Source organism: Roseibium sp. R5 (genome assembly GCF_055755305.1).
The window spans coordinates 1544448-1599936 of record NZ_CM146910.1 but is presented as its reverse complement, the minus strand read 5'-3'; the positions used below and the strand labels follow the sequence as shown (position 1 = coordinate 1599936).

The 55489-nt window shown below is 57.0% G+C and carries 59 protein-coding genes and 1 tRNA gene (2 of these 60 only partly in view); 25 read left to right on the top strand and 35 right to left on the bottom strand.

Annotated elements, in window-relative coordinates; translation table 11 throughout:
• The 4 genes in view from AC0J4F_RS07490 to AC0J4F_RS07475 are tightly spaced (at most 13 nt apart) and all read left to right on the top strand, a layout consistent with a single transcriptional unit that may run on beyond the window.
• On the top strand, positions 1-1594 hold the 3' portion of the coding sequence (locus AC0J4F_RS07490) for an acetyl/propionyl/methylcrotonyl-CoA carboxylase subunit alpha (protein WP_473025861.1). Its footprint begins 401 nt before the window's first position; only the last 1594 of its 1995 coding nucleotides appear in the window; its start codon lies off the left edge, out of view; it ends in the stop codon at positions 1592-1594.
• Positions 1581-3212 carry an acyl-CoA synthetase gene (locus tag AC0J4F_RS07485; RefSeq protein WP_208326782.1) on the top strand — a complete coding sequence of 544 codons (1632 nt, stop codon included), beginning with the start codon at positions 1581-1583 and terminating at the stop codon, positions 3210-3212. Before AC0J4F_RS07490 ends, AC0J4F_RS07485 begins: the two co-directional genes overlap by 14 nt.
• A gap of 13 nt (positions 3213-3225) precedes the next feature.
• On the top strand, positions 3226-4086 hold the full coding sequence (locus AC0J4F_RS07480; protein WP_473025860.1) for a hydroxymethylglutaryl-CoA lyase: 861 nt from the start codon (positions 3226-3228) through the stop codon (positions 4084-4086).
• Complete coding sequence (locus AC0J4F_RS07475; RefSeq protein WP_473025859.1) at positions 4083-4868, top strand: crotonase/enoyl-CoA hydratase family protein; 786 nt, start codon at positions 4083-4085, stop codon at positions 4866-4868. The genes AC0J4F_RS07480 and AC0J4F_RS07475 overlap by 4 nt, the downstream gene beginning before the upstream one ends.
• 12 nt (positions 4869-4880) lie before the next feature.
• Here the strand turns inward: AC0J4F_RS07475 and AC0J4F_RS07470 are convergent, their stop codons facing one another.
• From AC0J4F_RS07470 to pcaQ, 4 genes are all read right to left on the bottom strand, one after another.
• The gene (locus AC0J4F_RS07470) at positions 4881-5696 is read right to left on the bottom strand and encodes a hypothetical protein (protein ID WP_209002563.1); all 816 of its coding nucleotides are present in this window, start codon (positions 5694-5696) and stop codon (positions 4881-4883) included.
• Positions 5697-5901: 205 nt separating this feature from the next.
• A complete protein-coding gene (locus AC0J4F_RS07465) occupies positions 5902-6723 on the bottom strand; it encodes a response regulator (protein ID WP_133952199.1) in 822 nt (273 codons plus the stop codon).
• Between the two features lie 187 nt (positions 6724-6910).
• Entirely contained in the window at positions 6911-8563 is a 1653-nt protein-coding gene (locus AC0J4F_RS07460) for a thiamine pyrophosphate-requiring protein (RefSeq protein WP_473026411.1), read from the bottom strand.
• 101 nt (positions 8564-8664) lie between these two features.
• Positions 8665-9585: a pca operon transcription factor PcaQ gene (pcaQ, locus tag AC0J4F_RS07455; protein ID WP_133952203.1), complete on the bottom strand. Its 921-nt coding sequence runs from the start codon at positions 9583-9585 to the stop codon at positions 8665-8667.
• Between the two features lie 94 nt (positions 9586-9679).
• Here pcaQ and pobA point away from each other — a divergent pair, with 94 nt between their 5' ends.
• The 7 genes from pobA to AC0J4F_RS07420 all read left to right on the top strand — a co-directional run bounded on the left by pobA (position 9680) and on the right by AC0J4F_RS07420 (position 15703).
• Complete coding sequence (gene pobA, locus AC0J4F_RS07450) at positions 9680-10849, top strand: 4-hydroxybenzoate 3-monooxygenase (protein WP_473025858.1); 1170 nt, start codon at positions 9680-9682, stop codon at positions 10847-10849.
• The gene (gene pcaD, locus AC0J4F_RS07445) at positions 10849-11640 is read left to right on the top strand and encodes a 3-oxoadipate enol-lactonase (protein WP_473025857.1); all 792 of its coding nucleotides are present in this window, start codon (positions 10849-10851) and stop codon (positions 11638-11640) included. The genes pobA and pcaD overlap by 1 nt, the downstream gene beginning before the upstream one ends.
• Positions 11633-12022, top strand: a complete 390-nt coding sequence (pcaC, locus tag AC0J4F_RS07440; RefSeq protein WP_473025856.1) for a 4-carboxymuconolactone decarboxylase — start codon at positions 11633-11635, stop codon at positions 12020-12022. Before pcaD ends, pcaC begins: the two co-directional genes overlap by 8 nt.
• Before the next feature lie 23 nt (positions 12023-12045).
• Entirely contained in the window at positions 12046-12771 is a 726-nt protein-coding gene (pcaH, locus tag AC0J4F_RS07435; RefSeq protein ID WP_133952211.1) for a protocatechuate 3,4-dioxygenase subunit beta, read from the top strand.
• A 2-nt stretch (positions 12772-12773) separates the two neighbouring features.
• Positions 12774-13394: a protocatechuate 3,4-dioxygenase subunit alpha gene (gene pcaG, locus AC0J4F_RS07430; RefSeq protein ID WP_473025855.1), complete on the top strand. Its 621-nt coding sequence runs from the start codon at positions 12774-12776 to the stop codon at positions 13392-13394.
• A gap of 7 nt (positions 13395-13401) precedes the next feature.
• Positions 13402-14238 carry a 3-oxoadipate:acetyl-CoA acetyltransferase gene (locus tag AC0J4F_RS07425; protein ID WP_133952215.1) on the top strand — a complete coding sequence of 279 codons (837 nt, stop codon included), beginning with the start codon at positions 13402-13404 and terminating at the stop codon, positions 14236-14238.
• Between the two features lie 157 nt (positions 14239-14395).
• Entirely contained in the window at positions 14396-15703 is a 1308-nt protein-coding gene (locus AC0J4F_RS07420; RefSeq protein WP_133952217.1) for a lyase family protein, read from the top strand.
• A gap of 61 nt (positions 15704-15764) precedes the next feature.
• On the opposite strand, the gene AC0J4F_RS07415 is transcribed toward AC0J4F_RS07420, so the two are convergent.
• From AC0J4F_RS07415 to AC0J4F_RS07405, 3 genes are read right to left on the bottom strand one after another with little or no spacing between them, the layout of a single operon-like run.
• Positions 15765-17120: a TRAP transporter large permease subunit gene (locus tag AC0J4F_RS07415; protein WP_133952219.1), complete on the bottom strand. Its 1356-nt coding sequence runs from the start codon at positions 17118-17120 to the stop codon at positions 15765-15767.
• Positions 17121-17126: 6 nt separating this feature from the next.
• Complete coding sequence (locus AC0J4F_RS07410) at positions 17127-17636, bottom strand: TRAP transporter small permease (protein ID WP_133952221.1); 510 nt, start codon at positions 17634-17636, stop codon at positions 17127-17129.
• On the bottom strand, positions 17636-18664 hold the full coding sequence (locus AC0J4F_RS07405; protein ID WP_133952223.1) for a TRAP transporter substrate-binding protein: 1029 nt from the start codon (positions 18662-18664) through the stop codon (positions 17636-17638). Before AC0J4F_RS07405 ends, AC0J4F_RS07410 begins: the two co-directional genes overlap by 1 nt.
• A 375-nt stretch (positions 18665-19039) precedes the next feature.
• Here AC0J4F_RS07405 and AC0J4F_RS07400 point away from each other — a divergent pair, with 375 nt between their 5' ends.
• Positions 19040-19363: a hypothetical protein gene (locus AC0J4F_RS07400; protein ID WP_209176138.1), complete on the top strand. Its 324-nt coding sequence runs from the start codon at positions 19040-19042 to the stop codon at positions 19361-19363.
• Between the two features lie 159 nt (positions 19364-19522).
• Here the strand turns inward: AC0J4F_RS07400 and AC0J4F_RS07395 are convergent.
• The 3 genes from AC0J4F_RS07395 to AC0J4F_RS07385 form a co-directional block, all read right to left on the bottom strand.
• Positions 19523-19598, bottom strand: a tRNA-Thr gene (locus tag AC0J4F_RS07395).
• Positions 19599-19779: 181 nt separating this feature from the next.
• Complete coding sequence (locus AC0J4F_RS07390; RefSeq protein WP_473025854.1) at positions 19780-21732, bottom strand: heme biosynthesis HemY N-terminal domain-containing protein; 1953 nt, start codon at positions 21730-21732, stop codon at positions 19780-19782.
• 78 nt (positions 21733-21810) lie between these two features.
• A complete protein-coding gene (locus AC0J4F_RS07385) occupies positions 21811-23148 on the bottom strand; it encodes a mitofilin family membrane protein (protein ID WP_133952229.1) in 1338 nt (445 codons plus the stop codon).
• A gap of 241 nt (positions 23149-23389) precedes the next feature.
• Between AC0J4F_RS07385 and AC0J4F_RS07380 the strand changes: the two genes are divergently transcribed.
• On the top strand, positions 23390-23761 hold the full coding sequence (locus AC0J4F_RS07380; protein WP_133952231.1) for a hypothetical protein: 372 nt from the start codon (positions 23390-23392) through the stop codon (positions 23759-23761).
• A 53-nt stretch (positions 23762-23814) separates the two neighbouring features.
• Here AC0J4F_RS07380 and AC0J4F_RS07375 read toward each other — a convergent pair whose 3' ends face one another.
• Both AC0J4F_RS07375 and hemC read right to left on the bottom strand, forming a co-directional pair.
• Positions 23815-24528: a uroporphyrinogen-III synthase gene (locus AC0J4F_RS07375; protein ID WP_133952233.1), complete on the bottom strand. Its 714-nt coding sequence runs from the start codon at positions 24526-24528 to the stop codon at positions 23815-23817.
• Positions 24529-24532: 4 nt separating this feature from the next.
• Entirely contained in the window at positions 24533-25459 is a 927-nt protein-coding gene (gene hemC, locus AC0J4F_RS07370) for a hydroxymethylbilane synthase (protein WP_133952235.1), read from the bottom strand.
• 96 nt (positions 25460-25555) lie between these two features.
• Between hemC and tsaD the strand changes: the two genes are divergently transcribed.
• Positions 25556-26662 carry a tRNA (adenosine(37)-N6)-threonylcarbamoyltransferase complex transferase subunit TsaD gene (gene tsaD / locus AC0J4F_RS07365; protein WP_473025853.1) on the top strand — a complete coding sequence of 369 codons (1107 nt, stop codon included), beginning with the start codon at positions 25556-25558 and terminating at the stop codon, positions 26660-26662.
• A 6-nt stretch (positions 26663-26668) separates the two neighbouring features.
• On the opposite strand, the gene AC0J4F_RS07360 is transcribed toward tsaD, so the two are convergent.
• Positions 26669-28444, bottom strand: coding sequence for a creatininase family protein (locus AC0J4F_RS07360; RefSeq protein WP_473025852.1), 1776 nt, complete (start codon positions 28442-28444; stop codon positions 26669-26671).
• Positions 28445-28592: 148 nt separating this feature from the next.
• Positions 28593-28991 carry a hypothetical protein gene (locus tag AC0J4F_RS07355; RefSeq protein WP_040451062.1) on the bottom strand — a complete coding sequence of 133 codons (399 nt, stop codon included), beginning with the start codon at positions 28989-28991 and terminating at the stop codon, positions 28593-28595.
• Between the two features lie 238 nt (positions 28992-29229).
• Here AC0J4F_RS07355 and AC0J4F_RS07350 point away from each other — a divergent pair, with 238 nt between their 5' ends.
• A complete protein-coding gene (locus tag AC0J4F_RS07350; protein ID WP_209179998.1) occupies positions 29230-29706 on the top strand; it encodes an NUDIX hydrolase in 477 nt (158 codons plus the stop codon).
• On the top strand, positions 29693-30700 hold the full coding sequence (locus AC0J4F_RS07345) for an NAD(P)H-dependent glycerol-3-phosphate dehydrogenase (protein WP_473025851.1): 1008 nt from the start codon (positions 29693-29695) through the stop codon (positions 30698-30700). The genes AC0J4F_RS07350 and AC0J4F_RS07345 overlap by 14 nt, the downstream gene beginning before the upstream one ends.
• A gap of 61 nt (positions 30701-30761) precedes the next feature.
• On the opposite strand, the gene AC0J4F_RS07340 is transcribed toward AC0J4F_RS07345, so the two are convergent.
• On the bottom strand, positions 30762-31280 hold the full coding sequence (locus AC0J4F_RS07340) for a cytochrome b (protein WP_473026410.1): 519 nt from the start codon (positions 31278-31280) through the stop codon (positions 30762-30764).
• Positions 31280-31675 (bottom strand): antibiotic biosynthesis monooxygenase family protein, encoded by a 396-nt coding sequence (locus AC0J4F_RS07335; RefSeq protein ID WP_473025850.1) that lies wholly within the window; start codon positions 31673-31675, stop codon positions 31280-31282. Before AC0J4F_RS07335 ends, AC0J4F_RS07340 begins: the two co-directional genes overlap by 1 nt.
• A gap of 59 nt (positions 31676-31734) precedes the next feature.
• On the opposite strand from AC0J4F_RS07335, the gene AC0J4F_RS07330 reads away from it, so the two are divergent.
• The gene (locus AC0J4F_RS07330) at positions 31735-32175 is read left to right on the top strand and encodes a MarR family transcriptional regulator (RefSeq protein ID WP_133952251.1); all 441 of its coding nucleotides are present in this window, start codon (positions 31735-31737) and stop codon (positions 32173-32175) included.
• Between the two features lie 11 nt (positions 32176-32186).
• On the opposite strand, the gene AC0J4F_RS07325 is transcribed toward AC0J4F_RS07330, so the two are convergent.
• From AC0J4F_RS07325 to AC0J4F_RS07275, 11 genes are all read right to left on the bottom strand, one after another.
• Positions 32187-32576: a VOC family protein gene (locus AC0J4F_RS07325; RefSeq protein WP_473025849.1), complete on the bottom strand. Its 390-nt coding sequence runs from the start codon at positions 32574-32576 to the stop codon at positions 32187-32189.
• A gap of 121 nt (positions 32577-32697) precedes the next feature.
• Positions 32698-34860 (bottom strand): methyl-accepting chemotaxis protein, encoded by a 2163-nt coding sequence (locus AC0J4F_RS07320; RefSeq protein ID WP_473025848.1) that lies wholly within the window; start codon positions 34858-34860, stop codon positions 32698-32700.
• Between the two features lie 222 nt (positions 34861-35082).
• Entirely contained in the window at positions 35083-35502 is a 420-nt protein-coding gene (locus tag AC0J4F_RS07315; protein WP_209180005.1) for a hypothetical protein, read from the bottom strand.
• A 77-nt stretch (positions 35503-35579) separates the two neighbouring features.
• Positions 35580-36692, bottom strand: a complete 1113-nt coding sequence (gene leuB / locus AC0J4F_RS07310) for a 3-isopropylmalate dehydrogenase (RefSeq protein WP_473025847.1) — start codon at positions 36690-36692, stop codon at positions 35580-35582.
• Positions 36693-36836: 144 nt separating this feature from the next.
• The gene (locus tag AC0J4F_RS07305; RefSeq protein ID WP_473025846.1) at positions 36837-38660 is read right to left on the bottom strand and encodes an EAL domain-containing protein; all 1824 of its coding nucleotides are present in this window, start codon (positions 38658-38660) and stop codon (positions 36837-36839) included.
• A gap of 275 nt (positions 38661-38935) precedes the next feature.
• Complete coding sequence (locus tag AC0J4F_RS07300; RefSeq protein ID WP_473025845.1) at positions 38936-39697, bottom strand: sulfite exporter TauE/SafE family protein; 762 nt, start codon at positions 39695-39697, stop codon at positions 38936-38938.
• A gap of 4 nt (positions 39698-39701) precedes the next feature.
• Positions 39702-40496, bottom strand: a complete 795-nt coding sequence (locus AC0J4F_RS07295) for an AlbA family DNA-binding domain-containing protein (protein WP_306149655.1) — start codon at positions 40494-40496, stop codon at positions 39702-39704.
• A gap of 57 nt (positions 40497-40553) precedes the next feature.
• On the bottom strand, positions 40554-41726 hold the full coding sequence (locus AC0J4F_RS07290) for a M20 aminoacylase family protein (RefSeq protein WP_133952267.1): 1173 nt from the start codon (positions 41724-41726) through the stop codon (positions 40554-40556).
• 144 nt (positions 41727-41870) lie between these two features.
• Positions 41871-42536 carry a class I SAM-dependent methyltransferase gene (locus tag AC0J4F_RS07285; protein WP_133952269.1) on the bottom strand — a complete coding sequence of 222 codons (666 nt, stop codon included), beginning with the start codon at positions 42534-42536 and terminating at the stop codon, positions 41871-41873.
• Between the two features lie 27 nt (positions 42537-42563).
• Positions 42564-42989 carry an EVE domain-containing protein gene (locus AC0J4F_RS07280; RefSeq protein ID WP_133952271.1) on the bottom strand — a complete coding sequence of 142 codons (426 nt, stop codon included), beginning with the start codon at positions 42987-42989 and terminating at the stop codon, positions 42564-42566.
• The gene (locus AC0J4F_RS07275) at positions 42990-43280 is read right to left on the bottom strand and encodes a YciI-like protein (protein ID WP_133952273.1); all 291 of its coding nucleotides are present in this window, start codon (positions 43278-43280) and stop codon (positions 42990-42992) included.
• A 270-nt stretch (positions 43281-43550) separates the two neighbouring features.
• Between AC0J4F_RS07275 and AC0J4F_RS07270 the strand changes: the two genes are divergently transcribed.
• On the top strand, positions 43551-44753 hold the full coding sequence (locus tag AC0J4F_RS07270; RefSeq protein ID WP_133952275.1) for a multidrug effflux MFS transporter: 1203 nt from the start codon (positions 43551-43553) through the stop codon (positions 44751-44753).
• A 6-nt stretch (positions 44754-44759) separates the two neighbouring features.
• On the opposite strand, the gene AC0J4F_RS07265 is transcribed toward AC0J4F_RS07270, so the two are convergent.
• Positions 44760-45257, bottom strand: a complete 498-nt coding sequence (locus tag AC0J4F_RS07265) for an arsenate reductase ArsC (RefSeq protein WP_133952277.1) — start codon at positions 45255-45257, stop codon at positions 44760-44762.
• Positions 45257-45625 (bottom strand): ArsR/SmtB family transcription factor, encoded by a 369-nt coding sequence (locus tag AC0J4F_RS07260; protein ID WP_473025844.1) that lies wholly within the window; start codon positions 45623-45625, stop codon positions 45257-45259. The genes AC0J4F_RS07265 and AC0J4F_RS07260 overlap by 1 nt, the downstream gene beginning before the upstream one ends.
• Before the next feature lie 212 nt (positions 45626-45837).
• Here AC0J4F_RS07260 and AC0J4F_RS07255 point away from each other — a divergent pair, with 212 nt between their 5' ends.
• The 7 genes from AC0J4F_RS07255 to AC0J4F_RS07225 all read left to right on the top strand — a co-directional run bounded on the left by AC0J4F_RS07255 (position 45838) and on the right by AC0J4F_RS07225 (position 51946).
• Positions 45838-46977: a M24 family metallopeptidase gene (locus AC0J4F_RS07255; RefSeq protein ID WP_473025843.1), complete on the top strand. Its 1140-nt coding sequence runs from the start codon at positions 45838-45840 to the stop codon at positions 46975-46977.
• A gap of 14 nt (positions 46978-46991) precedes the next feature.
• Positions 46992-47732, top strand: coding sequence for a maleate cis-trans isomerase family protein (locus tag AC0J4F_RS07250; RefSeq protein WP_473025842.1), 741 nt, complete (start codon positions 46992-46994; stop codon positions 47730-47732).
• A 332-nt stretch (positions 47733-48064) separates the two neighbouring features.
• Positions 48065-48853: an alpha/beta hydrolase family protein gene (locus tag AC0J4F_RS07245; RefSeq protein WP_473025841.1), complete on the top strand. Its 789-nt coding sequence runs from the start codon at positions 48065-48067 to the stop codon at positions 48851-48853.
• 97 nt (positions 48854-48950) lie between these two features.
• Positions 48951-49088, top strand: a complete 138-nt coding sequence (locus tag AC0J4F_RS07240) for a hypothetical protein (RefSeq protein WP_473025840.1) — start codon at positions 48951-48953, stop codon at positions 49086-49088.
• Positions 49089-49192: 104 nt separating this feature from the next.
• On the top strand, positions 49193-50227 hold the full coding sequence (locus AC0J4F_RS07235; protein WP_473025839.1) for an aspartate-semialdehyde dehydrogenase: 1035 nt from the start codon (positions 49193-49195) through the stop codon (positions 50225-50227).
• Between the two features lie 79 nt (positions 50228-50306).
• The gene (locus AC0J4F_RS07230) at positions 50307-51047 is read left to right on the top strand and encodes a TenA family protein (RefSeq protein WP_473025838.1); all 741 of its coding nucleotides are present in this window, start codon (positions 50307-50309) and stop codon (positions 51045-51047) included.
• A gap of 5 nt (positions 51048-51052) precedes the next feature.
• Positions 51053-51946 (top strand): DMT family transporter, encoded by an 894-nt coding sequence (locus AC0J4F_RS07225; RefSeq protein WP_473025837.1) that lies wholly within the window; start codon positions 51053-51055, stop codon positions 51944-51946.
• Here the strand turns inward: AC0J4F_RS07225 and AC0J4F_RS07220 are convergent.
• The 6 genes from AC0J4F_RS07220 to AC0J4F_RS07195 form a co-directional block, all read right to left on the bottom strand.
• Entirely contained in the window at positions 51943-52464 is a 522-nt protein-coding gene (locus AC0J4F_RS07220; RefSeq protein ID WP_473025836.1) for a DinB family protein, read from the bottom strand. The genes AC0J4F_RS07225 and AC0J4F_RS07220 overlap by 4 nt on opposite strands.
• Positions 52465-52551: 87 nt before the next feature.
• Positions 52552-53226, bottom strand: a complete 675-nt coding sequence (locus AC0J4F_RS07215) for a carbonic anhydrase (protein WP_133952295.1) — start codon at positions 53224-53226, stop codon at positions 52552-52554.
• Between the two features lie 133 nt (positions 53227-53359).
• Positions 53360-53671 carry a P-II family nitrogen regulator gene (locus tag AC0J4F_RS07210; RefSeq protein WP_055673291.1) on the bottom strand — a complete coding sequence of 104 codons (312 nt, stop codon included), beginning with the start codon at positions 53669-53671 and terminating at the stop codon, positions 53360-53362.
• 3 nt (positions 53672-53674) lie between these two features.
• Positions 53675-54670, bottom strand: coding sequence for a sodium-dependent bicarbonate transport family permease (locus AC0J4F_RS07205; protein ID WP_422020779.1), 996 nt, complete (start codon positions 54668-54670; stop codon positions 53675-53677).
• 154 nt (positions 54671-54824) lie between these two features.
• Entirely contained in the window at positions 54825-55205 is a 381-nt protein-coding gene (locus tag AC0J4F_RS07200; RefSeq protein WP_209176170.1) for a hypothetical protein, read from the bottom strand.
• A 140-nt stretch (positions 55206-55345) separates the two neighbouring features.
• On the bottom strand, positions 55346-55489 hold the end of the coding sequence (locus tag AC0J4F_RS07195) for a methylmalonyl-CoA mutase family protein (protein WP_473025835.1). The gene runs 1854 nt beyond the window's last position; only the last 144 of its 1998 coding nucleotides appear in the window; the start codon falls outside the window, past its right edge — the gene reads right to left on this strand; it ends in the stop codon at positions 55346-55348.

Genomic DNA, 55489 nt, shown 5'->3' with positions numbered 1-55489 from the left:
CCACCGGGAGACCCAGGACCCTGGTTTCTTGCAGATCCAGGCAGGCAAGATCGGCTATCCGGTTCTGATCAAGGCGCGCGCTGGCGGCGGCGGCAAAGGCATGCGCAAGGTTGAACGGGCGGAAGACTTTATCTCCGCGCTCAAGTCCGCCCAGCGCGAAGGTGAGGCGAGCTTTGGCGATGGCCGAGTCCTGATCGAAAAATATGTCGCCAAACCGCGGCACATCGAAATCCAGGTCTTCGGCGACAATCACGGCAACGCGGTGCATCTGTTTGAGCGTGACTGCTCGCTGCAGCGCCGCCACCAGAAGGTCATTGAGGAGGCTCCGGCCCCCGACATGCCGGAAGAGATGCGCACGGCCATGGGTGAGGCGGCCGTTAAGGCGGCCAAGGCGATCAACTATTCCGGTGCCGGCACCATCGAATTCATCGTTGACGTCTCCGAAGGTCTGCGGGCCGACCGCTTCTATTTCATGGAGATGAACACCCGTCTGCAAGTTGAGCACCCGGTAACAGAGCTGATCACCGGACAGGACCTCGTCGAGTGGCAGCTGCGTGTTGCTTCCGGAGAGCCTCTGCCAAAGGCGCAAGAGGAACTTTCGATCAACGGTTGGGCTTTTGAGGCCCGCCTTTATGCAGAAGATGCACCTAAGGGCTTTCTGCCAGCGATTGGCACATTGGAGCACCTCGTTCTTCCCGAAACCCAGGCCCGCGTCGACAGCGGCGTCCGGGCAGGAGACGAGATTTCCCCCTTCTATGATCCGATGATCGCGAAGGTGATCGTGCACGGTCCGTCGCGTGATGCCGCGCTTGGCAAGTTGCTCGCCAGCCTGGAGGCGACGGAAGTTGCCGGTTGCGTGACCAACGCCGGGTTCCTGGCTGCGCTTTGCCGCCACGAAGGCTTTGCCAACGGGGACGTCGACACCGGCCTGATCGACCGCGATCTGGAAAGCCTGATCGCCGAGCCGGAGATGCCGGAAGACGCAATCGCGCTTGCGGCGTTAACCGCGCTTGGACTCACCCGTCCAGCCGAGGGCAACGATCCGTTCGACACGCTTGCAGGATGGCGGATTTGGAGTGCCTCACGTCAGTTCGCGCTTCTCGAAATTGCCAGTGAGCGCAGGGATGTTGAAGTTCACGCCCAGGGCCAAAACAAGTTCACCGTGCATCTGGAAAGCGGTCCGAAAGATTTCACTCTGGTTCAAGTGGATGGCAGCACCATCACCTATGACAGCAACGGCCACCGGGCTTCCGGTTCCGTGGTTCACGATGGCAAAGGGCTCACGGTCTTCATGTCCGGCCATGCCTTCACGGTTGGACTGCCGGACGCGCTGAGTTCTGACGAGGAAGCTGCCGGTGCGGGCGATCAGCTGATTGCCCCAATGCCAGGCCTTGTCAAAATGCTAAACGCCAAGGCCGGCGATGCCGTCACCAAGGATCAGCCCCTGATCATTCTGGAAGCCATGAAAATGGAGCACACGCTGAAAGCCCCGCGCGATGGCGTCATCGGTGAAGTGATGGTCAATGAGGGTGAACAAGTGACCGACGGAACGATCCTTCTGGTTCTGGCGGAGGAAGCCGATGCTGCTGCCTGAGGCAAAAACCTACGAGGAGCTGACCGAGAGGTTTTCGTGGCAGATCCCGGAGCGGTTCAACATCGGTGTCGCGATTTGTGACGCCTGGGCCGACAAGGAACCGCGCCGCGAAGCTCTGGTCTATGCTGAAGAAGGCCAACCCGCTCACAGCTATTCCTATGGCGCGTTGAAACGGCTTTCCAATCAGCTGGCCAACCTTCTGAAGAGCAGGGGTATTCAGCAGGGTGACCGGATCGGCATCTTGATGCCGCAACGCCCGGAAACAGCCTTTGCTCATATCGCAGCGCTAAAACTCGGCGGGATTTCCATCCCGCTGTTCATCCTCTTTGGCGAAGAAGCCCTGGAATACCGGCTCAAGGATTCTGGTGCCAAGGCCGTCATTACGGACGAAAGTGGAGCGGCAAAACTGGAAAGGATCCATGCCAGCTTGCCCGAGCTGACAACCGTCTTTTGCGCAGATGGCGCGCACCATGGCGCTGATGATCTTTGGGCCGCAATGGATGGCCACGAAGAGACGTTCGAACCCGTCGATACGCAGCCAGACGACCCGGCCATCATCATTTACACCTCCGGTACGACAGGGCAGCCGAAGGGTGCACTCCACGGGCACCGGGTTTTGCTTGGACACCTTCCCGGGGTTGAGATGAGCCATGATTTTCTTGGCCAGCCAGGAGACCGGATCTGGACACCTGCGGACTGGGCCTGGATCGGCGGCCTTCTGGATGTACTAATGCCGGCTCTTTATCTTGGTGTCCCGGTTGTGGCCTGCCGTTTCAAGAAATTCACGGCTGAGGCCGCCTTCCAGCTGCTTCAAGACCAAAACATCCGCAACGCCTTCATCCCGCCAACGGCGCTGAAAATGATGCGCCAGCTCGACGCTCCAGAAGACCGCTGGCAATTGAGTTTGCGAACCGTCGCCTCCGGCGGCGAAACCCTCGGTGCCGAGCTCATTGACTGGGGCCGCAAAACCTTTGGCCGGACCATCAACGAGTTTTACGGCCAGACCGAATGCAACATGATCGTCTCCAGCTGCTCTGAAATCATGGACGCACGTCCCGGCATCATGGGCAAGGCGGTTCCGGGTCACGAGCTGGCTATCGTCAGTGATGCCGGTGAGGTTCTGTCCTCCGGTACCTTCGGCAATATCGCCGTCAAGCGGCCCGATCCAGTCATGTTCTTGAAGTACTGGAACAACGAGGCCGCCACGCAGAAGAAATTCGCTGGTGACTGGCTGCTGACGGGCGACACGGGCGAGATGGATGAGGACCGCTGGATCCGCTTCGTGGGCCGGGACGATGATGTCATCACCTCCTCCGGCTACCGGATCGGGCCCGGCGAGATCGAAGACTGCCTGATCAAGCACCCCGCCGTTGCGATGGCCGGTGTCATTGGCAAACCCGATGCCCAGCGCACCGAGATCGTCAAGGCCTACATCATCCTGAAGCAGGATGTCGAACCGTCCGACGCCTTGGCCAAGGAGATCGCCGACTTCGTCAAGATCCGGCTGGCCGCCCATGAATATCCGCGTGAAATCGAGTTCGTTGACGCTCTACCGATGACCACCACCGGCAAGGTCATCCGGCGTGAGCTCCGCGCCCGCGCGGCTGAGATTGATTAAGGAAAAAGCGCTCATGTCCGAGTTTGTCACCATCTTCGAAATGGGTCCGCGGGACGGTCTCCAGAACGAAAAGCGGTTTGTCCCGACGGAAGACAAGATTGCGCTTGTCGACCGCCTATCCGAGTGCGGTTTCCGCAAGATCGAAGTCACCAGCTTTGTCAGCCCAAAATGGGTGCCGCAAATGGCGGATGCGCAGGAGGTCATGGAGGGCATCCACCGCCATCCGGCTGTTGTTTACTCGGTCCTGACACCGAACGTCAAAGGCTACACGGCTGCCCTCAAGGTCTCGGCTGATGAGGTGGCCATCTTCGGCTCGGCTTCTGAGGGCTTTTCAAAGAAGAACATCAACTGCTCGGTCGCAGAAAGCATAGAACGTTTCAAGCCACTGCTGGAAAAAGCCCGTCAGGATGAAATACCGGTGCGCGGCTATGTTTCCTGCATCACCGATTGCCCTTATGACGGCCCAACGCCGCCCGAGAAGGTCGCCGAAGTCGCAAAGATCCTATACGAGCTTGGCTGCTACGAGATTTCTCTGGGGGACACGATCGGTGCTGGAACACCGGAAACCATCGCCCGCATGCTCGACGCTGTTCTCGCCGTGGTGCCAGCTGAAAAGGTCGCCGGGCATTATCACGACACCAAGGGCCGGGCGCTGGAGAACATCGAGGTCAGCCTTGAGAAAGGCCTGCGCACGTTCGACAGCACCATTGGCGGACTGGGCGGCTGCCCCTATGCCCCCGGCGCCAAGGGCAACGTCGCCACAGAGGCCGTTGCAGAGCTGATGCAGCGCCGCGGTTTTGAGACCGGGCTCAAACTTGAGAAACTGGCCGAGCTTGCCGAATTCGCAAAATCCCTTCGGAGTGACACCGAATGAGTTTTGAGACGATCTCGATTGAAACGGATGACCGCGGCGTTGCAACGCTGACCCTGAACCGTCCGGAAAAGCATAATTCGCTGTCGGCCAAGATGATCGACGAACTTACGGACGCTGCAGACCAACTCGGGTCTGATGGTTCGGTCCGTGTTGTTGTCCTGACAGGCGCTGGCGAAAGTTTTTGTGCAGGAGGCGACCTTGCCTGGATGCGCGAGCAGATGTCAGCTGACCGCGAAACACGCATGGCAGAAGCCCGTAAACTCGCCATGATGCTGAAGGCACTGAATGAACTGTCGAAACCTGTGATTGGGCGCGTACAGGGCCAGGCCTTCGGTGGCGGCATCGGCATGATGAGCGTCTGCGATACTGTGGTTGCCGTCGACACCGCGAAGTTCGGCCTGACAGAGGTTCGGCTTGGCCTGATACCAGCAACAATCAGCCCCTACGTCCTGGCCCGGATGGGTGAAGGCAAAGCGCGCCGGGTGTTCATGTCAGCGCGCATTTTCGGTGCGGAAGAGGCCCGGGATCTTGATCTCGCCGCCAAGGTGGTGAGCGCCGATGACCTCAATGCGGCCATCGAGAAGGAAATCAAACCTTATTTGAGCGCGGCTCCTGCAGCTGTTGCCGCGTCGAAGGCCCTTGCCCGGTCTCTTGGCCCCGTGATTACAGACGCTGTCATCGACGATACGATCCAAAGACTGGCGGACACGTGGGAAACGCCGGACGCCAATGAGGGCACATCTGCGTTTTTTGAAAAAAGAAAACCAGCCTGGACAAACTGAGGATCAGACGCCTCACGCGTTCCGCCGGGCGTGCTCGATCAAAGCTGCAATCCGGGCGACATCGAGTTGCTCTGATTTCGGTGCAGGCTCCTCAACACGGTACATTTTTTCCCGCCGCCGCCGGATTTTCTTGCGTTGCCATTCGCTGATACCTTCCGGCAAATCCACTTCGGCACGGTCCATGCCAATGAGAACACGTTGAAGGTCCGGAATGAGCTCAGATGAGATGGTAAATGTGGACCCGTCGTTGCGGCGGAAGACCAAGGTTTTGGTTGTTTCTTCACCGTTAAGCAGCACGGCTTTTTTCCGCCCACTGGAGCCAATCGTTGACTGGAACCATGCGATCGGGCCGGAGGCATGCCACAGCTTGACGCTCACCTTTTCAAGATCGGTATAAGGCACCCGGACCCGCAGACCGAATTGCGTGAACTCGAAGCCGTTGCCGAAGAACCGGACCCAGGACGTTTCCTGGCGCACAGCAACGGTGAAGAAAACGAGAGACAAACTGGCCGGGAGCAAGCAAATCAGAGCCAAAGCTGCCAAGGCACCCGTTGCCGATGCAAGACCAAGAACCGCGAGTGGCAGAAAAAACAATCCGAACCCGAAACCAATCAGATCGAGTGTCAGGACGGACGGGCGGGACACTGGCCGGATCGCCCCGGAAGCCGGCTGTGGCCGGGGCGGTGCAAGATAAATCGCAGCCGCAGCCACCAAGCACATGATGCTGCTGAGCAGCGTCATAAAGTAAAACCAACCCGCAATGCCGAGCACCGCCAAACCTAACGGTAGTATGCGCCGGAGATATTCAAGCCGTGCTGTTTTGCCCACGCCGCGCTCCTTGGTATCGGGGCGAAATCGCTACACATCCGCTGAAGTTCTGATTCTTTCATTGAATCAACTTGGCCGTCCGTAATCAAGACAGACACAGCACTATCCAAAATGATTGTAGGAAAACGGCAAATAATACCGGGAAAATTTAATTCTAATCCCGGCAATACAAGTGATCTGGTTACAGACCCGCGGCTTTGTTTCTTCAGGAGGCCTTGCGTTCGCGCTCAATGAAACTGAACACGTCTCTGACCTTGCCGAACTTCGGTTTGTCGATTTCCAGATAGTCGTGCATCAGCATATCGATGTCAGCCGCGTTGAAGGGCTTTTTCAAGAAACCGGAGATCCCGACAAAGGCGGCAGACCGTTCGAGATACGTCGTATCGTTTGTCGACATCATGTAGATGCCAACCTTGCTGGATAAATCCCGAATGGAGCCGGCCAACTCCAGACCGTCTACACCCGGCATGTGAAAATCGGTCAAGACCAGTTCGAATTTGCCGCGAGAAAGCGCTTTCAACGCCGCATCGGCACTATCTGCTTCCGAAACTTCAAACTCGAAACGGCTGCTCTCCAAAACCTTTCGGGTCAATTTCCGCATTGTTCCAGAATCGTCGACCACCAGGATCGGATAGGATCGGGTCATGATGCGATAGGTGGCAATAATCTCGGAGATTTCCGCGGGGCTGAAGGGCTTTTGCAGGAAATGATAGGCGCCAAACCGCTTCAGTACCGATTCCGCCTTGTCATCAAGACTGCTCGACATGGCCACGGTCAAACAGTCATTCGACTGGGTATCGCGCATTGCCGAGACGACTTCCGGACCGTTGAGGCCTGGCATGTGAATGTCGACGAAGGCGACGTCGATGCGTTTCGCTTGGAGTATCTCGAGGGCCGCCCGGCCATTCGATGCTTGCTCAATCTCGATATAGCGTTCACCACGATGGGCCTGAATACCTTCCGCAACGATGTCCCGAGCGATTGAGCTGTCGTCCGCGATCATCACGCGTATTATTTTGTGCAGCACGGCTTCCCCATTGCAGAAACGGCCATGCAAAATGATGCCAGCGGCCTAATTATGCAGTTGTTCAAGTAAAGTTATTTCACATCATTCGTATAATTTCGGTTACTGGCACCATTACTCAAACAACGCCTTAACCTGAACGAACAATCAGTTTTAGATCAAAAACCGCAAGTACCAACGCAAGCCAAATCTACCGCGACACAACAACATCCAAAAATGCGAGGGTTTTGTTTTGCTCGATTTGCTTGAGCGCCTCTTTGAGAGCTGACTCCAAATATGCCGCCTGTTCAACACGAGCAGCGAAGGCGCGGCTGGCCTTGGCAACATGCGTAAAGTCGGGCACCGGCGACAATTGGGTCAACGGCATCCTGTTGCTTCGGGCCGCATAGCCATCCGGATAATGATCCAGAACAGACTGGCGTACCGCACCCCATTCCGAATTGTTTAATACGATCACAAGGATCGGCAGGTCGAGAGCTTCGGCAATCTGATGACAAACCACCGGGTTGGAAAACATGTATGACCCGTCTCCCATGGTCGCCACGACACTCCGATCCGGGGCACCCAGTTTCATGCCAAGGGCGGCAGGAAAACACCAGCCGAGCCCGCCAGCATGAGGTTCCTGATACCAAGCCTGCCAATGGTTTAGAGCCATGGGAGCCGGAGGACAGCCAAGTTCTGATAGCACCGATGCTTTTCGATCCCCCAATACGCGGGACAGGCACAGACTGACCAAATTCTTTGTGATGCCCCCCGCTCCATCGGCTTCAGCCGATGCCAAAACGGCTTGCCGGTTTGCTTTGTTGCGCGCAGCCCATTGAGCCCGTCTCGGCGCTGCTTTTTCGGACAGCTCAAGCTCATCCAAAGCTGCCTTCAAAGCGACGATTCCCGGCTGCACGTCCGATGCGATTGCCAGATCACATTGGAAATTGCGCACAGGCACTTTGCTGAAGAGCGGGTCCTGGCCAAGGTGTATGACTTTGCATCCGGGCTTCAGCTTGTGTTTGTCCGGTGCCCAGGGAGCCAGACTGTCGATAACGAGAACGACATCTGCGGTTTCCAGAAGAACGGCCGGATCGTTGCCTGCAGCCATCGGATGATCGAGATCCATCGCAAGCCGCACAGCCCAATACTGGCAGACAGGCATGCCCCATCGCTCCGCCATCCCGGCAAGAGCTGCAAAGCCGTCGGCGCCTCCGGCTCCGCGCTGCGCGAAAATCACTGGATTGTCAGCTTGGGAAATAAGTTCGGCTGCCCGTGCAATGGCGCCTTGGTCGATACCCGGCTGCGGCGCGACCATAATCGCCGGCGAGCCCAATTGGTCCGCCGGGCAAGGCTCACATAGGACTTCGCGCGGCAAGCTCACATAGACCGGACCGCGCGGTGTTGTCTCGGCAAGCGCTTTCGCCCGGTCAACCGTTTCGACAGCCTGCTCGGGAAACCGCAGCTCATAGTCCCATTTGCAGGCTTCACGGACCAAAGCGGGTTGATCGCGCATTTCCTGCCCCCAGCCGATCGGAACGGTTCGTGACCCGAACCGCCCCTGCTCCGTTGTTGGGGTTCGCCCGGAGAAGAGCATCATTGGTATGTTTTCGATCGATGCGTTGATCGCGCCTATCGCGCAGTTGGCGAGACCAACATTCGTATGCGCCATCACTGCAGCCGTTTTGCCGGTGCTGAGATAGTAACCATGCGCCATGCCCATGGCCGCACTTTCGTGCGGGATGACAATCGCTTCCGGTAGATCGATGTTCTTGGCATCAGCCTCGGCAAGACCTTCGATCACCGGCGGGAAATCCGTCCCGGAATTTGCAAAAATGTAGTCAATGCCGATCGCTTTCATCCGGCTGAGCAACGCCCCGCCAGAGGTCAGGAAACCAGCATCCTCTGGCGCGCCGCAGGACCGCGCAGTTTCTCCAGAAGGTGTACCCGGCCTAATCTTGCTCATGAGGAAAGCTCCAGATTTTCAATGGCAGTCTGAACGGCAAGGCGGAACATCTGCTCGGCCGGACTTGGCTGCGCATCCGGGCGGGTCATTAGGCCGATCGGCCCCTTGGTGATGTCGCTGTCAAAGGGCAGACGGACCAGATTGCCATCAGACGTCTCGTTGCGCACAACACCGGAGGAGATGATCCAGACGGCATCGGATTGACGCGTGTAGATCCGCCCGAACGCACCGGACACGGTCTCGATCCGGTTCGGAATTTCCGCAACGCCATTGGCGATCAGATACCGCTCAACCAAGGGCCGGATGGCGGACCCGTCCGGCGGGTAGAGCACCGGCCAGTCGACAATGCGTTTGATGTCTGGCGCGGCGAGCAGCGGATGTCCGGCCCGAACGACGAACTCGACCCGCTCAGAATAAAGCTGCGTGAACGAAACCCCTTCCATGGTAACCGGGCGTCCGAGGCGGCCAATTACCAGATCAATCTCACCCAGCCGCAAACGCTCGATCAGATATCCATGCGGACCATCCAGGATCTTCAGCATGACCGCTGGGGCCAGGTCCCGGAATTCACGGATGGCAGCGGGCAAGAAGCTTCCCGAAACACTCGGCAAAGCTCCAACGGTCAAGGTGGCCCGAGCCTCCTCACCGGCATTGACCACACCGTCCAGGCCTTGCTGAAGGCTGGCTAGGGAAATCTGGGCAAAATGCAGGAACATCTTGCCTTGCGGCGTCAGCGATATCCCCGCGCGGCTGCGGGACATCAGTGTCGCGCCAATCGTTTCCTCCAATTCCTTGAGGGTTTTGGATATGGCCGGTTGAGTAAGGTTCAACTTGTCGGCAGCGAGCTTCAGACTGCGCTCCTGCGCAATCTCGACAAAACATTGGATGTGTCGGAATTTTATCCGCCGATCGATCATTTACTTATCCATTTTGGAAATCAAATGACCTAATTTGTCATTTTACTTCACCATTTCAGATAAACAATATGCTCAAAAACGCGGGGAGGTCTAGATGCGTACTCAAGTTGTCATTGTTGGAGGAGGTCCCTCCGGGCTCCTGCTGGGGCAACTTTTGCACCTGAAGGGGATCGACGCGGTCGTTCTGGAGCGCAAGACCAAGGACTATGTGCTTGCGCGGATCCGGGCCGGCATTCTGGAAACGGGCCTGGTCGAACTGATGCGCGAGGCCGGCGTGTCCGAGCGTATGGACAAGGAGCGTTTTGTCCACACAGGCACCTGTATTTCCTATGAAAACGAGATGTTCTCGATCAACTTCGAGGACCTTATCGGCAAGAGCGTGATCGTATACGGCCAGACAGAGGTGACACGCGACCTCTATGAAGCCCGCGAAACTTCCGGTGCAAAGACCATCTTCGAAGCAGAGGGTGCCGCAATCCACGATGCCGATACGGACGCACCATACGTGACTTACATGAAGAATGGCAGCGAGCACCGGATCGACTGCGATTTCGTGGCAGGGTGCGACGGCTTTCACGGGGTCAGCCGAAAAACCATCCCGGATACTGTCCGCAAAGACTATGAGAAGGTCTTTCCGTTCGGCTGGCTGGGTATCCTGTCCGAAACGCCGCCAGTGCACGAAGAGCTGATCTACGCCAACTCCACCCGCGGATTTGCACTCTGCTCCATGCGCAATGAAAACCTGTCCCGCTATTACGTCCAATGCGAGCTCAGCGATAAGGTCGAGGACTGGAGCGATGAGGCGTTCTGGGAAGAACTGAAAAGACGGCTTCCGGAGGATATCGCGGAAAAGCTCGTCACTGGGCCGTCGATTGAAAAATCAATCGCGCCTCTGCGATCTTTTGTCAGCGAGCCGATGCGCTGGGGCCGATTGTTCCTCTGCGGCGATGCTGCGCACATCGTGCCTCCGACTGGGGCAAAGGGCCTCAACACTGCTGCGTCAGATGTTCACTATCTCTACCGCGCGCTGTCAGCCTATTACCTCGATAAGGACAGCACAGGTATCGAAACCTACTCCGAAACGGCGCTGGCACGAGTCTGGAAAGCGGAGCGGTTCAGTTGGGCAACCACCAATCTGCTGCACCGGTTTCCGGATCAATCCGAGTTTGATCTGAAAATGCAGCGGGCCGAAATTGAGTCTCTGCATTACAATCCGACCGCCCAAAAGTGGTTTGCCGAGAACTATGTGGGACTGCCCTACTGATGCACATCGCACGGCTCACAAATGCGGACATTTACTGGCGCGAAGACGGCGACCCGACCGGCACCCCTGTCGTGTTTGCAAACTCCCTCGGCACGGATTTGCGGCTCTGGGACAAGGTCATCGAGCGTCTTCCTGAAGAAGGCTTCCGCTACATCCGCTTCGACAAGCGCGGCCATGGCCTCTCCTCCTGCCCCTCTGATGTTTATTCCATGACGGATCTGGTCGAAGATCTGGAGGAATTGCTCGGCCATATCGGCGTATCTCAGTTCTCGCTGGTCGGCCTTTCCATTGGCGGAATGATCGGACAGCTGCTCGCCCATCGCCAGTCGGATCGCATGACCAGTCTTGTTCTGGCCTGCACAGCGGCAAAAATGGGCACAGAAGAGATGTGGCAAACCCGGATTGCCGCTGTCCGCAAAGGCGGTGTCGAAAATATCGCCGACGCTGTACTGGACCGCTGGTTCTCAGGCCCTTTCCGGCACTCTGACGAATGCATTGCGTGGCGCAACATGCTGAGCCGGACGCCAGCTGAGGGTTATATCGGCTGTAGTCAAGCTCTGGCCGTAACGGATCTCACCGCGACAACCTCCGAATTGACGCTTCCCGTATTGGGGCTCGCCGGATCTGAAGATCTCGCCAGCCCTCCGGAACAGGTAAAAGCCACAGCCGACCTCATTCCTGGCAGCCGGTTTGTTGAAATAGATGGTGCCGGTCACCTGCCCTGTGTTGAGCAGGCCGACGTCTTTACGGCCCATTTGCAGAATTTTTTGAAGGAGAGCGCTCATGTCTGACCGGTATGAGCAGGGTCTGGATGTCCGCCGCTCCGTTTTGGGCAACGCCCATGTTGATCGCGCAGAGGCTGCGAAGACCGATCTCGATGCGCCCTTTCAAACGCTGATCACCGAAGCGGCCTGGGGCACGGTCTGGGCATCTGACGGCATCAGCCCGCGCGAGCGCTCCATGTTGACGCTGGCCCTCTTGGCAGCTCTCGGGAATTTTGAGGAAATTGCCATGCACATCCGCGCAACGGCCCGGACAGGCGCAAGCAAGCAGGATGTTCTGGAGGCCTTCCAGCATGTCGCGATTTATGCTGGAGTTCCTCGGGCCAACCAGGCGCTCAAGATTGCCAAGGACACTTACGCGGACATGGAACGGGAGGAGGCGGGCGAATAACGCCGGCCGGGAGGAACGCCACAATGAAACCAGGCCCCTATTACCAGCGTGACCGGCAATGGCAGCCGCCCGCGCTGACGCCGGACTACAAGACAAGCGTTTCCAGATCCCCTCAGTATTCGATGATCAGCCTGGAAACGACAGTCAGCGAAATCACCGGACCGGTCTTTGGACACAACGACATCGACCCGCTCGACAAGGATCTTCTGTCGAACTACGCAAAACCGGGCGAAAGCCCGATTGGCGAGCGCATCATCCTTCATGGACGGGTTCTCGACGAGAATGCAAAGCCGGTTCCGAACACACTGCTCGAAATCTGGCAAGCCAATGCCGGTGGCCGCTACCGGCACAAGAAGGACACCTATCTCGCGCCGATCGACCCGAATTTTGGTGGCTGTGGCCGCACACTAACGGACGAGAACGGGTACTACGCGTTCAGAACCGTGAAGCCTGGCGCATATCCCTGGCGCAATTGGGTCAACAACTGGCGGCCGGCCCATGTCCATATTTCCATCTTCGGTTCCGCCTTCGCACAGCGCCTGATCACGCAGTGCTACTTTGAAGGCGACCCGTTGATCGCCAAATGCCCGATCGTGAACTCTATTCCGGACCCGGACGCGGTTGATCAACTGGTCGCACGGCTGGATCTCAACGCCACCATCCCCCTCGATACCATCGCTTACAAGTTCGACATCGTGTTACGTGGGCGCCGTTCGACGCTGTTTGAAAACCGGCCGGAGGGGAACTGATCATGCGCCAGACACTGAATTACTTGAAAGAAACACCCTCCCAGACGGCGGGCCCTTATGTCCACATAGGCCTTGCGCCCGGAGCCGCCGGTTTTGATATTTACACCCAGGAGCTCGGGCATGACATTGCCGGGCCAAACGCAAAAGGCGAACGCATCCACATTGAGGGCCGTGTCATTGATGGCATGGGGTCTCCGATCAAGGACGTGCTTCTGGAAACCTGGCAGGCCAATGCAGACGGCATCTATGCCCATCCGGAGCATCGTGGTGAAGTTGAGGACGGGTTCAGGGGCTGGGGCCGGGTCATTCCGGATTTCGAGACCGGAAACTGGACTTTCGAGACAGTCAAGCCGGGTGCGGTCACGGATCTGAACGGTCGTCAAATGGCTCCGCATATCAGCCTCTGGATCGTCGCCCGCGGGATAAATGTTGGCCTGCAAACCCGGCTTTATTTTTCAGATGAGACATCCGCCAATGCAGCCGATCCGGTGCTCAATCTGATCGAGTGGGAGCGCCGCCGGGCAACGCTGATTGCAGAACGGACAGACAGCGATGGAACGCCGGTCTACCGGTTTGACATCAAGCTGCAAGGCGAAGACGAAACCGTCTTTTTCGACATTTGAGGCGGATATGAGCAAACCTTGCATCATCTGTGTTGCGATCACCGGCTCGTTGCCGACAAAAGAAAACAATCCGGCTGTGCCGGTCACTGTCGCCGAACAAGTTGAAAGCACACATGAGGCCTTTGAAGCCGGCGCCACAATTTGCCACGCCCATGTGCGCAACGAGGATCAAAGCCCGTCTTCGGATCCGGAGAAATTTGCCCGACTGAAGGAAGGTCTTGAAAAACACTGTCCCGGCATGATCATCCAGTTCTCGACCGGCGGGCGTTCAGGCGCAGGAAAAGCGCGCGGCGGCATGCTGCCGCTTGAGCCGGACATGGCCTCCCTTTCCGTTGGCTCCAACAACTTCCCGACGCGGGTTTACGAAAACCCGCCGGATCTTGTGGACTGGCTGGCCGCAGAAATGCGGACATACACCATCAAACCGGAGATCGAGGCCTTCGATCTCAGCCACATTCACCAGGCAGCGGCGATGAACAGGGATGGCCGCATACCGGGCCGTCTTTATGTCCAGTTCGTTATGGGCGTGAAGAACGCCATGCCCGTCGATAAGGATGTGTTCGACTATTACATCAGGACCGTCGAACGGCTCGTTCCGGATGCCGAATGGTGTGCTGCCGGCATCGGCCGTCACCAGCTGACCATCAACGAGTGGTCGATCGCAGCCGGAGGGCACACACGCACCGGACTGGAAGACAATATCCGCCTCGACAAGGACAGGCTTGCTCCGTCCAATGCCGCTTTGGTCAAACGGGCGGTTGAGCTTTGCGAGAAGTATGATCGGCCGGTTGCGGACTGGCAAAAGGCCCGCGAGATCCTGCAGATTCCGCTCCAAGCCGCTTGACGGCTAGAGCATCGGGCGTTTTGATTGAAAACGCCCGAAGGTGCTCGACCACTAAAAATCGGTCAGCTTTGGACGTGAAATCGATCCCGATTTAACGCCCGCTGATCTAGTCTCTGTTGTTTCTTGATCAGGCATCCTCTGTCTGAACGTAGGTTTCATGCCTGTTTCCCTGTTTTCCAGCCCGGTTTTTTCCGATCTTTACTCCGACGCCGATCTGGTTTTGCGGCTGGATGAGGAAGCCGATCTTCTTCATATGATCCGGTTTGAGCAGGCTCTCGCAAAAGTGCAAGGCGCCCTCGGCATCATTCCGGAAGGTGCAGCTGCAACGATCGTCTCTGCGCTGGAAACCAGTGAGATTGAGCCGAATGCTTTGAGTAGCGGCACGAGGTCTGCTGGAATTCCCGTTCCCGCACTTGTGGCTTCTTTGAGAAAGATCGCCGGTGACGACGCAGGCAGCTGGCTGCACTGGGGAGCCACCAGCCAGGACGTGATGGACACGGCGCTGGTTCTCCAGGCAAAGAGCTGCCTCGATGTGCTGGAAGAACGCCTTGGCAAACTGATCGACACTTTGGAAACAGAAAGCGTCCGGCACGCCAATCAGCTTCTGGCCGGCCGGACACGGTCGCAGATTTCGACACCTGTCACGTTCGGCTACCGGATTGCACAATGGGCACACGGCCCAATTGACGCTGAGGCCGATCTGCCAGATCTTCGCAAGAAAGTTCTGAAAATCCAGTTCGGCGGGGCTTCCGGAGTCAACGGTGCCGTGGTGCCAGATGGACCGCGGATCGCAGAAGCCCTTGCCAAGGAACTCAAGCTCCATTTTTCGCCATCCTGGCACACGAACCGATCGAATATCCTCGCGCTGACCGCCTGGCTGCATGCCCTCACCGCCGGTCTTGCCAAGATGGCCGGCGATCTTCTTCTGCTCGGCAGATCAGAAGTTGCGGAGGTCTCGTCGGGAACAGGCGGCGGGTCCTCGACAATGCCGCAAAAGGCCAATCCGGTTCAGGCCGAAGCCATTCTGACGCTCAACACCATCGTGCAAGCGTCCGCAGGCGGGATTGCGGCAGCGGCCAGTCCGGCAGAAGAACGGGACGGCGCCCGCTGGCCACTGGAATGGGCATTCTTGCCGCAGATGCTGATTGCAGCCGGCGCAGCCCTCCGCCACGCCCAAGCGCTTGCAGACAGCATGTCTGCGAACCCGGAACGGATTTCCGCTTGCTTCAAGAACCATCCGGAAATCATGGCAGAGGCTGCAAGCTTCGCACTTGCCAAGAACGGCATTCCGAGAGCCGAAGCCAAGGACATTGTTGCCAAGGCCGCGTCACAGGCTGACTTCAAATCAACCTTGAAGGAACTGGCGCCCAACGGGATCGACTGGGACGCCGTTCTTGACCCGGCTACTGTCATACCGGCTTGCAAGGAAATGACCGCCGAGATATTCGCCCGGCGGTCGAGATAGCTCTCCGCTTCGCTTTGAACGCGCAGTCTGACAGGCCTCAAGCAAATGACTGCAATCCGCGCTAACTGAGCACACTTGGCAACCACAGCGTCAACGCCGGAAAGCTGACAAGAAGCACCACGCGCACCAACTCCGCGCCAAAGAAGGGCGCAACACCTTTAAACGTCTCGATCATCGGGGTGTCGCGGGCCAGGGAGGAAATCACGAACACGTTCATTCCAACCGGCGGCGTAATCAGTCCAAGCTCCACTACAATGAGCGCGAGGATCCCGAACCAGATCTTCAGGTCTTCAGTGCTCATACCAAACCCGGCGCCGTCAGCGCCCTGATAGATCCCGCCATTGATCTCGACCAGAACCGGCCAGAAGAACGGAATCACCAGCAAGATCATCGACAGACTGTCCATCAGGCAACCGAGCAGGATAAGCGCAACGAGCAGGAGGATCAGAACCGTCATCGGCTCAAGGCCCGAACCGGCGATCCAGGCAGCGGTTTCCTGAGGCAGGCGTACCCGCGACATGAAGATCTTTAGAAGTTCAGCACCAAGGATAATCAGATAAATCATACCCGAGGTCGCTGCCGTTTCCTTGAGCGCGCCCAGCATGTCCGGCCAGGACAACTTGCGCTGCAAGAGACCAAAGACCAGCACAAGAAACACACCGGCCGCAGCAGCCGGGGTCGGGTTGAAAAAGCCGAAATAGATGCCGCCGATCACAAGAGCGAAGATCAGCAGAACCGGGATCATTCCGGCCGTTGCCTCGATGAACTCACGGCGCTCGGGCACACCGCCTTTCGGGCCAGCCTCTGGCTTGATCGCCACATAAATCGCAATGGTCAGCAGAAACAAGACTACGGCCAGCAGGCCGGGTAGGAACGCCGCCATGAACATCGTCACGATGTTCGCTTCAACGATGATCGCGTAAATGATCAGGACAACAGAGGGCGGGATCAGGATTCCGAGCACGCCGCCCGCCGCCAGGGTCCCGGTGGCAAGGGCCCCGGAATACTTGTAGCGGCGCAGTTCCGGCAGGGCGACCTTGCCCATGGTGGAGGCCGTCGCAAGGGACGAACCACACACCGCCCCGAAGCCCGCACAGCCGGCGATTGCCGCCATCGCCGTGCCACCGCGCAGCCAGCCAAGCCAGGCATTTGCCCCCCGGAACAACGCCTGGCTAAGACCCGTCTTGGATGCGATCGCCCCCATCAACACAAACATCGGCACAACGGACAGGTCGTAGATCGAGAACTGGCCATACGCCAACGTCTTCAACTGGCTGAAGACCAATGCCGGACCGTTGAGCAGCATGGTTCCGACGCCGCCGACCAGGATCATCGCGTAGGCAATCGGCATCCGGATCGCAATCAGGATAATAAGCGCGACGAGCCCGCCCACGCCGAGAACAACAGCGTCTGCCATTTATCATTATCCTTTCGACAGGGCTGAAGTGTCACGCATCAAAGTGACGAGCGCTGCAAGAGCCAGCAAAACAAGAGATGCAAGGATCGGAACAAACGCCATCCAGTGCGGGATCTGCAAGATCGTAGTCGTATAACCGTATTCTCTTTGGTCGAGCATCCCGTGGAACATGCGCCAGATCAGCAAAGATGCAAATCCAAGCGCAACCAGCGAGCCCAGCAACGTGAAGAACGCGATCAACCGCTTCGAGGCTCCAGCTGTGAAAATATCCGCTGACACATTGGCGCCTGTCAGCTGGCAATAGGGCAGGAACGCAAACACTGCGACCGCAACGCCCATTTCCGTCAGTTCAAAGTCACCGGGGAAAGGTTTACCGAACATGGATCCGATGATGGACAACATGTTCACCGCTACGACGGCCAAAAGTACACCGCCGCCAAGGAGAGCCCAGACCGTGATGACCCGGCTGGCAATCCCGGTGAACCCGGAATTGCCTGTTTGTTGATCTGCCGGCATCAGTTGGACGCGTTGTTTGCAACAGCAGCCCGGGCCTTGTCCACCAAAGCGGACCCGTCGATGCCTTTGCTGGAGACTTCCTCGACCCAGCGGCCGACAACCGGCTCAAGCGCTGTGTTGAACTCCGCGGTTTCTTCCGGCGTCAAGGTAATGTGCGTGTTGCCGGCCTTCACCGCGAGCCCAATGCCAAAATCATCCGCACCAGCCCAGATATCGCCAACTTCCTTCGACCAGGCAGCATCCGATGCATCGCGGAAGGCTTTCTGGACATCTTCCGGCAAGCTGTCCCAGCGGTCCTTGTTCATGGACACCTGAAACACCGTCGTGCCAAAGCGTTCCTTGTCCGCCCCTTCGATCTGGTAATTGGTCTGCTCCTGGATCTTCAGCGGCGGAATGATCTCCCAAGGGATCATGGCCCCGTCAATAACCCCCTTCTGCAATGCAGGCGGAAGTTCCGGGACCGGCATGGCAACCGGGGACGCGCCAAGCGCTTCAATCACCCAGGCGCCCGTGCGGGTCGGGATCCGGATTTTCTTGTCCTTGAGGTCTGCGACTGACCGCACTTCCGTGTCGCGCATATGAATGCCCTGACCGGCATGCACATGGAGGAACATGACCTCAACGCCCTTGTAGTCGTCTTTCAGATCACTCTCGAAGAGTTCCTTAAGCGCCAGATTGGTCGCTGCGGTATCGTTCTTGTGGACCCCCGGCAGCTCAAAGACCTCAGAGCGCGGGAACAGGCCGGGCGTATAGCCGTTGACCGTCCAGACGAGGTCCACAACACCATCACGAACCTGGTTGATCAGCTCCGGCGGACGGCCGCCCAGGGTCATCGCCGGATAGATCTCGATGGAGACCTTGCCACCGGAGTTTTCCTCCACCTGCTTGGCCCAGGGCACCAGCATCTTGGAGTGTGCCGGGGCTTTTTCGCCCAGGAAGTGGTGCAGCTTGAACTCGTGATCTGCAGCCTGCACTGATGTTGCGCCGAGCGCCAACAGGGCTGCGCCGAAAACCGCCTTAAAATGCATGATCGTTCCTCCTCCTACGCCGGACATACAAGTGAAAGACCAGTCCGGCTGTGGCCGCGCCTCATTCGCGCTGTTGGTTGCCCAAGCTTATCGGGTGCAAGGTGCCGCTGGCACATAATTTTTCACCCTATTGAAGCCTATCCCACCATTAAACAGGAGACATGTCTCCTCCCGAATTCAGTTTTTACTAATTCACTTGGTAATGTAAAATGACATAATGTTGGAGTTGATTTCCTTTTTTGGAAACTAAGTGCCGATTACCCGTGGCATCAACACCAGCCAGTCCCCGAGACATCATCTCAGCCTGTACTCTGCTGAGGGAGCCGCATAGAGTGAGGTGCAGCCTCTTATGAGAACACTACAGGAGATAACTGGATGATGAGCCAACTGTCAGCGCGGATGAGCGTTTTTGCTGCTGCGGCATTTGCGATCGGCTTCAGTGCAGCCGCGCATGCTGACGATGCTATTTCCAAGGTCAAAGCGGCAGCACCTTTGGCGGTTTGCGAGATTACGCCAAAGGAAAACGGCAAAGCCTACGTCATATGGCATTTGACGGCCTTTGATGAAGACGGCACCCGCTACTACCGGGCGATCACCAGCAACTTGATCGAATTGATCGTCAAACCGGACGGCTCCATCCAGAGTGATGCCAACCCGTGCACGAATGAACTGACATTCTACTCATCGAGTTACCGCTGAGCTGTCAGGATACAGCCCAAGTGGTGGCGCATTCATAGGCGACGCCGACCGCTGATCGCGGTGCTGCGCTCTTCATAGATTGTCATAACCTTTGAAGAAGTGGTGCAAGTGAGAAAAGCGCTCAAGTAGGCCAAAGGCCGATAGCGCAATAAGAGAAGATGGTGCCGCTGATAGGACTCGAACCTACGACCCCATCATTACGAATGACGTGCTCTACCAACTGAGCTACAGCGGCTTGGCTCTTGAACAACTCCAAGAGACGATCTCAAAGGCAGTCCTCAAAAACTGGCGCTGCCCGAGTGGGCCGCTAATTACCGGAGCTTCGATCCGGATGCAAGGGCTTTTCCGGGTCCAGGAAATGATGACCACACGTTCGGGTCATCAGTACTTTCCGGATTGAAGCTTCCCTCCTCAGCCTAGTTAAAGAACCGGGGGCGGGAACCTTTCTTCTTGTCGTCTGCGTCCTCGTCATCGTCCGTGCCAGGATCATCCGGCATCCGCGAGAGAGGAAATTCAATCGGACGATCTAAGTCCTCGTCTTTGGCCTTTTTCTCATCAGACTTGCTGTCTTCAAATGTGCCATTAACGGCGGAAGCAGGTTCAGCGGCCTGTTTGTCGGGTGTGGCGTCTGAAGTGGCCTTTTCAGCCTCGTCTGTTTTGGCTTTTTCTGCATCGGCATCTTTTACAGGTGCCGCGGCAGCGGAAGCCTTATCAGACGGAGCTGAAGCTGCGGGACCGTCCGGCAAGTCCTTGAGGGCGGGGGCGAATTTCACATCGTCCGTTGTCCCCTCATAGCCTTCCTTATTAACCGGAGCAGCAGTCGCTTTTACGTCGGACTTAGCGCTTGGTGCAGGTTCCGTCTCCTTGGTCGTTTTTGACGGCTCCTCGCTTTGAGGCTCGGCCTTCAACTCAACGACCTTGGCATCGGCAGCCTCTTCCGGTTTTTCGTCGGACGCGTCTTTGGTCTGCGAAGGTGCGGTCGCCGCCGGCTCGACAGGCTCTGCAGCAGGTTCCTTGACTGGTGCAGCCGCAGGCAGAACAGGGGCCTCAAACAAACTGTCTTCCAACAGAACACCATCTTCCTCGTTGAGGCTGCCCGGCGAGGACCATTGGAACGCATCCAGCTTCCCGGTCACAGGCGACACGGCCTGCCATTCAGAAGACACCACGCCGTCGGCGATCCAGACCTTGTCGAGCGGCGCCTTGACCGCCCGTGCAAGCCAATCGCGGACCCGGCCCTTGTCGCCGGTCTCGGCCTCTTCCACTTCGGCCATCAGGATGAAGGCCGCCCTGGTCGGCTCGGATTGCAGCGCTTTCTTCAGCTGTGTGCGGGCTTCTTCAAATTCGCGCGCTTCCAATGCAGCCTTGGCGATCGCGATGGCCCCTTCCGCGGTGTTGGCGCGCTGCGCCGCAAGGCTTTTGGCACGCTTCAGCCGGTCAACAGCTGAATCGCCCGTGCGCACATGGGAATAGGTTTCGGCCAACTCCGGATGCGGCGACAACCGCCAAGTCGCTTCGATCACTTTCGACGCCTTACGGATATCTCCCCGGCGGGTCGCCAGCCGAGATGTGATGACAGCGGCCGGAACCAAATCCAGTGCCAACCCGTGCGCTTCTTTTGCCAGCGAGAAGGCCCGGTCCGGATCGTTGTCTTCCAGTTTGTGGGCAAGAGCGGTGAGGATGACTGCACGCTGACGGCGATAAGCCTTTTTATCCAGGAGTTTGGACGTATAGTTCCGCTCAAGGGTTTTCAGCGCCTCATCCCAATGATGGGCAACAGCCTGATACCCGAGAACGGCTTTCCCGGCCCACTCAAGGCCCGGTGCGGATTTCGCAGCCTCTTCCGCGTAATGGCGCGCGGCAACCGGCTCCTTCTGGCGTTCTGCCTCGACAAACAGGCCATGCAAACCGAGCGTCTTTGTATTGGGATCGTCCAGCATGGCTTCAAAGCGCTGCCGTGCTTCGCCGTCCTTGCCAGCCAGCTGCGCCGTTTGCGCAAGAAGGAGTTTAGTCGCCGGCTCTTCATTCAGCAGCTTGTCTGCATCAAGTCCGTAGCGCCGTGCCATTTTGGCATTGCCCGTGCCAAGTGCAATCAACCCTTGCGACAAGGCTGTGTAGCCTTTGTCCTTCCGGCGCTGCTTGAAGAAACGGCCAGCGATTTGCGGAGATTTCAGGATCGCGCGGATAACACCGACAACGACCAGAAACGCGACGAGAACAAGGCCCACCACCAGGGCAACCACCACCGGCGGCTGTTCCCAGACATAGCCGTTCCAGCTGACCGATATCGTTCCAGGCAAATCCGCCATCCAGGCAAACCCGAGGGCAGCCAAAAACAGCATGGCGAAAAAGATGAGGACGCGGATCATCGGTGTCGCTCCCAAAGTGCGCCGGACCATCCCGGCAGAATAAACTCAAATCCGGCTGGCCGCTGAACGGCCACCGGCTCAGCTGTCGTTTTTCGCAAGCGCGCTCAGAACTTCCTGAGACGCCTTGTCCGTCAGCGCATCAACTTCAACCCGTGCCTCTGCCCGGTTTGTCCAGTCCGCAGCTGCGTCCTGACCCGCTTGCGGCAGATCCTTGGAGGCCGCAAGCGCCGCGCTCAAATCTCCCTTGGAGACAGCATTTTCCATCCGCCGCAAAACGGCATCCGGCCCGGTGCCGTCTGCATTGCCCGGCCCGCGCACTGCCACAAGTGACCGGGCACTTGCCAGGAAGCTCTGCAGCACATCGCCGGACTCGTCCGGCTCCGCGAAGGTCTGGTAGACGCTGCGCGCAACATTCGGGAACTGCGCGATCAGGACAGACACAGGCTCCACACCAGTCTTTGCGTGTGCTTCAAGCGCGGACAGGTCCATATCTGCCGGAAGGCCGGCTTTGACGGCTGCAAGCTCTGTCTCATAAGGACGGCCCGAATCCACCGCCGACTTCAATGCCGACACAGACAAGGCCCGCGCCGCAGTCTCCCGCGCTGTTGCATCACCCATGGTTGATTCAACTTGTGCCAGTCTCTTGGACAAGCTGTCGAGTTCGGCCCGCAAATCTTCAAGCGCTGCGTTGTTGGCAGCACCGACGGACTGAATGTCTGCCGAGAGGCTCGAAAGTGTTTCTGTGGCCCGCGCCTGGCTGTCCGCAAGGGTCTTCAAGGACACATCTGAGGTCGACACCGCTGTTTGCGCAGCTTTTGCTGTTGCCTCCGTGTTCTGCAGACGGGTCTGCAGCTCGGTCAGCTGCGTCTCAAAACCTTTGACCTGACCTTCAAGGTCCGTCACGGAACCGGAGAGTTTTTCCGTCTCTGACGTCGCCGCAGAAGTGCCGCCTTCCAGTTCGGTAAGTCGGGACTCAATCGGGGCGAGATCAACGGGTGCTGCGGCTTTCACCGTATCTTCCAGGCTGCTCAGCCGGGTTTCCAGCGGCGCCAGATTTACAGGCGTTCCGTCTGCAGACGTTGCAGAACCGGAAGCCAGATCTGCTTTCAAGGCATCAAAGTCCTGCTTCAACGCATCGACGGCACCAGACACATCAGCTCCACCAGACTGGGCAGCTTCTGTCAAAGACTGCTCCACGGCAGCGACTTTGCTCTCCAAATCCGAAAGAGCTCCGCTGACGTCTTGTCCGGAGACAGTCGTTCCAAGCGCGCTCAGCTGACTTTCCAGATCCGAGATTTTCCGTTCTGCTGCTGTCAGCGCGCGGGACATCTCCTGATCCTGCTCAGGTGTCAACTTGACGATGCCGGCCTGATAGAGACCGAAGCCTCCGCCGAGCACCAGGACGCCGCCGATCACCGCGGCGATCAGAACACCGAACGCTCCAACGCCGCTGCTTTCCTGAGCTGCGGGCGGATTAGAGAAACTTGCAGATCCGGATGCGGGTTTCTGCGCCGAACTGCTGGAAGTGGAAGACGATTTGCTCGTTGCCGTACTTGCCGATGCGCTGCTCGAACTGCTCTTTCCAGCGTCCGTACCCGGTGTCGTTGGCTTCGAAGCGGATTGAGAGGACGTACTGCTGGCGGCCGAACCAGCGGGCTTGGAAGCGGTCGACGAAGACGAAGTAGCAGATGACGCGGCGCTTGACGGACGCGTTGAAGATGTTGAGGAACTTGTCGTTGGGGACGTTTTCGACTCGGCGGGCTTGGACGATCCGGATGTCCCGGATGCTGTCGAAGACGGTGATTTGTCGCTCACCTTCTCCGGCTTCAGATCAATTGTGACCGGACGCTTCGATCCGGACGACCCAGAACTGGAGGCGGAGCTTCCCGATTTTGCGGATGAACCGGATCCTTTGCCATCGGATGATGATGTTCCGCCAGGAGTTTTGTTATCACTTGCCATCTATCTCTCTCCCGCACCCAGCCAGTCCCAAGATCTTAACTATACACGTCTCTTTGCAAAGCGGTAGCACCGCGGCAAAGAGTCTTGCGCGCTGCAAAACAACGACTCCCCCGGTTCGGGTTAACACTCTGCTAACAACAGATCGAAGAGCGCATCTTCACGCGGCGCGCTGGCGATATGAACGTCATTAAAGCCCAGGAGACCTGCTGCTGCCTGACCGGAAATGGCGTAGACTGGCAAATTGGAAAAAATGTGTTGTGGCAAATTGGCGGTGAGGAGCTTCGCGAGGATTTCGCCAGTGCGGCGCGAAAACACCAAAACACCGTCATAGTCTTCATTTGCCAGCACTGCGAAGACAGTCTTCGGCAGGTCCGGAACAGCCTCCATCCGGTAAACCAGAAGGGTCTGGCAAGTGATGCCACCCCTTTCCAGAATCTCCCCGAGATCGCCCGATCGCTGTTCTGCGGACAGATAAAGGACCTTGCGCAAGTCAAATTCAGCCGAGGACAAGATCAGGCTGGCCAGACCCGCCACATCAGAATCAGCTGAGCGAACATCTTCAAAACCCACCGCCCGACAGGCTGCAGCGGTTTTGTCTCCAACCGTGAAGGCAGGCAGAGACGTCAATTGTGCCAGCTGTGCGTGATGAGTGATCGCATCAACAGCACGGCGGCTGGTGAGCGCCAAAGCGTCAACACCGGTAAGGTCAAAACTTGGCGGGGGACAGGGACAAAATTGCAGTAGGGGCATCTCGTCCGCCTCATATCCCAAGGCCCGCAATCGATCGGCAGTTCTCTTGCAGTCAGGTTGCGGACGGGTCACAAGGAAACGCATCGGCTCAGTGGTTCGAGAGGAACCCGGGCCCCATCTTGGCTTTCAAGGCTTCACCAGCGACCTGGCCGATTTGAACAGCATCAGCTGCGCGTCCGGAACGCACCTCATCATGAACCTCAGAGCCGTCCGGTTTCAAAACTGTGCCTTTCAAGGTCAACTCGTCGCCGTTCAACAGGGCCAGACCGCCAATCGGGGTTCTGCAGGATCCATCCAGAACCGCAAGGAACGCGCGTTCCGCATCAAGACGGATTTGGGTCTCCCGATCATGGATTGCCTGCAGCATTTCAAGCGTCCGTTCGTCGCCTTCACGGCTTTCGATGCAGATCGCGCCCTGGCCGACAGCCGGCAGAAAATCCTCGGTTTCGAGAAGGCTGGTCACCTCCCCTTCAAGGCCAAGGCGGCGCAAGCCTGCATAGGCGAGCAGTGTCGCGTCCACTTCGCCTTCTGCGAGCTTGCGCAAACGGGTCTGCAAGTTGCCGCGGTACATCACCACATCAATATCGGGGCGAAGGCGTTTGATCATCGCCTGGCGGCGCAGCGAGCTGGATCCGACCACCGCGCCATGCGGCAAATCCATCAGGGTTTTGGCTTTGGGAGACAAAAATGCATCCCGAACATCTTCACGCGGCAGGAAGGCAGTCAGAGCCAAACCGTCCGGCAGAACGGTCGGCATGTCCTTGGACGAGTGTACGGCCAGATCAATACGCCCATCCAGCATGGCCTCCTCAATTTCCTTGGTGAACAGGCCTTTCCCGCCGACTTCAGACAGGGGCCGGTCCTGGATCTGGTCTCCGGAGGTCTTGATCACCTCGATTTCGAAGGCGTCCTCTGGAAGGTCATGGGCAGCCATCAGCCGGGCACGGGTTTCATGGGCTTGAGCCAGAGCCAGCGCGCTGCCCCGTGTTCCGATGCGCAAAGGATTTGATTGCAAGGTTTACCGTCCAAATGCTACGCCCGGCTAAAGACGCGCCGGGTCTGTTCGTTCTTTCTGGTATATGACCTAGCACAAATAACTGCGGCAAGACCAATGACCTTCGTCAATGAAAATCGAGCGGACACCCGATTAACGGTTCTGGGCATTGAAACAAGTTGCGATGAAACCGCAGCTGCCGTGGTGCGCGGACCGCTCGACAAAAACATTCTATCAAATGTCATCCGGTCTCAGATCGACGAACATACGGAATTCGGCGGCGTGGTGCCGGAAATTGCGGCCCGGGCGCATATCGAGATCCTGGACAAAATTGTTGCCGAAGCGCTCCAGAAATCAAAATGTTCCTGGGATGACATTGATGCTGTCGCCGCAACGGCCGGCCCCGGGCTCATTGGCGGTGTGATCGTGGGCTTCATGACTGCCAAGGCAATTGCCATGGCCGCCGGCAAGCCTCTTGTTGGAGTGAATCATCTCGAAGGCCATGCGCTCACCGCGCGCCTAACCGATGATCTGGACTTTCCGTTTCTGCTACTGCTTGTTTCTGGCGGGCACAGTCAGTTTTTGCTCGTACGCGGGGTTGGCGATTATGAACGCCTCGGAACGACCATTGACGATGCGATTGGCGAGGCGTTCGACAAGACCGCAAAACTTCTCGGCCTGCCCTATCCCGGCGGCCCGCATGTTGAAAAAATGGCGAAAAAGGGGGACGTGACCCGTTTCAAACTGCCGCGTCCGCTGCTCGACCGGCCTGGTCTGGACATGTCGTTTGCCGGCTTGAAAACCGCTCTTCGCACGCAGGCAAAAAAGCTGGAACCGGTCGATGATCAGACCGTCGCAGACTTGTGTGCCGCCTTCCAGCGTGCTGTCGCGGACGTACTCGCCGCGCGCACGAAATCGGCTTTGGAATTCTTCCGGGAACGTTATCCGGAGACAATACCGAGCATCGTCGTGGCAGGTGGTGTTGCTGCCAATCAGGAAATCCGCAGCAGCCTGCTCTCCGCTGCTGACGAGGCTGGCGCCCGTTTCATTGCGCCCCCCATGGCGCTTTGCACGGACAATGCAGCCATGATTGCGTGGGCCGGAATTGAACGCCTGCTGCACGGCCTCGTTGATGACATGAAGTTGCCGCCCCGTCCGCGCTGGCCACTCGATCAGTCCAACGCCGGTGTCTTGGGGGCCGGAAAAAAAGGCGCAAAAGTCTAGACGTCCTTAGAGACCGGGTTCCGGTAAAGCACGGATCTGCGCGAGGGCGGCTTGCACTTTCAAATCGAGCATGACCCGACCGATGTCCGCGCTGGCGAGGGACGGTTCTCCTATGACACCTGTTTCGCCAGTTGCGTTCAGCAAGCCGGGAACAGCATTGGCGAGATCGCGTACGCCATCGGCTTTTAGTGCCATTACTTCGGATGTATCCCTTATACCAGCATGCGTCCCGATCTGCTCTAAGCTGAACCCTTGTTCTTGAAGCTCAGCGATTTGCCCATTTGCCTCAGGAAAATAATAGTCACTGATCTGAAAGACCTGGGCTGGGGCGGGCGACCACCAACCACCGCGCATCCGGTCCGCCGCAGCCGTCTGACCACGCTGGGTGCTGCCACTATCACCAATGAAATAGACCCGTGAGAATCCGTGCTGCAGTAAGCTTTTCGCGGTACTCACCAAGATGTCTTCAAAGGTCTCTTCCGATATCGTCAAGGTCCCCGGAAACCGCATATGCCCTGTCGGCGGGTCGATATCTCCTTCCGGGACATAGGTCACAACAGGGGCAACCAGCGTCTTGCCAAGCTGTGATGCCAATGCACCAGAGGTGTACCGAACCACGATATTGTGCTTCCCAAGCACCATGTGGGGACCGTTTTGCTCAGTTCCACCGGAAGGAACGATCACGTGCGTATAGCCCGCGTCCAGAGCTTTCCTGACCTCGGTCCAGGTTAGGTCCTCAAGATGCAAAGAGGGCGGGCTGTAGCTCTCATCAGCCACACTGTCCTGCGTTGGTCCGAGAAGGCACAAGAGGCACGCTGTTATGACGGAGAAGACTTGTTTCACTCGTCTGCTTACCCGCCGCCAGGCCCAAATGAACGGCTTCCACAACATCTCGTGGGAGGCGTGAAAAGGATTGGCCTCATGCCCGTCAATTCCGAATTTGAAGGTCTCTTTTTCTTTCGGAATATAAAGCGTCCCGAACAGCCAGTCCCACCAGGAGAAGACCAGCCCCATATTCTTGTCCCAATGCCTGACTTCGCTGCTGTGGTGGATCTGGTGCATGGCCGGGCTGACCAAATGACTGCTCAACCAGGCGGGATACGACAGCCAGATGTGCGAATGGCGCAAGTTGTAGCCGAATAGGTAGAAAAGGAAGATCCCGACGTTGATCCCGAGAATTGCGAAGATGTCAGGCGCCGGGCCGACAAACATCAACCAGAGCGCACGGGCGCCCGCTTCGCAGATGACCACTGCTGCACCCGTAACAATTAGATCAACGGGCGACATCCGGAAAACAGTAAGCGGCGTCAACACCTCTGCAGAGTGATGAACCTTGTGGAACTCCCAAAGGATCGGGACTTTGTGCTGCAGGTAGTGCGTGAAAAATACTGCAAAATCGAAGGCCAGCAGAAGCAGAAAAGAAAAGGCAAGAATGGACCAAAAACTATGGTCCGATGCTTCGCCAGCTTGCAGCGTTGCAGGCTCAACCCAAATGCCATGCATGCTCGTTCCCAGCCAAGCCAAGGGAACAGCAACGAGAACACCCTTCAGCAATGCCATCCAGAAGTAATAGAGATAATCCTGCTTTGCAGACGGGTGCAGATAGATGTCTTTTGGGAAACAGTATTTGAGAAACGCAACGGTGGGTTTGCGGAAGCGATATAGGACATAGACGATCGCCAGGGTACTGAAAACATAGAGGACAAAAATGCGCTCGCTAGGAACGCCGATCGCCACGATAGACCGAAAAAGGGTCGCGACTGCAATTTCGATGTGTTCCATGACCAACGCCGCTGCGGTTTTCGACATAACAGCGATAGGTCAGACTGGTTAATCTCCGGTTAGGAATCACGTTGACAATCAATCTTTGCCAACCGTTCTTCGGCAAAGAAACAGGTTGAAATGGGAGCCGGTCACCCCGGCCCCGGAGTTAACCGACAACCCGGTGCCCACGTCCACGCATGCAGTTCATGACGATCTGTTTGCGTTCGCCATGGGCGTTGAGAGCACCGCCACCAGCCCCGATCGCCCCTCCGGCCAAGGCCCCGGCCACCGCGTTCCCGGCAGCATTTTTTCCGTCGTCGTCTTCCACAGCTCCCAGCACCCCGCCGATTGCTGCACCAGCCAAAGCAGCCATCTTGGTTTCGTCATTGAAGAGACGCCGCTGTTCGGCAAGGGCTTTACAATCTCCGAGATCCTTTTCGTAGGTATACCCCATCGGACCGTCGACGATCGGCCGGTAATTCGAACCGGTTTGACCGCAGGCCGTCAGACTAACAACCAAGACTGCAGTCACGGAAAGGCGCGGGAAAAGAGTGCCAAAATTCATCAGTGGGGGCTCCGATAAGCAATAAATTGGGTCGAAAGACCCCTGCCGCGGGAGTTCTGATAGTTGATCCGAATCTTAAATTCAATCATTTTTTATTGTTTTACAATAATTTTTTAACTTGAAGTTCGTCCCGGGGACGGCTTTAGACAATCAAATCAGGCAGATATGCAACTTGGTCTTTTTCTGCCCGGGCGGGACTGATACGAAGCAGGCACCACAGCGCGCAGCGGAACCCCTGATGAAAATCTTTCACAAAGCCTATGTCTATCTGACCTGCGGACCGGAGCTTTTGGTGTTCGAAGAAGCCGACAATCCGCGGCCGGATCTTCAGGTGCCCGGCGGCACGCTCGATCCAGGCGAGAGTTATCTTCAAGGGGCAATACGTGAATTTTCCGAGGAGACCGGACTAACCTTGGATATCGCCCTCGAATCGTTCGCCGACCAGGATCACTTCATCGACAATGTGCCCGGAATTCTCGATGGCCTTCATCGCAGACGGCATTTTCACGGCACGATTCCGGAAAAGCCCGCTGACGAATGGGAACATTTTGAAATGACGCCAAGCGCGGGTGGAGCACCAATCCGGTTCCGCCTGTTCTGGGTTGATTTGTTCTCAGAGGAAGCGCCGCCCGAGACCCGTTATTTTGAAGGGTTTGGAGCGCAGCTTGAAACACTACGGTCGCGCATGGAAGGGCAGATCAATGGGGGCCGTTAAGTCGATCGGTGTCATCGGCGGCGGCGCCTGGGGCACCGCGCTTGCTTTAACTGCGGCTCGGGCTGGAACTACCGTGCGCCTCTGGGCGCGGGATCCTGCAACAGTCTCTGAAGTCCGGAGCAAAAAGCAGAACACGAAGTATCTGCCGGGGATCACGTTCGATGAAGATCTGAATGCAACCTCGTCTTTGAAAGAAGCCGCCGATGCAGATGCGATTCTGCTTGTGACACCGGCACAATCCACCCGAGCCATCCTGAGTGCTCTCAAAGAGACCGGCACTGTGCGCGGGCCTGTTGTCTTATGCGCTAAGGGCATCGAGCAGACCACCGGCAAGCTTTTGTCGCAGGTGATGAAGGAAGAGCTACCAGGCATAGAACCCGGGGTCTTGTCCGGACCGAGTTTTGCTGACGATGTCGCTAAGGGCCTCCCGACAGCAGTTACCGTTGCCGCACACACGGCAAAAACAGCTCTGAGCCTTTGCGAAGCGCTGCAATCGCCCTGCTTCCGTCCCTATGCCTCGATCGATGTCCTCGGAACACAAATTGGCGGCGCGCTCAAGAACGTCCTTGCCATCGCTTGTGGCGCAGTGGCTGGGCGAAAACTTGGCGCCAGTGCGCAAGCAGCATTGACGGCACGCGGATTTGCGGAACTGAACAGGCTTGGCAGCGCGATGGGGGCACAAGGCGAAACCCTGACAGGCCTGTCCGGTCTGGGGGACCTTGTACTGACCTGCTCCTCTACTCAGTCGCGCAATTTCTCATTTGGAATGCGACTCGGTGAAGGCTTTATGGCCTCGGAGCTGATCGCCGCCGGCGGCAAGCTGGCTGAAGGGGCATACTCGGCGCAAGTCGCGGTCAAATTGGCTCAAAAGCATGAGATCGAGGTGCCCATTTGTGACACCGTCGCCCGGATGGTCAGTGAAGACATGACGATTGACGAAGCTTTGAACACCCTCATGGCCAGGCCGCTGAAATCAGAAACTGACTTTTTTTGAGACGCCTAGCACTGCAAGACACATCAACACGAAAAGGCTGCCCTTTTCGGCAGCCTTGTCTTCATGAGATTGAGCTTTGAGGCACTTTTTGCAGTTTCCAGCCCCTTTTGGCCTGCCTATGCCAAATGGCTGCAGCGATATGGCCCGTTATCAAGACGAAAAGGGCGAAGGCCGCTCGATGATGCAAAGACTGCGGCGGAGCTTGGGCTAGAAGTTCTGGATCGGGAGTGTTGCCGCTCAGGATCTCGGGCGCAGCGCCTGTCAAAACCAACATGCCCACCCCGCTCACCAGAAGAATCACGGGCAGAACGCGCAGAAAGCCGTGAACCATCTTGGCCGCCCAATGTATCCCTTTTGATTGATGCCCAATCGTCGAAGCCTGTCCTCCTGCAACCAGCCAGGCGGCTAAACGCACCAAGGACAACAATCCGGCGAGCAAACCAGCCGCGAGATGGATCCTTAGGAACGCACCGCTCATGGATGGTATCTGCTGCGCCATGTAGCCCGTCGCAAGCGCCAACGCCACGAACACAGCAATCAACCAGTGAAGGGTTCGGGTTTTCGAAACGACTCGAACCATCACGACCCATCCTCCTGTTCGATCGGCACGTAGAGAGCTGCATGAAACACAGTCCCCTTGAGCGCACCCGCAGCGCCGCTCTCACGGTATTTTTGGATTGCCGCGGCATAGTCATCGGCACTCTCCCATCTTGCAACGTTTACAAGCTGGAACCTGGCTTTCGGCATGATTGATTTGTGAAGCTGGGTTTCGATGTAACCCGGCTGGGTTTCCAGAAAAGCGCGTGCAGATCTCCAGCCTTCAATCGTTGTCTCAACCTGGTCCGCCGACACTTCAAACGCATTGATGAGCGTAACCGGTTCTTTGGGTGACAACTCCTGCGCTGGCACTTGAGCGGAAACTGACAGGGCCGATGCAGCAATCGCGAGAGTCCGGGTGGTTCGTTTACTGAGCATTTGCAATCTCCATTAAATAGCAAGCTATATTTATTTATATAGTATGCTATGTATCGTATATGCAAGACATGGCATTCGAAAAAAATTCTTCAGCCGGATATCTGGCAAATCATTTGGCGCGCCTGTTTGCGTCCGGCCTTCAACGGCGGATCAAACCCCTCGGGCTAGCAACCGGCCAATTCCCGGCACTTGTCGCGCTGTGGCAGAAGGAAGGCCAGACGCAGAAAGACCTGGTCGCCGCGCTCGACATTGAGCAGGCAACCCTTGCCAACACTTTGTCCAGAATGGAGCGTGATGGTCTCGTGATACGCAAACCGTGTGACGAAGACGGCCGGGTTCAGCGGATCCATCTCACGCCCAAGGCGCGGGCGCTCAAGAAAGATGCCATCGATGCCGCCATGGCTCAAAACGCCGTTGCGCTGGACGATTTCACAGAAGAGGAAACCGCGCAGTTTCTGGAATTCATGCGCCGGGCAATTGCCTCAATGCAGGCCGGCTAGGTGTCCCGGTCTCACGCAGGCTGGATCAGATCCCATTTGTTTCCAAACGGATCCTGAAACACCGCCACTGTGCCATAAGGTTCGCGCCGCGGGGCCTCCAGAAACTGGACACCCTTCTTCGACATAGCGGCGTAATCCCGATCGAAGTTATCGGTCGTTAGAAACATGAACACCCGCCCGCCGGTCTGGTTGCCGATGGCTGCCTGCTGCTCTGGCCCATCTGCCTTGGCGAGGAGAAGCCGCGTTTCCGCGCTACCAGGAGGAGCGACGAGAACCCAGCGCTTGCCAGGCTCCAACTCCGTGTCTTCTATCAGCTGACATCCGAGCACGTTGACGTAAAATTCCAACCCTTCGTCATAGTCCGGTACGAGAAGTGACACGGCGCTGATAAACTGTTTCATGAAGATGCTATCCTGCGGAAACGGGGCTTGCACCGCTATCACGGGCAACAGTCATTTCCAACGCTGCATCTGCAAGCATCCAAAGAAGTTCCCACCCCTAGTTCGCTGCGGTCTACCTGGATCAGGCAGCCTTGTCCTGATCGTTTTCCCAGATGTCGCTGTTCAAAAAGTCGTCGACCGCCTTGCTCAGAGAACTGCTCACATCCGCCAAAACACGGCTGAGTTCTTCGACTTCATTGGAACTGCCGCGCGTTTCCGTGATGGTATTTTGCAGGACATTGACGTTTTCGGTGGCGCTGCGGCTGCTTTGAGCCGCGCGCGCCATGGCCTCGCTGATTTCACCTGTTGCAGCGCCTTGCTCTTCAACAGCGGAGGCAATTCCCGCGGTCACTTCTTCAACCGTTTCCATATGCTGTCCGATGGACTGGATTGCCTCTACCGCACGGTTTGTGGACGATTGAACTGCCGCAACCTGAGATGAAATCTCGTCGGTTGCCTTTGCGGTCTGCGTCGACAGTTCTTTCACCTCAGCCGCCACAACGGCGAAGCCTTTCCCGGCCTCACCGGCACGGGCTGCTTCAATTGTCGCGTTCAACGCGAGAAGATTGGTTTGTTCTGCAATGTCCCGGATCATGTTGATAACGTCGCCAATCTTTTCCGCCGTTCCGGCGAGCTCCTTGACATCGGTATCCGTCGACTTTGCCGTCTCGGCCGCCCCACGAGTGATGCTTAATGCGCGGGTTGTGTGTTGATTGATCTCCTGAATGGAAATCCTGAGTTCCTCGGCAGCAGACGCGGACGACTGAACGCTGTCGTCAGACAGACGTGCCGCTGCGAGCGCGCCGTCAGCGGAGTCTGAAGATGCCTCCGCGATCCCCACCAGTTTTTCCGACGTCGCACTCATCACGTCTGTTTGCGTCGACAGCTGCGACTGGATGTCAGAGATCTGAGTTTTGAAACGATTGACCAGCCTGTCCATCTCGGATCTATGCACGTCTTCCTGCGCACGGCGTTCCTGTGCCGCAACCTCGCCTCGCTTCACCTCAAGGGCGTTGTCGCGAAACACCTTCATCGCCCGCTTCATGTCCCCAAGCTCGTCAGCCCGGTCATCATTTTCGACCACGGTGTCGAGACGTCCGTGAATAAGGTCCCGAATATTGCCGATCAGTTGTCCAAGCGGGCGGGTGAAGGTCAATGCCAGCAGATATCCGCCCACTCCGGCAAGGACGAACAAGACAACACCCGCCATCCCCATCCAGAACTTGAGATCGGTCAATGGCGTCATTGCTTCGGCTTCGGACTGCATTGCCAAAACCGCCCATGTCACACCTTGGTACTCAAAAGACTTGCCGACTTGAATGAAACGCCCATCCCGGTGCGCCGGACCGATCATGACTTTCGTCTGGCCATTCAAGGCCGCATCCGACGCTTCGGTTTGGAATTGGGTTTCAAGTATGTCGTTCTCATCCGTGAACCTGGAATTGTTCCGCAGGAACCCGTTCGACCCGACAATCAGCGTTTCGCCGCTGTCCCCCAATCCGGCAGACCGGTTCATCAGCTGATTGATCCGGTCAATCGGCATTTGGAAGACGAGAACGCCCGCTCTCTCGCCATCTTCGATCATCGGCATGGAGATGAAACTGGCCGGTGCACCATGGCTCGGTCCGTAGGGCGCAAAGTCAAAGAAGTGGATCGCATCCGCAGGACCATCATTTGCCGCATGAAACGCTCGCCCGAGATCGGTATCAGACCACGGACCACCCACCTTGAAATTGGTCGCATAGTCTTCTTCCTTGAAGACCGTGTAGATCAGGTCGCCGTCCGGGTTGAACAGGAAAACATCGTAGTAGCCGCGTTCGAGCAGAAACTCCCGAAACCAGGGATGAAACTCCGCGTGAGCGGCATCATAGGCGGTTTCGCCGCCAGCGGCATCAAGGAGATGTTTTTCTCCAAGCGGGTGCGGATTGTCGCGAATATAGGCAGCCTTCAGGATCTCTGTATGATCGCCTTCAATCTCTTGCCAGGCACTATCAAAGGCTGACAGAGCATCGTGCGCGAACGGGAGCGTACTGACGAGCTTCAGATCTGCTTCGATGGTGTGCAAATAGTCTGACAGCTCGCTGACACGGTTGGTTGCAATCGCTTCCAACCGGCTCTTTGTCAGCTTTTGAATTTCGCTGGATGCAGAAAAATAACTGCTCAGGCCAATGCCCGCGCCAACGGCCAGCGCAAAACCCAGTATTGCAGCTGGAATCTTAAAACGAATGGACAAACGATCCCACATGGAACCCTCCCTAATTACACGCGAGGGTTGGTGAGTACAGTTAATACATTATTAAATCTGTGGTTGCATTTCTCAAATTTTATGCAACCTCCGCATATTTCTCTAAGGCCGCATCAGAAAGAGGTCAGGGGGGTCGATATAAATTCGGGTAGCTTGAAATTGCCCTAAAAACCTCTTGGCGCTGAGCTGCAGTCAGCGACCACCGAATCTGATCCCCATAAACTACTGTGCGCGGCGGTAAACCGATACGTTTGTAAAGCTGGCAACGTCGACGAGATGGACCGTTTGGGTCACTGTCAGCGTACGCCCATCTTCGGAAAGCTCCCGCTCCGCCTTCATGATGGTGAGGCCTCCGCGCCGGGCCTCGGACACCAGATTGCGGTCATTTGCAAAGACCAGCCGCATGGCATCGACCAAACCGCTTTTCCCAAGCTTGACTTCTGGCCCATCGGGAACGGCTTCAAAGCTGTCGTTGGTGACATCTCCATCAGCTGAAACCTGGTTCATGGTGAAGACCGCCATGCCGAAATTGTCTTCTATCTTCAGCGTCGCACTTTTGGGCGGATCGCCTTGCTCGAATTCGCTGGCGTCGGAATCAAGGATCCAGGTGCCGAGAAACGGAGCGATTTTATCTTCGATCATAACAGTCTCAGGTCAAACAAAGGAAAAGCCGCCACCGGGATACCCGGTGACGGCCTTGGGTGCAAACAAGGATTTGCTTAGCCCTTAAGAGCGTCCAGCTCGGCGACGATGGCATCGCCCATTTCAGCGGTCGACACAGTGGCTTCGCCTTCAGCTGCGATGTCCTTGGTGCGTAGGCCTTTGTCCAAAGCGTTGGCAATGGCCTTGTCCAGAAGATCAGCCGCTGCAACTTCCTCAAAGGAATAGCGCAGAGCCATTCCGAAAGATGCGATCATCGCAATCGGGTTGGCCGCACCTGTGCCGGCAATGTCCGGAGCAGAGCCGTGGACCGGCTCATAAAGCGCCTTGCGCTTGCCGGACTTGGCATCCGGAGCCCCGAGCGAGGCGGACGGCAACATACCGAGGGACCCGGTCAACATGGCCGCAACGTCTGACAGCATATCGCCGAACAGGTTATCAGTGACGATCACGTCGAACTGCTTCGGCCAGCGCACGAGCTGCATGCCACCGGCGTCTGCCAGCATGTGCTCCAGAGTGACGTCTTCAAAGCCGTTCTTGTGTGTTTGCGTCACGACTTCGTTCCAAAGAACGCCGGACTTCATCACGTTCCGCTTTTCCATGGACGTGACTTTGTTGTCACGGGTGCGCGCCAACTCGAATGCAACCTTGGAAATCCGCTCGATTTCGTAGGTATCATACACTTGAGTATCCACACCGCGTTTCTGGCCATTGCCAAGATCCGTAATTTCCTTCGGCTCTCCGAAATAAACGCCACCGGTCAGTTCCCGAACGATCAGGATGTCGAGGCCCTCGATCACGTCCTTCTTGAGCGAGGAAGCATCGGCAAGTGCCGGATAACAGATCGCCGGCCGCAGGTTGGCGAACAGCTCCATGTCCTTGCGAAGGCGCAGAAGACCGGCTTCCGGGCGAACTTCGTAGGCCACATTGTCCCACTTCGGACCGCCCACCGCACCGAAAATCACAGCATCCGCCGCCATGGCTTTCGCCATGTCTTCTTCGGAAATGGATTGCCCATGCGCATCATAGGCGGACCCGCCCACAAGACCTTCGTCGGTTTCAAAAGCCATACCGCCTTTGGCGTTAAACCAGGCAATGACCTTTTTCACTTCGACCATGATTTCCGGGCCGATGCCGTCACCCGGCAAAAGCAGCAAGTTTTGAGAGCCCATTTGGCGTACCATCCCGCAGATTATAGAAACAGATGGCGTTGGGTTACCCCGCCTGCCGCTTTCTGGCAAGGCGCGGGATGTTGCAAAGAACTCAAGCAACGCCTACGGAAAGGTCAAGCGCGCTGCGTAAGTTATAAGCAGGCCTCAGTGCACGGGCTGCTGGAAAAGTTGTCCGAGCGTTGCTTCGGCAATGCCAACCGGATTGCCCTTCGCTTCACTTTTCAAGCTTGCGATCTGGCGGCCCAGGATGTCCTTGCGATCGACACTCAGGCCGACCGGCAGGTGCAATATGGCTGCCGAACAGCGCAAAAGCGGAAACTTCCTTGAAATACCGTGGCGGTCAGACGCCTCGATGTATCCCTGAAGCCGGTCCGCCGGATCATAGAGGCTCTCCGCCTGATGGCGGAATTCTTCTTGCAGATCATAGACCATCCGCCGCATTTCTTCCGACGTCCGCCCGCGGGCGCCAATGAAAAAGTCGTCCCCGCCAATATGGCCGGCAAACACGTTCTCACTGGTCGCCATGCGCTTCATCAGTTCGGAGAACAGCAACAGTGCCCGGTCTCCAAGGGTGAAGCCGTAGGCATCGTTGAACGGCTTGAAGTTATCGAAATCGAGATAGCAAAACGACCGCTCAATATCCGGGCTCTGGGCATCATTCTGGACATACTGAATGATCAGCGCGTTGCCCGGCATTTTGGTCAGCGGATTCTGGTTTTCCGCCGCCCGCATCCGGACTTCATTTGAGATTTTCAGCAAGGATGTTGTTGTCAGGAAACCGCTGTATTTGCCATTTTTCGTGATGATGATGCCGCCGGCCTCGTCATCTTCATCCGCGACCATCGCAACGAGCTGATCGAGCGGGGTATTGACGTTGGCCACCGGACACCGGTGCGTAAACGCCGCCAGGCTGTTGCTCATCACCGGGTTGAGCAGGAGATCCCGGCCGAACGGCATGTAGACGAAGGTTTTGATATCCTTTTCCCGGATCAGACCACGGGGTTCGCCGCTCGAATTGATCACCGGAATGAAAGGATTGGCCCGGCCAGCCCGCAACAGATTGAGGACTTCCTCCATCCGGGCATTGTCCTGAAGCGGCACCAGCGGCCGGATTTCACGGGCCACCAGATCAGCGTCGTCCCGCGGCATCATTGGCGTGCGTTTCACAGCCGTGGCCACAACCGGATAACGGATCTCCGCCTCCTCCAGATCCTGGAACGGCCGCGACACCAGATACCCTTGGATCAAGTCGCAGCCGATTGCCTTGCAGACCGCGAGTTCCTGCGTGGTCTCAACACCTTCTGCGACCACGCGCATACCAAGAACATGGGCGATATCGACAACGGTTTTCACCATCAACCGCTTGCGGGAGTCGGTGTTGATTGACTGGATGAAAAACCGGTCCACTTTCAAAATATCAGGCTCAACCTCATACAAGGATTTCAGCTGCGCATATCCGCGGCCATAATCGTCGATTGCAAAACCGAACCCGAGTTCGCGCCCGCGTTTGGTGAACTCGTTCAGCCGGCACGTCTCATTGACGTCCCCTGTTTCGCTGACCTCCAGAATAATCTGCGCGGCGGACAAATCCCCCTCGTCCAGCAGAAGCCGGGTCTCGTCGAACAAAAAACCCTCGACATCCAACAAGCGGGCATCGACGTTCAGGAACAGTTTGGTCTTGCCGCGATTGGGCATTGCGACAAACTTCCGGATCGCCTTTTTCCTTAAAAGACATTCCAACTCGACCAGAACACCGGCATCTGCCGCGAAATCAAAGACATCACAAGGCGTTTGAAATCCCAGTTGCCCCACATTGCGCAGCAACGCTTCAAATCCATATCCATCGCCGGAATGCGCATCAACTATGGGCTGAAACGCGTAATCGAGGAGCGTTTCCGCGCTTTCAAGGAAAGCATGCGTACTTGGAAATCCATTCAGCAATGGGACGAACGCCGGTTGTGCCGTCATGAAGTAAGCCTTGTTTTTCAAGGTGTTGACGATTGAAGCTTATCTGTGGCGCGCAGCCAATGTGTGTAACTTAGACGGCGAAATTACTTGTTGGTTATCAATTGGTTACGGCAACAAAAAACCGTTTCATTCCAATGCTTTGCAATTGTTAAAATTGACACTATCTGGTTTGAGTTCCAAAGCCCCTGCTTTTTTTGAAACTCGACGTTTCCTCGCCGTTAATTTTTATCGTGAGACCATCAATTCTATTGCCGCCGCGCCGGCTCAAGACGCCGTCAAAACACACCCAACGCCTGAAGCATCAGGTTCAATGCAAGGGCCGTCATCACCCATCGGAATCCCTTTTTGAATGCCTGCTCATTCATCCGCCCAAGCAGTTGGCTACCTGCAAGTGTTCCAAGAAATCCGCTAGCGATCATCGCAATGATAAGACCCAGCCAGGGCGCAAATGCAAAACCTAGAAGGCCGAAAGCAGCAATCTTGAAGACATGCATCATCATGGCCGTAACCGCTTGATTTGCAACGAATTGATGGCGGCTGAGACCGAGCGTAGACAGCACCGATCCGCCAATCGGCCCGGCGGCTCCGAAAAACATGGACAGGAACGTCGACGCAAAACCGGCGCCGGCCATGGCCCGTTTTTTCATACCGCCCAATTTCGGCGGTCTGCCCCAAACCACCCAGACGACAAACAGGGCGATCCCTGCTTTCAAAATGGCTGCCGGCAACTGAACCGCGATGGAACCTCCCAACGCCGCCCCTGCCGCAGCTCCAATTGCGAACCAAACAGCAATCAGCCAATCGACATGTTTGATTTGAACCATCGCCCGGCCCGCATTGGAGCCGAACTGGACAACGCCGTGCACGGGAACCAAGGCATTCAGCGGCATGATCAGCGCCATGATCGCAATCAGAGCAATGCCCCCACCCAAACCGACGGCAGCCGCCAAAGCAGATGTGAGGAAGCTGCAAGCAACCAGCAGCAGCGTTGCCAGACCCGACAGGTCTTGAGGAACGAGGACATCAACCAGGCTCACGCTGTCACGACCATCGTGTGTTTGCGTAATTAAGCGCCTCGCGAACATCCAGCTGGCGCGTGGAATTGCCACTGCGCACGTAGAAGATCGATGACTTGCCTTCTTCGAGGTACACAGCGCGCGGTGCCGGTCGGATGATGATCATCGCAACATCTTCCCCGCCAACACTAGAAAAAACCGTATGAATATAGGGACATAAATCACCCCCAAGGTTTTTCGAAACGATATCGTTTACTGTCCGCTCAAAGGCATCGTGATCCGGGCTCCGCAGGGTGGCAAGGTCTTTGGCAAGGCCAAGAGGTTTGCCGTCGTCATCGACACCAACAATCAGATGCCCGCCTTTGGCGTTGAAGAACCCGGCGATTGTTTTCGCAATCACCTTTTCTAATCCACGATTGATCCTGTTTTCCTGAACGTCCCACCTCAGCGATGATTTGAACTCAACCCGGTCGGTCTCACCCTGCGCAATCAGTTGCGGAACAAGCGCGATTTGTTCTTCGCGTAGGGATTTGTAGGCCTCACTCGCCCGCAGATAGTTGCGGGTAAAAACACCAAAAGCGAGACCCACGATGGCACCAACAAGGGTGTAGGCAACTGCTACGTCCCAATGACGGGGCAGAAGCACAAACCACAAACGGGCGTTCAAAAACTCGATGAGCAGGGGCGCCGTTTCTGAAAAACGCGCCAGTTCCCACCAAACCACCACCAGATTGAGCGGATGAATAACAAGAACACCGACGATGGCACCGACGAGGACGTAAGTCGGGATGATTGGCAGGCGGGACGAGAGAAAGGACACGGCAGGAACCCGAAATGAAAACGCCGGAAGAACTCCGGCGTTTTCTAGCACAAATGATCAGGCTGCGCGCGGCATTGCCGTTTCAACCAGTTTGACCCAGTAGGAACAACCAACTGGGATGAGTTCGTCATTGAAATCATAGGCTGGATGGTGCAGCCCGGCGCTGTCACCGTTGCCAGCAAAGATGAAAGCGCCCGGACGTTCTTCCAGCATGAAGGAGAAGTCTTCACCGCCCATCATCGGGTCAATCGACCGGTTGACCTTGCCTTCTCCAGCGATGGTCTCGGCAATGCCAGCTGCAAAGTCGGTCTGCTCATCGTGGTTGGCCGTAACCGGATAGCCGCGCAGGAACGTAAGCTCGGCGGTGGCGCCAAATGCATCGGCAACAGAGGTCACGATCTTGTTCATGCGCTCTTCTGCCAAATCCCGCATCTGCGGGCTCAAGGTCCGAACGGTACCGCGCAAAGTGACTTCCTGCGGGATCACGTTGAAAGCGTTTCCGCCGTTGAAGACGGTAACCGAAACAACGATAGAATCCAGTGGGTTGGCATTCCGGCTCGCAATCGTCTGCAGGGCATTGACCATGTTCGTGCCGGTTACGATCGGATCGATGGTCTCATGCGGCTTGGCGGCGTGACCACCGCGCCCGGTGATGACGATCCGGAACTCATCGGTCGCGGCCATGATCGGTCCTTTGCGGATCGCGAACTCGCCAACCGGCATGCCCGGAAAATTGTGCATGCCGTAAACTTCATCAATCGGCCAACGGGTCATCAGACCATCATCGATCATGGCTTTTGCACCGGCGCCGCCTTCTTCGGCCGGCTGAAAGATCACAACAACCGTGCCGTCGAAATTGCGGGTTTCTGACAGATACTTTGCAGCACCCAGAAGCATCGCGGTGTGGCCATCATGACCGCACGCATGCATCTTGCCCGGGACTTTCGAAGCGTAGGGTTTTCCGGTGATTTCCTCGATCGGAAGTGCATCCATGTCTGCGCGCAATCCGATCGTCTTGCCAGCACCGCCATTCTTGCCCTTGATCACGCCGACAACACCGGTTTTGCCGATGCCAGTGACGACTTCATCCAGACCGAAGCTTTCCAAGAGTTCGGCAACCTTGCCGGACGTGCGGACCGTTTCGTAGAGGATTTCCGGATTCTCGTGAAAGTCGCGGCGCCACGCTGTGATCTCATCAGCCAGATCTGCGAGGCGATTTACGATGGGCATGAAGAACTCCTTGAAAAACTTCAGTTTTGAAGGGGTGTCCGCGTCAGCGCATGATGTGCGGCCAAAACGGAAGGGACTGTCAGTTGGTGGAAAATGTCACACATGCGAACGGTTTGGCAAGGATATCCGTGCCTGGACCGGACGTCAGGATTGTTTTTCCGCCACCTTGTAGACGCGCGTATTCTTTATTTCGTTATCCTCCAACTGACCAACAACGGGCACTTGGTATTCGGCCAGTTCTTTCAGCCGTTCCTTCGGCAGATAAGACCGGCCCGGATCACCGACATAAACCTCGATTTCGGCCTCAATCAGCGCGTCCAGGAATGTCATAACCTGATCGGCCATGTGCCGGTCGTAAAACACGTCCCCGCAAAACACGACCTCAACATCCGGAACGGAAGACTGTGTGATATCTCCCTCGGCGAACGTTGCCACCACGCCATTCAAGTCCGCGTTAATCCGGGATGCCGCGATGGCAAATGGGTCAATGTCGACCCCGTGACAAGAGTCCGCACCTGCCATTTTTGCCGCAATGGCCACAAGACCAGACCCGCACGCAAAATCCAACACGCGCTTTTGATAAACCACTTCAGGGTGATCGAGCACATACCGGGCAAGACCTTGACCTCCGGCCCAGGCAAACGCCCAGAAAGGAGGAGCAAGACCAAGCTCGCCAAGCTCCTCTTCAGTTTTTTGCCAAAGATCCATCGCCTCATCTGCAACGTGAAGAGAGATCTCTTCCGCATGCGGCACGGGCCGTATCCGGGTTTCTTCCCGGATAAACTTTTCGGGATCGGTAATTCGGGCCAAAAGCGTTTCCAAAAACCGGGTGTCGGATCAGGCTGGCTTGGACATTCCGCCCATTTCGCAGACGATCTTCCATTCCTCTTCCGTGACGGGCTGAACCGACAGACGCATGGAGGTCACCAGGGACATTTTTTCCAAACGCGGCTCAGCCTTTACCTGTGCCAGTGTCACCGGGTTCGGCATGTCGCACACGGCCTTGAAGTCCACGCATTCCCAACGTGGATCATCCGTTGTGGTGTCTGGATGGATCTCGCTGCATACCTCGACAACACCGACGACTTCCTTGCCGATATTGGAGTGATAGAAGAAGGCTTTATCGCCAATCTCCATGGCCCTCATGTTGTTGCGCGCCTGATAATTGCGAATGCCGTCCCATTGTTCACCGGCATCGCCCTTGGCTTTTTGTTGCTCCCAAGACCACTTGTCCGGTTCGGATTTGATCAACCAGTACTGCACTTATGCGTTCTCCGGGTTTTTCACGACCCAATTCCAGGGCCGGATTTCAACGCTCTCAAACAAACCGGCTTTTGCGTACGGGTCCTCCTCGGAGATCGCAAGCGCTTCATCCCGGTTGGCCGCTTCAATCACCACAAGGGACCCGGTCATGTTGCCATCATCATCCAGAAACGGCCCAGCTGCCTTCAGGCCATTTCCCATGCCTTTCAAGAAAGCGAGATGTGCTTCGCGGTTATCGAGGCGTGTTTGCAGGGCACCAGGTTTGTCGGTGCAGATCAGGGCATAAAGCATTTACGGTTTCCCATTAGACAGAGTGAGGGTGAACCTAGTGCCCCACCGTCACAAACTCAATGCCGCCGGAGTGCCCAGCGGTACACTGCTACAGCAAAAACAGACGTTTCATTCCAATCACGATTGCATCGACGGAAGCCCGGCCGAAAACCAGAACTCCCGGTCGAAAAACCATCGTTTCTGAAAACTTCTCGACAAGCGGATTGTATGGGTGTTTCTTTGCGCTCCCGGCCATCATCTTTCTGCCGGGCGCTTTGAGATTGGATTTTCATGTCTATTGGATTTGTGCGCTCGGCCATTGTGCTGGGCCTTTTGGCCGTTGTTGGTCCCTTCGCCATTGACCTTTATCTGCCGGCCATGCCGCAGATCGTGGCTGATTTGAATACAGACGATGCGGCCGTCCAGTTCACGTTCACCGTGTATTTCATCGCGTTCGGTTTGGCGCAGCTGATCTATGGCCCACTTGCCGACCGATATGGCCGGCGCCTGCCCGTGTTTCTCGGCCTCGTTGTCTATATTATCGGATCCTTGATGTGCGCCTGGGCTGTAGACGTTGACGCCTTGACGCTCGGCCGCCTGGTTCAGGCGATTGGGGCAGGCGCGCCCATGGTGATTGTCCGTGCCGTTGTCCGCGATCTACATACCGGGACCGAAGCAACCCGCCTTATGGCGCTGGTCATGCTGGTCTTCAGCGTCTCGCCCATGCTGGCACCACTGGCTGGCAGTGTCCTCATCACATTCGGCAGCTGGCGGCTGATATTTCTGACCCTTGGCGTTCTGGCTTTCGCATCGATGGTGATGATCATTTTCCAGCTTCCGGAAACACTGCCGCCCGAGCGGCGCAGCAAGATTGATGCAACTGCCCTGGTTCGCAGCACGATTTATCTCTTCGGCGACGCCCGCTTTTTGGGACTGACTTTGATTGGCGGATTTGCATTGGCAAGCTTCTTTGTGTTCATCGCTGCCGCACCCTTGGTCTATATGACCCAGTATGAGCTTACACCGACCGGTTTCAGCATCGTCTTCGCAATCAATGCGGTCGGTTTCTTTGCTTCGTCCCAGTTCGCCGCCCCCTTGGGCGAGCGCTTCGGCATGGCCCGTGTTGCCTTTGTGGGTGTGGGTGGTTTCACGGCGGCGACAACGACGCTGTTCATCCTGGTCTTGTCGGGAATAGACGGCCTGCCGGTCCTGATGGCGCTTTTGTTTATTGCAAACTCGTTTCTGGGGCAGGTCATTGCTCCTGCGATGGTCATGGCCCTTGAAGACCATGGGGAACATGCAGGGATGGCGTCCTCGCTCGGCGGCACGCTGCAGATGGTGGCAGGCGGTGTGATGATCGGCCTCTGCACACCGTTCTTCGACCGGACGGCCTTGCCGCTAACAGGCGCGATCGCCGCCTGCGCCATAATCACTTTGGCGCTTGCGCTTGTGACATTCCGGCCGGCACGCCGTGGAGACGCCCCGGCCGAATAACCTGGTTCAGGTGGCGCTGCCGATTTCGTCCAGCTTTTTCTGCAGGGACAGTTTGTCGAGCGACGTTAATGGCAAGCTTGTAAAAATCGAAATCCGGTTGCTCAACATCCGGAAAGCCTCGGCAAAAGCCAATTGCTGCTCGGTCTCGTTGCCTTCCACCGCTACAGGATCGGGCACACCCCAATGCGCACTCATCGGCTGCCCAGGCCAAACCGGGCAACTTTCCTTGGCCGCATTGTCACAGACCGTAAAGACAAAATCCATTTCCGGGGCGTCCGGGGTCGCGAATTCGTCCCAGCTCTTTGAGCGGGCATCTTCACTTTTGTAATTCATCTTTCCAAGGAGCGCCAAAACTTCCGGACGCACAGATCCGGAGGGCGTTGAGCCAGCAGAATAGGCCTTGAAACGGCCCTTGCCGTCGCGGTTCAGGATCGCCTCGGCCATAATCGAGCGGGCGGAATTGCCCGTACACAGAAAGAGAACATTGTAGGCTTTATCTGACATTACGAACTTTCCCGATGGTCTACATTTGACGTTGTCTCGGCTTGGCAGGTCACGATTTCCATAACCTGCGCGCACAAATCCGGGTGGCCACCACAACAATCAGCCAGCAGAAACGTCAGAAGATCGCGCGTTCGGTCCATATTCGCGAAATAGCGGATGCTGCGGCCTTCCCGTTCGTTCTTCACGAGCCCTGCCTGAAGCAAAACGCTAAGATTTGCGGACATGGTGTTTTGCCGGACACCCAAAACTTCTCCAATTTCTCCTGAGCTCATCCCGTCCGGCCCGGCCTTGATCAAAAGACGGAAGACGTCCAATCGTGTTTTTTGGCTTAGAGCGCCGAAGGCCCACAGTGCGAAATTTATATCCATAAATCATGATATATTGATTTGTTAGCAACTGGCAAGGTGTTTTGCAGGATTGTTCGCCCCTGTCCCGGCAGCCCAATGTCGGAAAAATCGCTTGAGTAGATTGAAAAGAACTGATCCTCTCTGCGCATCGAGATCAATTCCATCAAACAGTCAAAGCGTTGATACCAAACGCATTGCTTCGACAGCAAAACAAACAGTCGAAAGAAGCGCCGATGTCAGAAGCAGATTTTTCCGTGACGGAATTTGAGGATCGCGCAGAAAGTGCTCAGCGCTTGATGCGTGAACAGGGTTTCGACGCGCTCCTGTTCACGACCGAGGCGGAAGTCCGGTATTTCACAGGGTTTCGGACGCTCTTCTGGCAGAGCCCGGCGCGACCCTGGTTCTGTATTCTTCCGCGAACCGGCAAACCCATCGCCGTCATCCCGAAAATCGGCGCGCATTTGATGGCCAGCACCTGGGTCGATGATATCCGGACATTTGTAGCACCCCACCCAACGGATGAAGGGGTCCGTCTCTTAAGCAATGCGCTCAAACCCTACGCGGTGGTCGGGATGCCGATGGGCCGCGAGAGTTCCCTGCGCATGCCGCTCATGGATTTCGAAAGGGTCAAGGTCACCCTTCCGGGCACTGAATTCCGGAACGCCAGCGCGCTTGTCCAGTCGGTCCGCCATATCAAGTCGGAAGCAGAAATTGCGATCCATCGTGAGATCTGTCAGATCGCTTCGCGCAGCTTTGAAAGCGCGGCCAACCTGTTTCACGAAGGCCAAAGCCTGAAAAGTGCCTTTCGAAGGTTCAAGATCGATCTTCTGGAGCGCGGCGCGGACGATGTCCCGTATCTCGTCGGCGGCGCCGGTCCGGGCGGGTATGGCGATGTGATTTCACCGCCCACCGATGCACCACTTAAGGCCGGCGATGTGCTCATGCTCGACACGGGCGCGGTTAAAAACGGCTATTTTTGCGACTTTGACAGGAATTTTGCGATCGGCCATGCCAGCGATCCGGTCCGGCAAGCTCATCGCAAACTTGTCGAAGCGGTGTATGCCGCGGCCGCCATTGCCCGGCCGGGCAAGACTTGCGCGGATCTTTTCGCCGCGATCACCGATGTGCTTGGACAAACAGACGGAGATGTCGGCCGGATGGGGCATGGCCTCGGCATTCAGCTGACGGAAACGCCGTCGCTCACGGCGTTCGACGAAACGGTCCTTCAGGAGCGGATGGTTCTGACACTGGAACCGGGCCTTGATCTTGGCAACGGCAAGATGATGGTGCATGAGGAAAACATCGTCATCCGCGACGGCGCACCGGAATTCCTATCGACGCCGGCAGATCCGGAAATTCCGGTTATTCAGTAACAAGAGCGCACGACATGGACCTCAAATTCCAAACAGACAACGGCCTTGCCCACAAAGCCGCCCTTGGGCTGATCGTTCTGCAGGCGGACGAGACGATCGAAAACGAATTCCGGCCCCTGTTCGACATCGACGGCGTGACCTTAAATCACACCCGCATCGAAAGCGCCCCGGAAGTCACAGCCGAAACTCTGATGCGGATGAAAGCGCAACTGACAGGGACCGCTGCGCTTCTGCCAGGCGCCCGCGAATTGGATGTCATAGGCTATGCCTGCACATCGGCGTCGACCGTTATTGGCTCGGAGGAAGTTGCCAAAGCCGTTCAAGAAGCTCATCCGGCCGCCAAAGTGACCAACCCGGCCGCCGCGGTCCTAGCCGCGCTTGAGCACTTGACCGCAAAAAAGATCGGGGTGGTCACGCCCTATATCGCCGAAGTTTCCGAGGCCGTGGTGACCCTTTTGGAAGAGAATGGCTTTACCCCGGCGAGAGTCGGCTCCTTCGGCCAATCCGAAGAGGCCGTGGTGGCCCGGATTTCACCAGCCTCGACGATGGATGCCATTTGTACGGTCGGAAAGGACCAGGACGTGGATGCCGTATTCGCCTCCTGCACCAACTTGCGGACGTTCCCGGTGATTGAGGCCTGTGAAACAAAACTCGGCAAGCCGGTCATCAGCTCCAACTCGGCCCTTGCCTGGCACATGATGCAGCTTGCCCGACTTGAGACCAAAGGACGTGGACCGGGCCGCCTGTTCGACTGACACCTAATCAATCTTGAATTTTAAGAAAAAAAAATGCCATCATTTGGCGATCAAGGCGCTCGAGCCAAACACTCTGCATTGCAGTCTCAGGAGGCGGGACAGTGGACTATGTGGCAGGCTTCACTTTAGGTCACTTTCTGGACCCAGATCGCATAAATTGGCAAGCCACTGGGCCAAGACCACTTTCATGGGCAATGTGGTACCCGGCGGATCTGGTCTCACCCACCGAAGAACAATTAGGCGGCGCCAAAGACAGACCTTATCTGTCCAACGGTCCGGTAAGCCTGGACGCCGCCCTAAGTGGTCGACAAAGCACTTACCCGCTCATTGTCATGTCACACGGCACAGGTGGGTCCGCTCTCGGCATGGGATGGTTTGGCCGGCGCTTGGCTGAAAAAGGTTACATCGTCGTTGGAGCGAACCATCATGGGAACACAGCGATTGAGCCCTATCAGCCGGAAGGGTTTCTATGCGCATGGGAACGCAGCCGGGATCTTTCCACACTCTTGGATAAATTTGTCAGAGACCCAAAGTACGGCGATCACATTGATCAGAAACGCATTTTCGCGGCTGGTTTTTCTTTGGGCGGGCATACCGTAATCGCGAGTGCCGGCGCAGTTTACGCCAACGATCAGTTCCTCGCATGGCTTGCAGATCAACCCGGCGTAAACGGGCCGCGCGAATTTCCGGATTTGGGCGACCACGTGGAGCAGCTCATGGAAAACTCTGCGCCATTCCGGACATCTATGACCCGCGATGGGCAGTCCTATCATGATCCCCGGATAAAAGCCGTTTTCGCAATGGCTCCCGCACCGACGGTTCGCGGGTTCAACACGGACAGTCTAGCCGAAATCACAGTGCCGATTTACATCCAGACCGGAGCTGCCGATCAGGAATGCCCGGTCGAGAGCTGCACAAATTGGCTGGGCGCGCAAAACCCGTCTTTCCAGATTGAAATTCTGGATGGCGACGTCGGACATTATATCTTTTTGAGTGAGCCCACCAAATATGCCATCGAGGATGTTCCCGAAATTTCGATCGATCCCGCGGGCATTGACCGCCGAACCATCCATCAACATGCCGCTGCCACCGCCGATCGTTTCTTCTCTGCAACAGAATGAAACCCAAAGGCCGGATCTGGCCGCTTTGCGTATTGACTCTCAAGGTTTTCCGGGCAAAAAGGGCGCCGTCTCGAATTTTGTCGAATGTGAGTTTCCGATGACCCGGCTGAAAGCCGACATTCTGGATATGATGTCTGAAGCCCTTGCCAGCGTGACCTTCATGCGCGGCGGGATGATGACGCCTGCCAAAACCACATTCAAGCACACGACAAAAACTACCAAGACCACCGCTTAAGGTGCCGCTCATCCCGCCTCCCCGGGGATGGGAGGCGCCAGGAAGCTGGCATGCCTGATGACCTGGGCAGCTGGTGAAGCGGGGAGACGGACAAGGACAGTCACATGGGTTTCAAGATCGCAATTGCTGGGGCAACCGGAAACGTTGGCCGGGAGATGCTGGATATTCTCGCAGAGCGCGGCTTTCCGGCGGACGAAGTCGTCGCGCTGGCGTCCCGCCGCTCCCAAGGCACGGACATTTCCTTCGGCGACAAAACGCTGAAGGTCCAGGCGATGGAGAACTATGATTTCTCCGACACCGACATCTGCCTGATGTCCGCTGGCGGCACCATCTCCAAGGAATGGTCCCCAAGGATCGGCACGAAGGGCTGCGTTGTGATCGACAACTCGTCCGCCTGGCGCTACGACGCGGACGTGCCATTGATCGTTCCTGAAGTGAATGCTGATGCCATCACCGGTTTCACCAAGAAGAACATCATCGCCAACCCGAACTGCTCCACTGCGCAGCTCGTTGTTGCGCTGAAGCCGCTGCACGATCATGCCAAGATCAAGCGCGTTGTCGTCTCCACCTACCAGTCGGTCTCCGGTGGCGGCAAGGACGCCATGGAAGAGCTGTTCAACCAGACCCGTGCCGTGTTTGTGAACGACCCGATTGAGCCGGAAAAGTTCACCAAGCGGATCGCGTTCAACGTCATTCCGCACATCGATGTCTTCATGGAAGACGGCTACACCAAGGAAGAATGGAAGGTGCTGGCCGAAACCAAGAAGATGCTTGATCCGGCCATCAAGGTGACCTGCACCGCGGTACGCGTCCCTGTCTTCATCGGCCACTCCGAAAGCGTCAACATCGAGTTCGAAAACGAGATCACGGCGGAAGATGCCCGCAACATCCTGCGCGAAGCTCCGGGTTGCCTGGTCATCGACAAGCACGAAGACGGCGGCTACATCACGCCGTATGAATCTGCCGGCGAAGATGCGACCTACATCTCCCGCATCCGCGAAGATGCAACCATCGAGAACGGTCTCAACATGTGGGTTGTCTCCGACAACCTGCGCAAGGGCGCGGCGCTCAACACGGTTCAGATCGCCGAGGTTCTGGTGAACCGCGGTCTGATCACTCCGAAAAAGGCCGCGGCCTAAGTATTTCTAAGCGGGCGCTATCCGGCGCCCGTTTTGTTCTTCTCTTCCCATATATCATTGAGACAAGGAGCCCGGCGCCATGCCCGAGGCTTTTTCCGGTTCTTTTCAGGAATTCCTGACAACCAAACCCGATGCCCGGTTTACCGACTGGCTTGCCGCCCGCGCCGAACCGCACTGGAGCGCGGCAACCGGTCATGCCTTCACAAAGGCCATCGGCGACGGCAGCATGCCGGATGACGCCTATGCCCGGTATCTGGTTGAAGACTATACCTTCATCACCGATCTCGCTTCGACACTCGGATATCTTGTCGCCAAAGCGCCCTCCATGCGCTCCAAGGCCCGCCTGTCAGGTTTTCTGGCTTTATTGACGTCGGAAGAAAACGACTACTTTCTTCGGTCTTTCAATGCGCTTGGTGTTCCGGCAGAAACTTATGAAACAGCCGCTCAGGGACCGGTCACACGGGCTTTCACCGATCTGCTTCTCACCTCCTCCGGCAAAGGCACCTATGCCGAAGGCCTGGCTTGCCTCTTGTGCGCCGAGTGGTGCTATCTGACCTGGGGGCTGCGCGAAGCGCAAAAGCCACGCCCGCAACACTTCTATCTCGCAGAATGGATCGATCTGCATGCGGTCGAGGGCTTTGAGAGTTTCGTCAACTGGATCCGCGAAGAGATGGATGCTGTTGGCAGCGCGCTTGGCGCAGCGGAACAGGAGCGTCTGGCGGTGATTTTTACCCGCTTGAGCAGGCTTGAAACGGCGTTTTTTGACGCGGCATGGACCGGCGAAGCAGCTCTCCCGGCTGATCCTGCCGCGCGGTCTTAAAGAGAATGTTCGTCTATGAAGCTGCCGCTCTTGGTGCCGCCGCCCTTTGGGCTCTAACCGGCTTGATATCGGCGGGGCCGGCGCAGCACTTGGGTGCGATTGCCTTCAATTGCACCCGCATGGTGCTCGTCGCGCTGATGCTGATTGCCTGGGTGGCGTTCTCCACCGGTTGGGGATCAATCAGCGCTGACCATATTGTGCCGCTGATGCTCTCCGGCGTGATCGGGATCTTCATGGGTGACACGGCGCTTTTCCTGACGCTGAACCGAATGGGCCCGCGCCGCACGGCGATGCTGTTTTCGCTGAATGCGCCGATGTCGGCAATCCTCGGCTGGCTGCTCTTGAACGAAGACCTGACGGTCGCGCAGATCCTCGGAATTCTCATCACCTTCAGCGGCGTGTTGCTGGCCATCCGCTTCGGCAAACGCAAATCCCAGCTGCACCAGTGGGAAAGCATTCGCGGGCCGCTGTGGGCCGGCGTCTTGCTGGGACTGGCCGCTGCCCTGTCGCAGTCCATCGGCTCGTTGATCGCCCGCCCGGTGATGGAAACCGGCGCCGATCCGGTCGCCGCTTCCAGCCTTCGCGTCGGCATGGCTGCGCTCTGCCTTCTGGCATTGACCCGCCTTCCGGTCTCCTGGGTGAAACCGGCCGACCGGTTTACCCCGTCCCTTGTTGGCCTGATTGCACTCTCCGGTTTTCTCGGCATGGGCGTCGGCATGACGCTGATCCTGTTCGCGCTGTCCGGAGGTGAAGTCGGCATCATCGCAACCCTCTCCGCCACCACCCCGGCCCTGATGCTGCCGATGCTCTGGTGGCGGACCAAGGAAATCCCGGCACTTGGCGCTTGGGCCGGTGCCGGACTTGTGGTCATCGGCAGCGCGTTGCTGTTTGCGAGTTAGCCGGAAACATCCTGCTTCAACAGATCCGGCATGAACGGCAGATCCGTTTTGCCGATGTCGATCCCGGCCTGCATGTAAAGCGTGGACAGCTGGCCCCGATGGTGGGTCTGGTGATTGAACATATGCGTCAGGCACAGCCAACGCGGCCGGGTCCGGGTCTGACAGTCACTGCGGCTGGTCCATTCCAGGTTTCCGGCCAGCCATTCGGATGTCAGTCCACCGGCAAACTCTTCAATGTCGGCGCAGATCTCGAAATGCGCGGCCTTGAGAGCTTCGTAATCCTGGAAAATATCGACGCCCATGCCGCCGACCTCGTAATCCCGGCCCGTGAAGTGGCGCATCCAAGCGCGATCGCCGAAAAGCAGATGATTGAGGGTGGAATGAACGGATTTGAAGAAAGCCCCTCGGTCCTCTCTGCGATCCGCATCGCTCATCTTCTCCGCGGCCACATAGGCTTTTTCCGTCATCCAGGTGTTGTACTTGGAAAGACGCTGGTAAATCGCAATTTCAGTTGTCATGGGAAGGCCTTGGAACAGGTATCGGAATTGGAACCGCTTGATGCCAAAAAACAGCTCACCCGGCTAGGCCCATTCAAGCAACGCCCACTATTCAGCGGCGACCGTCGGGATCGGCATGGCTTCCGGGCCATCAGCCGTTTCAAAACGCTCTGTGACCGGATCCATCACCCGCAGTTCCGCAGACCCGATATCGAACCAGGCGCCGTGCAGTTGCAGCTCGCCCCGATCAACCGCCTCTTTCACAAATGGAAAGGTCATTAGGTTCTTTAGCGATTGCCGCACGCCGGCATATTCCATGGCCAGCTGCGGGTCTTCGATCTTATCGACCGGCATACATGCCATTGAGATCGCTGCAGGTTCCAGAAGCTTGATCCAGCGTCCAATGAACCCCTTCTGCGCGTGGTCCTGATTGGCGCTTTCGCGGAAGGCCTGGATGCCTCCGCACTTGCAGTGGCCCATGACCACGATGTGCTTCACGTGAAGACCGGTCACGCCATATTCAATGGCCGCACTTGTGCCGTGCTGGCCTTCGGTGGCCTCGAACGGCGGCACAAGATTGGCAACGTTGCGCACAACAAACAACTCACCCGGACCCGCCCCGAAGATGCCTTCCGGGGTTACACGGCTGTCGCAGCAAGACACCACCATGACTTCCGGCGTCTGCCCGTAGATCGCAAGATGTTCCTGGATTTCCTTATGGCGCACAAAGCCCTTGTTCAGATAACGGCTGTATCCGTTGAGCAATTCGGATGGGAATGCCATCGCCGTGATCTCCTGAGCATTGGCGCACGCAGTGCAGTCCAACAGTTTTACGGGATCACTCAAGCGCGCCCAATCAGGGGAAGTACGTACACGCCCTCAGCAAAAGTGGCTAAATGTCTGGAGTGCTGGGACCTTAGAAGCGCTCGGCGCGCAGGACCTGACAATCGGACACGCAGACGACGCCGATGTGGCGTTCAACCACTCCAAATGCAGCTTCCAGGAGCTCATCCAGGCGTTCCGGACGGATAATGCAAATGATCGAGACCATGCCGCCGGCGCGGGACACCTGGCCCTCGCGGCTCCACCGGCCAGACCGGCCACTGCCGCCCAGAACCGGCAAAATCGTGTAGCCGGTCACACCGGCCCGGTCGAGCGCGTTGGTCAAACGCGTTTCCATCGGCGCTTCGATCGTGATCTCGACCCGCTTGGCCTGTTTCATTTCCATGGCTTATCCCCCCACTGCCTGCGCGACACTTAAGTACAGCGGTATGCCAAGTGTCAGGTTGAATGGAAAGGTTATTCCAAGCGACATGGTGAGATAAATAGACGGATTGGCCTCGGGCAAGGCCACACGCATGGCCGCAGGCACCGCGATATAGGAAGCTGACGCGCTCAAGGTCATCAAAAGAACTGCCCCGCCGGTCGACAGGCCAATCAGGCTGGCGGCAATCAATCCGGCTGCCGATCCCAGCACGGGCATCAGGATACCGAAGCTGATCAGGCCCGGCCGCAGCTGGTGGGCGCTCGCCCGCAAACCACGGCCCGCAACAAGCCCCATGTCGAGAAGAAACAGGCAGAGCACGCCTTTGAACGGCGAAACAATGAAACTTTCGATCTCCTTGAGGCCGTCTTCGCCGGTCAGGAAGCCAATCAGGAACGACCCTACCAACAGCACAATGGAGCCATTGAGCAAGATCTCGCGCCACAAGCCCTGCGTATCCTGTTCACGTTCCTTGGCTTCCGCGCTTGAAGAGAACCGCGCAACGATCCAGAGCGCGGACAAAATGGCCGGCGCTTCCATCACAGCGGCCACAGCCACCAAATAGCCTTCACTGGCAATCCCCTGGCTCTGCAGAACGGATGTTGCCGCGACAAATGTCACAATCGAGATTGAGCCGTAGTGACCAGCGACAGCAGCCGCATCCACCGTGCTCAACCGTGTCATGCCACGAAGAAGGGCAAACGCCAGGAACGGCAGCGCGAACGACAGGATCAGACCGGCGATCAGGGACAGGATCAGGGTCGCATCAATCCCGTGCGCACTGACGCTCACCCCGCCCTTGAAGCCAATCGCAAAGAGCAGATAGATCGACAGGGATTTGGCGGCCGCTTCCGGGATCGTCAGGTCGGAGCGGACGAATGCGGCTCCCAAACCAAGCGCGAAAAACAAAATGATAGGCGACAAAAGGTTCTGCGCCGCCAATCCAAGAATTGTTTCGATCACCTCTGGCCGCCCCTGCTTGATCTGATTTTCGCGAGCCAACCGGCACGCTCAAAAATACGTAGGATCACCTACGCCGCGCGGTATGAGACGTTTCCCGGCGGATTTCAAGGAAAAACAGCACAGATTGCACCCGATTGACTAAGCTTCACGCGGCTCAAGTCGCGACATTTACCGCGTGCGGTGGCTCTTCACCGTCCGGGTGATCTTCATAGGCATGCCGGACATTTTGCGGCGGCACTTTGTCGACCGGTCCGGGCAACGGATGAACAGGTCCGTGATCAACGCCCGGCTCAAGAACTTCAAGAGCTGCCGCCTTGTAGGCAGCAATCCCGTCAAGGGTATGATCTACAGTGTGATGATCGTCAATGAGAACTGCCGGGTCTTCAGTCGAGGAACCGGTATCTTGATCCTGGCGCTCTGCGGTACGCTTTTTGTCGCGGCCATATCCGGTGCCATCACCGTCCCGGTCCGCGGGATACTCTGTCGCATGCGCCACGACCTGGGCCGCGATGGGCCTTTCAATCGTCGTCGCCATTTCGGCCTCCTGGCCTTCAGAGAAAGCTTGCCTTCTGGCAAACCTTCTTTGATTTTCACAACAAAGAGTTAACGAATCTTTACGTTATGTTAACCCGTTGTTCCAGAAGCAGCAAATCTGACAGGACCGGTTATTACGACCTAAGCAGCCTTTTCAGCGGCACCGCCGACGATCTTGACGACATCGGCCATAATGTCCGTCAGCTGAAAGTCTTTGGGCGTATAGACCGCAGCAATTCCCATCGCTTTCAGCTGCGCGGCGTCTTCATCCGGGATGATGCCGCC

Bases quoted from the DNA above. Each gene is read 5' to 3' on its own strand.
- AC0J4F_RS07485 (WP_208326782.1), top strand. From the start codon at position 1,581: ATGCTGCTGCCTGAGGCAAAAACCTACGAGGAGCTGACCGAGAGGTTT.
- AC0J4F_RS07480 (WP_473025860.1), top strand. From the start codon at position 3,226: ATGTCCGAGTTTGTCACCATCTTCGAAATGGGTCCGCGGGACGGTCTC.
- AC0J4F_RS07475 (WP_473025859.1), top strand. From the start codon at position 4,083: ATGAGTTTTGAGACGATCTCGATTGAAACGGATGACCGCGGCGTTGCA.
- AC0J4F_RS07460 (WP_473026411.1), bottom strand. From the start codon at position 8,563: ATGAAAGCGATCGGCATTGACTACATTTTTGCAAATTCCGGGACGGAT.
- pcaQ (WP_133952203.1), bottom strand. From the start codon at position 9,585: ATGATCGATCGGCGGATAAAATTCCGACACATCCAATGTTTTGTCGAG.
- pobA (WP_473025858.1), top strand. From the start codon at position 9,680: ATGCGTACTCAAGTTGTCATTGTTGGAGGAGGTCCCTCCGGGCTCCTG.
- pcaD (WP_473025857.1), top strand. From the start codon at position 10,849: ATGCACATCGCACGGCTCACAAATGCGGACATTTACTGGCGCGAAGAC.
- pcaC (WP_473025856.1), top strand. From the start codon at position 11,633: ATGTCTGACCGGTATGAGCAGGGTCTGGATGTCCGCCGCTCCGTTTTG.
- pcaH (WP_133952211.1), top strand. From the start codon at position 12,046: ATGAAACCAGGCCCCTATTACCAGCGTGACCGGCAATGGCAGCCGCCC.
- pcaG (WP_473025855.1), top strand. From the start codon at position 12,774: ATGCGCCAGACACTGAATTACTTGAAAGAAACACCCTCCCAGACGGCG.
- AC0J4F_RS07425 (WP_133952215.1), top strand. From the start codon at position 13,402: ATGAGCAAACCTTGCATCATCTGTGTTGCGATCACCGGCTCGTTGCCG.
- AC0J4F_RS07420 (WP_133952217.1), top strand. From the start codon at position 14,396: ATGCCTGTTTCCCTGTTTTCCAGCCCGGTTTTTTCCGATCTTTACTCC.
- AC0J4F_RS07415 (WP_133952219.1), bottom strand. From the start codon at position 17,120: ATGGCAGACGCTGTTGTTCTCGGCGTGGGCGGGCTCGTCGCGCTTATT.
- AC0J4F_RS07410 (WP_133952221.1), bottom strand. From the start codon at position 17,636: ATGCCGGCAGATCAACAAACAGGCAATTCCGGGTTCACCGGGATTGCC.
- AC0J4F_RS07405 (WP_133952223.1), bottom strand. From the start codon at position 18,664: ATGCATTTTAAGGCGGTTTTCGGCGCAGCCCTGTTGGCGCTCGGCGCA.
- AC0J4F_RS07400 (WP_209176138.1), top strand. From the start codon at position 19,040: ATGATGAGCCAACTGTCAGCGCGGATGAGCGTTTTTGCTGCTGCGGCA.
- AC0J4F_RS07390 (WP_473025854.1), bottom strand. From the start codon at position 21,732: ATGATCCGCGTCCTCATCTTTTTCGCCATGCTGTTTTTGGCTGCCCTC.
- AC0J4F_RS07375 (WP_133952233.1), bottom strand. From the start codon at position 24,528: ATGCGTTTCCTTGTGACCCGTCCGCAACCTGACTGCAAGAGAACTGCC.
- tsaD (WP_473025853.1), top strand. From the start codon at position 25,556: ATGACCTTCGTCAATGAAAATCGAGCGGACACCCGATTAACGGTTCTG.
- AC0J4F_RS07360 (WP_473025852.1), bottom strand. From the start codon at position 28,444: ATGGAACACATCGAAATTGCAGTCGCGACCCTTTTTCGGTCTATCGTG.
- AC0J4F_RS07355 (WP_040451062.1), bottom strand. From the start codon at position 28,991: ATGAATTTTGGCACTCTTTTCCCGCGCCTTTCCGTGACTGCAGTCTTG.
- AC0J4F_RS07350 (WP_209179998.1), top strand. From the start codon at position 29,230: ATGAAAATCTTTCACAAAGCCTATGTCTATCTGACCTGCGGACCGGAG.
- AC0J4F_RS07345 (WP_473025851.1), top strand. From the start codon at position 29,693: ATGGGGGCCGTTAAGTCGATCGGTGTCATCGGCGGCGGCGCCTGGGGC.
- AC0J4F_RS07340 (WP_473026410.1), bottom strand. From the start codon at position 31,280: ATGGTTCGAGTCGTTTCGAAAACCCGAACCCTTCACTGGTTGATTGCT.
- AC0J4F_RS07335 (WP_473025850.1), bottom strand. From the start codon at position 31,675: ATGCTCAGTAAACGAACCACCCGGACTCTCGCGATTGCTGCATCGGCC.
- AC0J4F_RS07330 (WP_133952251.1), top strand. From the start codon at position 31,735: ATGCAAGACATGGCATTCGAAAAAAATTCTTCAGCCGGATATCTGGCA.
- AC0J4F_RS07325 (WP_473025849.1), bottom strand. From the start codon at position 32,576: ATGAAACAGTTTATCAGCGCCGTGTCACTTCTCGTACCGGACTATGAC.
- AC0J4F_RS07320 (WP_473025848.1), bottom strand. From the start codon at position 34,860: ATGTGGGATCGTTTGTCCATTCGTTTTAAGATTCCAGCTGCAATACTG.
- AC0J4F_RS07315 (WP_209180005.1), bottom strand. From the start codon at position 35,502: ATGATCGAAGATAAAATCGCTCCGTTTCTCGGCACCTGGATCCTTGAT.
- leuB (WP_473025847.1), bottom strand. From the start codon at position 36,692: ATGGGCTCTCAAAACTTGCTGCTTTTGCCGGGTGACGGCATCGGCCCG.
- AC0J4F_RS07305 (WP_473025846.1), bottom strand. From the start codon at position 38,660: ATGACGGCACAACCGGCGTTCGTCCCATTGCTGAATGGATTTCCAAGT.
- AC0J4F_RS07290 (WP_133952267.1), bottom strand. From the start codon at position 41,726: ATGCCCATCGTAAATCGCCTCGCAGATCTGGCTGATGAGATCACAGCG.
- AC0J4F_RS07275 (WP_133952273.1), bottom strand. From the start codon at position 43,280: ATGCTTTATGCCCTGATCTGCACCGACAAACCTGGTGCCCTGCAAACA.
- AC0J4F_RS07270 (WP_133952275.1), top strand. From the start codon at position 43,551: ATGTCTATTGGATTTGTGCGCTCGGCCATTGTGCTGGGCCTTTTGGCC.
- AC0J4F_RS07265 (WP_133952277.1), bottom strand. From the start codon at position 45,257: ATGTCAGATAAAGCCTACAATGTTCTCTTTCTGTGTACGGGCAATTCC.
- AC0J4F_RS07260 (WP_473025844.1), bottom strand. From the start codon at position 45,625: ATGGATATAAATTTCGCACTGTGGGCCTTCGGCGCTCTAAGCCAAAAA.
- AC0J4F_RS07255 (WP_473025843.1), top strand. From the start codon at position 45,838: ATGTCAGAAGCAGATTTTTCCGTGACGGAATTTGAGGATCGCGCAGAA.
- AC0J4F_RS07250 (WP_473025842.1), top strand. From the start codon at position 46,992: ATGGACCTCAAATTCCAAACAGACAACGGCCTTGCCCACAAAGCCGCC.
- AC0J4F_RS07245 (WP_473025841.1), top strand. From the start codon at position 48,065: ATGTCACACGGCACAGGTGGGTCCGCTCTCGGCATGGGATGGTTTGGC.
- AC0J4F_RS07240 (WP_473025840.1), top strand. From the start codon at position 48,951: ATGACCCGGCTGAAAGCCGACATTCTGGATATGATGTCTGAAGCCCTT.
- AC0J4F_RS07235 (WP_473025839.1), top strand. From the start codon at position 49,193: ATGGGTTTCAAGATCGCAATTGCTGGGGCAACCGGAAACGTTGGCCGG.
- AC0J4F_RS07230 (WP_473025838.1), top strand. From the start codon at position 50,307: ATGCCCGAGGCTTTTTCCGGTTCTTTTCAGGAATTCCTGACAACCAAA.
- AC0J4F_RS07225 (WP_473025837.1), top strand. From the start codon at position 51,053: ATGTTCGTCTATGAAGCTGCCGCTCTTGGTGCCGCCGCCCTTTGGGCT.
- AC0J4F_RS07220 (WP_473025836.1), bottom strand. From the start codon at position 52,464: ATGACAACTGAAATTGCGATTTACCAGCGTCTTTCCAAGTACAACACC.
- AC0J4F_RS07215 (WP_133952295.1), bottom strand. From the start codon at position 53,226: ATGGCATTCCCATCCGAATTGCTCAACGGATACAGCCGTTATCTGAAC.
- AC0J4F_RS07210 (WP_055673291.1), bottom strand. From the start codon at position 53,671: ATGGAAATGAAACAGGCCAAGCGGGTCGAGATCACGATCGAAGCGCCG.
- AC0J4F_RS07200 (WP_209176170.1), bottom strand. From the start codon at position 55,205: ATGGCGACGACGATTGAAAGGCCCATCGCGGCCCAGGTCGTGGCGCAT.